The sequence below is a fragment of the Methylobacterium sp. SD274 genome, from assembly GCF_017355285.1.
GTDB lineage: Bacteria > Pseudomonadota > Alphaproteobacteria > Rhizobiales > Beijerinckiaceae > Methylobacterium.
Map to the genome: position 1 here is coordinate 1 of NZ_JADIJP010000027.1, position 56,257 is coordinate 56,257.

Genomic DNA, 56,257 nt, shown 5'->3' on the forward strand with positions numbered 1-56,257 from the left:
GGTGGTGACGACACGCGAGCCCGGCGGCTCCGCCAAGGCCGAGGCGATCCGTGAGGCGTTGCTGGCCGGAACGGTGAAGCGGCACGGCCCCTTCGCCGAGGCGCTGCTCTTCTCAGCCGCCCGGATCGACCATCTCGACACGCTGATCCGCCCGGCCCTCGCCCGCGGCGAGACTGTGCTGTGCGACCGCTTCTCGGATTCGACCCGTGCCTATCAGGGAGCGGCGGGAGGCCTCGAACCGACCCTTCTCTCGGCCCTGGAGCGGGTCGTCGTCGGCGACACGAAGCCCGACCTCACCCTGATCCTCGACCTCGACCCCGTCATCGGCCTCGCCAGGGCGAAGGCCCGCGCCGGGGAGGGGGAGGCGGCCGACCGGTTCGAGGCGGAGGCCCTCGCCTTCCACACCCGCCTGCGGCAGGCGTTCCTCGCCATCGCCGCAACGGAGCCGGAGCGCTGCGTCGTCATCGATGCCGGCCTCCCCCCGGATGCGGTGGAAGAGGCGATCGCAGCCGCCCTCGCGGCCCGCCTGCCCAGCCTTTTCTCCAGCCCGGAGGCCGCCGACGATGCGGCCTGAACGCGCTCCCGAGGATGTCGAACCCGGCGACCTCGCCGACATCCCCCGCCCACGCGAGCAGGCAGGCTTCGTCGGCCATGCGGAGGCGGAAGCCGCCTTCATCGAAGGCATCGGCTCGGGACGCCTGCACCATGCCTGGCTCATCGGCGGCCCGCGCGGTATCGGCAAGGCGACCCTGGCGTATCGGGTGGCGCGCTGGCTCATCGCCAACCCGCGCCCCGGCCACGTCCCGGATACCCTCGCGGTCGATCCCTCGCATCCGGCGGCGCGGCAGGTGGCAGCCCTGTCGCATCCCAACCTCGTGGCCCTGCGCCGGACGCGGCCGCACAATGCCAAGACGCTCGCGACAAAGATCTCGGTCGATGCCGCGCGCCATGCCCTCGACCTGTTCGGCTCGACGGCGGGCAATGACGGCTACCGCATCTGCATCGTCGACAGCGCCGAGGATCTCAACGCCAACAGCGCCAATGCCCTGCTCAAGATGGTGGAGGAGCCGCCGCCGCGCTGCCTCTTCCTGATCGTCAGCCACGCGCCGGGCCGGCTCCTGCCGACGATCCGTTCACGCTGCCGAGCCCTCAACCTGCGGCCCCTGGGGGAGGGGGAGGTGGCCGAGGTCCTGGGAAGCTTCCCTCCCCCTTTCGTCCGGCCCGACCGGGAGGTCCTGGCCCGTGCAGCCGCCCTCTCCGAGGGCTCGGTGGCGCAGGGCTTCGCCATGCTCGATCCGGCGACATCCAACGTCGTCGGCGAGATGGAGACCCTGCTGTCGCGCCTCGACCATCCCGACTGGCGCCGCATCCTGGCGCTGGCCGACAAGCTTTCGGGGCGGGACGCGGACGAGCATTTCGCCGCGAGCCTCGAGGCGGTGTTCCGCTTCGTCTCCGCCGAACTCGACAGACGGCGCCACGAGCCCCCCGCTCGCCTTGCGGCCCTGGTGGAGGTGTGTGACAAGATCGCCCGCGCCGCCCGGGAGGCCGCGACCTACAATCTCGACCGCCGGCCGCTGATCCTCTCGCTGTTCGGCGACCTCGCGGGCGCCGTACGCTGAAGGGACGTGAGCCGGTTCGGCCCGTGCTCCCGGAGCCGTCCCGTGAACCCATGAACCCTGTATCCGGGGATACCGCTACGCGATGGCCAACGATCCAGGCCCCACCCTTTCCGATGCCAAGGCCCTTTCCGGTGCGAAAACCTTCGGCATCAGCACGGCGATCTCCTATCCCAACGGCGCGCCGCATATCGGCCACGCCTATGAGGTGATCGCCACGGACGCGATCGCGCGGTTCAAGCGCCTCGACGGCTACGACGTGCTGTTCTCCACCGGCACCGACGAGCACGGGCTCAAGATCCAGCAGACAGCGTCCAAGGCCGGGATCAGTCCGAAGGCCCTGGTCGACGACATGGCCGCGCGCTTCAAGGCCATGGCCGAGGCGCTGAACTGCAGCCACGACCGCTTCATCCGCACCACGGAGCCGGACCATTATGCCGCCGCCCAGGAACTCTGGCGGCGCATGGAGGCCAATGGCGACATCTACCTGTCGAAATATGCCGGCTGGTACTCGGTGCGCGACGAGGCCTATTACAACGAGGACGAGACCGAGACCGCCCCTGACGGGACACGCCGCGCCCGGGAGACCGGCACCGCCGTGACCTGGATGGAGGAGGAGAACTTCCTCTTCCGTCTCTCCGCCTACCAGGATCGGCTGCTGGCTCTGTACGAGGCCCAGCCCGACTTCATCGGCCCCGAGACACGGCGCAACGAAGTGGCGAGCTTCGTCCGCTCCGGCCTCAAGGACCTCTCCGTCAGCCGCACCACCTTCGACTGGGGCGTGCCGGTGCCGGGGCACCCGGATCATGTGATGTACGTGTGGGTCGATGCCCTCACCAACTATCTCACGGTGACGGGCTTCCCCGACGAGGCTGACGCCCGCAAAAAGTTCTGGCCGATGGACCTGCACGTCATCGGCAAGGACATCGTGCGCTTCCACGCGGTCTACTGGCCGGCCTTCCTGATGTCGGCGGGCCTGCCGCTGCCGAAGCGCGTCTTCGGCCACGGCTTCCTGCTCTCCAAGGGCGAGAAGATGTCGAAGTCGCTCGGCAACGTGGTCGATCCGATGGACCTCATCGCGACCTACGGGGTCGATGCGCTGCGCCAGTTCGTCCTGCGCGAAGTCCCCTTCGGCGGCGATGGCAATTACAGCCACGAGGCCATCATTACCCGCTACACGGCGGACCTCTCGAACGGTCTCGGCAACCTCGCTCAGCGCTCTCTCTCGATGATCGCGAAGAATTGCGGCGGCCTCGTCCCCGAGCACGGCGACTTCACGGAGGACGACCGGGCCCTCCTGGCGCTGGCGGACGCCCTGCCGGGCTCCGTGCGGGTGGCGATGGACAAGCTCGCCCTCCACACGGCGCTCGCCGACATCTGGGCCGTGGTGACGGCCTCGGACCGCTATTTCGACGCGCAGAAGCCCTGGGTCCTGCGCAAGACCGACCCTTCCCGCATGGCCGCCTCGCTCTACGTGGTGGCCGAGACCTTGCGGGCCATCGGCATCCTGGTGCAGCCCTTCATGCCGGATTCGGGCGCCAAGCTGCTCGACCTCCTGGCCGTGCCCGCCGACAGGCGGCAGCTCGCCGATATCGGGGAGGAGGGACGACTGGTGCCGGGCACGGCGCTCCCCGCGCCGAGCGGGCTGTTCCCGCGCTTCGTCGAGCCGGAGGCTCCCGCCGTCTGAGGCGGGGTCCGCAGCGTCACCGAGAATCCCGAGTTTTGTCCATGCTGGTCGACAGCCACTGCCATCTCGACTTCCCGAACTTCGTCGAGGATCTTCCCGGCGTGATCGCCCGCGCCGAGGCGGCGGGCGTAACGGGGATGCTCACCATCTCGACGCGAATCGCCAAGGCGCGGGTCTACGAGGCCCTGTCCGAGGCTCATCCGCAGATCTGGCACACCGTAGGGACCCATCCGAATGGGGCAGGGGACGAGCCCGACGTGCCCACGGAAGAGATCGTCGCCCTCACCCATCATCCGCGCTGCGTCGGGATCGGCGAGGCGGGGCTCGACTACCATTACGAGGACGCCGCACCCGAAGCGGTGCAGGAGCGGGTGTTCCGCCGGCATATCGCGGCCTCCCGCGAGACCGGCCTCCCCCTCGTCATCCATGCCCGCGATGCCGACGAGCACATGGAATCGGTGCTCGTCGACGAGATGAAGCGCGGGGCCTTCAAGGCGGTGCTGCACTGCTTCTCCTCGGGCCGACGCCTGGCGGAAGTCGGGGTCGAACTCGGCTTGTTCGTCTCCTTCTCGGGCATCGTCACCTTTCGGCGCTCGCACGAGCTCCGCGACATCGCCCTCGCCGTGCCCCGCGACCGCATCCTGGTGGAGACGGACGCGCCGTTCCTAGCGCCCGAGCCGCATCGTGGGCGCAGCAACGAGCCGGCCTATACCGCCGACACCGCCCGCTCCCTGGCCAAGACCCTCGACATGGAGTTCGAGGCCTTCGCGAGCCTGACGACGGCCAATTTCCACCGCCTGTTCGACAAGGCGACCCCATCCGGCGGCCGGGCGGCATGACAGCGGCCCGCGCGCTCCGCTACCAACGGACCGGGAGGTGCGGATGGGTTCTCTGACGTTGACGATCCTCGGCTGCGGCTCGTCCGGCGGCGTTCCCCGCGTGGGCTACGGCTGGGGCGCCTGCGATCCGTCCGATTCGAGGAACCGGCGGCGGCGTTGCTCGATCCTGGTGGAGCGGCGAGGGCAGGCGGGGTCCACGACCCTTCTGGTCGATACCTCGCCGGATTTGCGGGAGCAGCTTCTGGCGGCGCGGGTCCAGAGCCTCGACGCGGTGCTGTTCACCCATGCCCATGCGGACCATACCCACGGGATCGACGACGTCCGGCCGTTGGTGATCCACATGCACCGGCGCATCCCGGTCTATGCCGATGCCGAGACGCGCGCCCTGCTGACGATGCGCTTCGGTTATTGCTTCGAGACGCCGCCCGGCAGCGCCTATCCGCCGATCCTCGACATGAACGATCTCGTGGCGGGCGAGCCGGTGACGATTCCGGGTGAGGGCGGTGCGATCGAGGCCGTGGCCTTCGGTATGGAGCATGGCACCGAGAGCGCCCATGGCTTTCGCTTCGGCCCGGCGGCTTACGCGCCAGATGTCAGCCTGATGCCGGAAGCGGCCAAGGCGCAACTCCGCGGCCTCGATCTCCTCATCATCGATGCCCTGCGCGACACCCCTCACCCGACCCATTACTCGGTCTCGGATGCGCTCGCGCTGATCGAGGAGGTGCGCCCACGCCGCGCGATTCTCACCAACCTCCACACCGATCTCGACTACGCCACTCTCGCGGCCAAGCTGCCGCCGGGCGTGGTTCCGGCCTATGACGGATTGTCGGTGAGCGTGGACCTCTAGACGCGCAGGCAGAGTGCCGGGGAGGGCGCGCGTCAGTTACGCATGGGGTCGGCCGGGATCAGGCCGGCATTGACCAGGATCTGCGCCGTGGCCGCCTTGGCGAGGCGGTCGTAGCCCGCATCGGTCATGTGCAGCCCGTCGGGGCCGATCATCTGCGCCGGGCTCAGGAGGCCGCTGGCGGCCCAGGTCCGCATCAGGGCGTGACGGCGGATCACCGGCACGTCGAGCTCGGCCGCGAGGCTGTGCAACGCGTCGCCGTAGCGCTCGGCACCGTTGGTCGTCGTCAGGCGGCGGCACCATTGCTGGTCCATGAGGATGACGTCGGAGCCGGCGGCGCGCATCGCCGTGATGCCCTGACGGGTCAATTCGGTGAAACGCTCCACCGTGACGCCGGTCATCGGGTCGTTGCTGCCGGTCTGCCAGATCACGAGGTCGGGCCGCTCGGCCAGAACGTCCCGGTCGAGGCGGCGGGCCATGGCCTCGGCGTCATCACCACCCTTGCCGCGGTTGAGGACCGTGACGATGGGGTGCTTGGCGCCAGCGACGTCGAGACGTCCCTGCAGGTCTTCCTGCAATTGGGCGGGGTAGGCGGTGGCGGGGGAGGAGGCCCCCGACCCTTCCGTGGACGAGGAGCCGAAGGCGACGATGCGGATGTCGGATCCGGCCTTCACCAGGGCGGCCACGTGGGAGAGCTTGGCCAGCGCCCGGGCGGGAATGGCCGGCTTCGATACCACGGGCTCCGCCCATGCCGGAGCGCCGAGGCCCAAAGCCACGAGGGCTAGGCCGAGGAACGGGGCGGCGCAGGGTTTGAGAAGGGTCAGCATCGGATCCGCTTCGAGAACGATCGGGGCGGGCGGTCGCGAAGACCGGTCCCACTCCACCACGGGTTAGACACGCGGTTTGAGATAGGATTGTGACGATTGCCCCTGAAACTGGCGGATCGCTTAAGGAAGCTGGTGAGCAAGGCGTAAAGCCGCCATCTCTCGGCGACACTTCATGGAATGGTGAATCCCAGCTTCGTGTCAAGTTGGTCCTGTAAGCCCCCTCACCCCGCTCTCCCGGGTTTCATGTTCCATAATATATCTTATGCGAATGGCAGATATGGGTTTTGAAAGGGCCTGATTCGCCATCTGGGTTCGCCGTACCGTACGGTACCGACCGGCGGCTCGCTCCGGATCTCCCTAGGATGCCCGCACCGTGTCCGGCGCCCTGCCCTCGCCGGTGGTGAACAGGCCGTAGCGCAGGGCCAGGGTCGGCAGGATCAGGAGGTTCAGGACCGTCGAGGTCACGAGGCCGCCGAGGATGACGATGGCCATCGGCCCCTCGATCTCGCGGCCGGGCTCGCCGGCTCCCAGCGCCAGAGGCAACAGGCCGAGGCCGGTGACGAGGGAGGTCATCAGGATCGGCACCAGCCGGTCGGCGGCCCCCTCCACCGCCGTGTCGCGGTCCCACGCCCGGCCGTCGATGGCGACGAGATGCTCGTAATGCGAGATCATCATGATGGTGTTGCGGAGCGAGATGCCGAACAGCGTCACGAAGCCGACGATGGAGCCGAGCGACAGCACGGCCCCGGTGGCGAAGACCGCCAGTACCCCGCCGACGAAGGCGAAGGGCAGGTTGACCAGGACCAGCATGAGGTTGCGCGCACTGCCCGTGACCATGGCCAGCAGCAGCACGATGCCGAGGCCCGCGAGCCCGGAGAACAGCAGCAGGTCGCGCTTGGCCCGCGCCTGGGCCTCGGCCGAGCCTGAGAAACTCACATAGACGCCGCTCGGCAGGGCCACTTCCTTGGCGATCTTGCGCCGCGCCGCCTCGACGAAGGAGGCGACGTCGCGCCCCGTGACGTTGGCGGTGATGGCCTGGACGCGCTGGGCGCCCTGATGCTGGACCTGGTAGCGTCCCGAGGTCTCGTAGATGTCCGCCACCTGGGCGAGGCGGATGAAGCGGCCGTTCGAGGAGCGCAAGGGGAGGTCGCCCAAAGCGGTGAGACGCCCCCTCGCCCCGGAATCGAGGATGACGAGGACGTTGAAGACCGCGTTGCCCTCATAGGTCTGGCCGACCACGTCGCCCTGATAGGCGGTGCGCACCACCTCCATCACCTCGACGGCCGAGAGCCCCCAATGGCGCAGGTCGTTGGGCCGGAGCCCGACGTTGATCTGCGGCAGCCCGGCCGGGGAGGCCTGCTGGATATCGGTGGCGCCGCGCACCTCGGCGAGTTCGCGGGCGATGTCGCGGGCGGCGGCCTCGATCCGGGCGAGGTCGTTGCCGAAGACGTTGATGACGACCGGCGCGGTGTAGCCTGAAACCGTCTCTTCGATGCGCTCGGTGAGGAAGGTCTTGAGCGAGAAGGCGGCGCCGGGAAACCCCGCCATCAGGGTGCGGATATCGGCCTCGGCCCTGCCCTGCCTCGCGCCGTCGAGCCCCGGTTCGAGGTCGATATGGATCTCGCTGTAATGGGTGCCGGCGGTGTCCTGCCCCGCCTCGGCGCGGCCGATCTGAGAAGCCACGGCGCGGATGCCTGGGATCTTCCGCAGTTCGGTGGTGATGCGACCGCCGAGGCGCATGGATTCCCCCAGCGACGTACCGGGCGCCGCCGCCATGTGCAGGATCAGGTGGCCCTCCTTCAGGTCGGGCAGGAAAGTACTGCCGAAGAACGGCGTCGCGGCGGCGCCCGCCAGGGTCACCAGGATGCCGAAGGCGATGACGATGCGCGGTGCGCGGTTGATCCCCTGGAGGAGGCGGGTGTAGCCGCCGCGCGACCAGCGCATCACCGGCGGGTCACGCATGTCCGTCTCGCGCCGCCCGGTGAGGAGCATCATCGACAGGGCGGGGGTGACGGTGAGCGCCACGGCGAGCGAAGCCACCACCGCGAGGATGTAGGCGAGGGCGAGGGGGGCGAACAGCTTGCCGGCGATGCCGGACAGGACCAGCACCGGCAGGAACACCAGCAGCACCGCGAAGGTGGCGTAGGCGACCGCGGTGCGGACTTCCAGGATGGCGTCGATGACCACCCTCCCCTCCGGGACGGGCGAAGCGAGGCGCCGGTTCTCGCGCAGGCGTCGCACCACGTTCTCGACGCCGATCACCGCGTCGTCCACCACCTCGCCGATGGCGATGGCGAGGCCGCCCAACGTCATGGTGTTGAGGCTCTCGCCCATGGCCTGGAGCGCCACCACGGCGGCGATGAGGGAGAGCGGGATCGCCACCGACGAGATCACGCAGGTGCGCCAATCGTACAGGAAGGCGAACAGCACGACGACGACGAGGATGCCGCCGAGCCCGAGCGCCTGGAGCACGTTGGCATTGGCGATGGTGATGAAGTTCGCCGGCCGGAACAGATCCGGCCGCAAAGCCACGCCTTCCCGGTCGAGGGCCGGGCGCAGGTCTTCGAGAGCGGCCTCCACGCGGGCGGTGACCTCGCGGGTATTGGCGCCGTATTGCGCGCCGACCATGAGGAGCACGCCGCGCTTGCCGTCCACCAGGGCGGCGCTGATCGGCGGCTCGCCGGCGGCGACCACGGTGGCGACGTCGCCGAGGGTCACGCTGGCGCCGCCCTCGTTGATGAGTACCGTGCGGGACAGCTCCTCTGGGGTGAGCGACTGCCCCTCGGTCTGGAGGGTGACGCGCTGGTTGATCGTGTCGACGAAGCCCGCCCCGCGCACGCCGGTGGCCTTGCGGGCGGCGGCGAGCACGTCGTTCATGCCGATATTGTAGCGGATGAGGTCGGCCGGCCGGATCTGGACCTGGAGCGAGCGCACGGCGCCGCCATAGACCGAGACCTGACTGACGCCCGGCACGGCCAGGAGCCGGAGGCGTACGGTCCAGTCGGCGATGGTGCGCAGGTCGAGGTCGGAGCGTCGCTCCGAGGTCAGGCCGACGAGGAGCACGGTGCTGGTGGCCGAGGTGAGTGCGGTCATCGCCGGCGGCAGCACGCCCTGGGGCAGGCGGCCCGCGAGCGCCGTCAGGCGCTCGGTGACGAGCTGGCGGACGCGGTAGACGTCGCTGCCGGTACCGAAGGTGACGGTGATGACCGACAGGCCCTGGATCGAGCTCGACCGCAGGGATTCGATCCCCGGCAAGCCGTTCACCGCCACCTCGATCGGTTGGGTGACCAGCACCTCCACCTGTTCGGGATTGAGGCCGGGCGCCTCGGTCTGGACGACCACGGAGGGCGGCGCGAATTCCGGGAACACGTCGTATTTCGCGTCCCCCAGCACGTAGATGCCGTAGCCGGCGAGCGCGAGGCTGAGCGCCAGGACGATGCCGCGAAAGCGCACCGCGAAGGCGACGAGAGCCGCCTGGGGGCCGCTCGGGGAAGCGTTCGGAACGTCGCTCACGTCAATCGTCGTCCACGCCGCCGGAGACGGAGAGCAGGCTCTTCATCTCCTCGGACAAGAGCGCCTGCGCGCCCGTCAGCACGATCTCAGTCTCACCAGGCAAGTCCTCCACCACATAGGCATCGGCCGACATGGGCGGGTCGGCCTTGAGAGCGTGGCGGGCGAAGGCGTCGGGCGCCACCGCGCGGTAGATCCAGGTTCCGCCCTGCCAATGCACCACCGCATCCTCGGGCACGCTGATGCCGGTGACGCTCCGGTCGGAGGCGAGGAAGGCGAGCATGCTCATGCCGGGCAGGAAGCCGCTATCGCCCGGCACGGTGTAGAAGTAGCTGAGGCCCTGGATGCGCTGGTCGGTGCGGGTGGCCGGCGAGACGTAGCGCAGCGCGATCCGCGCGCTCTGCGGCGGCACCTCGGCGAAGGCGGCGGCGGGTTGGCCCTTGATACTCTCGCCCGGCGGCAGGGTCACCTGAACCAGGAAGTCGACGCGCTCGATCAGCCGGGTGATGGCCGGCGAGCGCTCGACGATGGCCCGTCCGATCACCGGCCCCCATTCCTGCTGCGCCGTGGCGGCGAGGGTGCGAACCTGCGATTCCGCCGCCGCCAGGGCGGCCTGGTCGGTCTGGAACGTGCCCTCGGTGGTCTCGACCTGGACGGTGGTGGCGTAGGGGCCGAGATTCTTGGCGCGCTGGAAGGCGTTGCGCGAGACCTCGACCCGGGCCTGTGCGGTCTGGAGCTGCGCCCTGGCGCTGGCGTAGGAATTGGTCAGGTCGGTGACCCTGGCGACGTCGAGGACGCTGCCATAGGCCTGGAGTTCCTCGCGGTGGGGAGCGTACGGGCGCACCTGCGTGGCGATGCCGAGGCGTTCCCGCTCCTCCGGCTTGAGCCGGACCACGGTGCGCCCGTCCTCGATGGCGGTGCGCTGGGCTGGAAGATGGCGCGGGGCAGGGGGACCGGGGGCGACCCGCTCGCGCAGTTCGGCGATGAGGGCCGTGCCGGCTTCGCTCACCGCGAAGGCGGCGATTCCGGCCACGATTCCCGCGAAGAGGAGACCACGCACCCACGACACCAGAACCGCCCTCCCCGGCCTCGCGATCGATACGCCGCGTTGTCCCTCGTGAACGGATACAGCGTCGCCCCGCAACCCGATACGGGCGATGCCGGATTTTCCCGTCCTGCCTCACCTCCTGCCTCGCACCGTTGCGCCGGCCTGCGCGCGGTTTCGCGATTCCCGCGGCCGTGAGATGGTGGAGGCGGCCGGAGAGCGTCGTGACCCACATCATCCCGCTGCCCTACAGGCCGCCCTACGACTGGCCCGCGATCCTGGCCTATCTCGGCGGCCGGGCCATTCCGGGTGTCGAGGTGGTGACGGCGGACGCCTATGCCCGGACCATCTTCATCGGCGGGCTCCCCGGCACGATCTCCGTCATGCAGGGCGGGGACGATGCCCTCGTCGCTGCGGTGGATCATCCCGATCCGGCGATTCTGCCGGACGTTCTGGCACGGCTGAGGCCGATGTTCGATCTCGATGCCGACCCGGCCCTCATCGCGGCCGCGCTCTCGCGCCACCCCGACCTCGCACCCCTCGTGGCCGAACGGCCGGGCCTGCGGGTTCCGGGCGCCTGGGACGGGTTCGAGATCGCGGTACGCGCCATTCTCGGACAGCAGGTCTCGGTCAATGCGGCGACCCGGCTCGCCGGCCGACTGGTTGCCGCCTTCGGTGAAGCGCTGGCGCCGGAATACGCCGGAACGGGGCTGACCCACCTGTTCCCGACGCCGGATCGCCTGCTCGATGCAGACGTGGCCGCGACCCTCGGCATGCCGGGGGCACGCGGCAGAGCGATCAGCGCCCTTGCGGCGGAGGCCCATGCAAATCCCGCTCTGTTCGCACGGGGACGTGGGCTCGATCCGGCGGTGGCCGCCCTGAGGGCGTTGAGCGGGATCGGCGAGTGGACGGCGCAGTACATCGCCCTCAGGGCCTTGCGCGAACCGGATGCGCTGCCGGCGAGCGACCTCGCCCTGCTCCGGTCCCTCGATACCGGGGCGGGGCGTCCGACACCGGCGCAATTGCTCATCCGGGCCGAAGCCTGGCGGCCCTGGCGAGCCTACGCCGCATTGCATCTCTGGACGACCGACGCCGCGCGGATCGCCGCCGCCCTGCCTGTTCCCAAACCCGCCGCCAAGCGCCGCCCTCCCCGGCCCGTCTCCGGGTAGGATCCGTGATGTCAGCCCTGCTTCCGGCGGCCTTGCTCAGCCCGTCATGGGCGGGACAGAAGGGGATGGCGGTACCGCCAGCGAAGAAACATCTCCGAGCAAAGCCCCCGAAGGGATCATGACCTCTCCGTCCGCCTCCCCCGGCCCGGCCGTCGAGACCCGTGGCGCCGGGGCCGCTTACCCGCTCCTCCTGTTCACGACCCTGCTGTGGGGCGGCAACGTGGTCGCGGGCAAATGGGCCGTCGGGGAAGTCTCGCCTCAGGTGCTCACCTGCCTGCGCTGGGCCTTCGCCTGCCTCGCGCTGGCCTTGCCGGCCTGGCGCGGGATCGTGGCCGAGCGCCACCTGATCGCGCGCCACTGGCGCTACGTCCTGCTGATGGGGGCCTGCGGCTACACCGCCTATGCGAGCCTGTTCTACGCCGCCGGCATCTACACCACCGGCGTCAACGTCGCCCTGTTCCAGGGGGCGATCCCGGTCCTCGTCATCCTGCTGAACTATGTCGTGCACCGCGTCGCCGTCACCGGGGCGCAGATCCTCGGCGTCGTCATCACCCTCGGCGGCGCGGGCGTCGCGGCGACCCACGGCGACTGGCACATCCTGTCGACGCTCTCCTTCAACATCGGCGACATGCTGATGCTCGGCGCCTGCCTGCTCTATGCCGGCTACACCGTCGCCCTCGCCGACCGGCCCAAGATGTCCGGCCTGACCTTCTTCTCGGCGATGGCGCTGGCGGCCCTCGTGACCTCCCTGCCCGCCCTCGTCCTCGAACAGGCTGCCGGAACCCTGATCTGGCCGACACCGAAGGGGTGGGCCATCGTCGCTTTCGTGGCCCTCGGCCCGTCCCTGATCGCCCAGCTCTCGTTCATGCGGGGCGTCGAATTGATCGGCCCGAACCGCGCGGGGGTGTTCGTGAACCTCGTGCCGATCTTCGGCTCGGGCCTCGCCATCCTCGTCGTCGGCGAAGCGTTCCAATGGTACCAGGCCGCGGCCTTGGCCCTCGTGCTCGGCGGCATCGTCATCGCCGAGCGCTTCGGCCGCCGCGAACGCCCAGGCGGTGGGTGAGGCGAGACGTCCGGTTCAGCCGGCGGCCGCGCGCTCGAGGGAGGCGATGTCGAGCTTGACCATGTCCTGCATGGCGGAGAAGACCCGGCTCGCCACGGCCGGATCGGGGTCGGCCAGCAGCCGAGGGAGAATCGTGGGTACGATCTGCCAGGGCACTCCCCACTTGTCCCTGAGCCAGCCGCACATGGTCTCGGCCCCGCCATCCGCCGTGAGCGCCGCCCATAACCGGTCGACTTCGTCCTGGTCGGCGCAGGCCACCGAGATCGAAGCGGCAGTGCCGTAATCGGCCGTGGCGCCTCCGTTCAGGGCCTGAAAGCTCTGTCCGCCGAGGGTGAAGGCCACCAGCAGCGCATCGCCCGCTTCCCCGCCCGGCCAGGGTCCAGGCGAGCGCTGGACATGGTCGATCCGCGAATCGGGGACGAGGGAGACGTAGAGGCCGACCGCCGCCTCGATGTCCCCCCCGAACCACAGGCAGGTGCTGACCTTGGGCATCGTCGACTCCTCTCGCGAGGTTGAGTTCGCGCGAGACTATCGAATGTCCGGTCTCGAGCCCATCAGATGATGAGCCCCCGCCGCAGGGCGATGGCGACGGCCTGGGTGCGGTTGGCGGTGCCGAGCTTGGCGCGGGCGGAGCGCAGGTGGAAATCGACGCCATGGGCGGAAATCCCCATGACCTCGCCGATCTCCCAATCGGTCTTGCCTTCGGCCGCCCATTGCAGGGCCTCGCGCTCGCGCGGGGCGAGGCGCGCGGAGGCCGCCGGGCTCTGCCCGTTCAGCAGCAGCAGGTGGCCGAACGCGTAGGTGGCGATCAGTTGGAGCATGCCGCGATCCGCCGGATCGATGGCGAGGCGCTCGCCCGAGACGCTGAACCCGGCGGTCTCGCCGTCGAGGGTCATCAGCGGGATCGTCAGGCCGTCGCGCAGATGGAAATCCGCAGCCTCGTCCATCACCCTGCGCGCCAGGGGATCGTCGGCATGCTCATCGGTGGCGTCGCTCCAGGCGAAGGGCGCGGTCGAGTAGCCGAGGCGCTGCACCGTGGGGTCGTGGAAGGCATAGCCGCGCGTCAGGTAGCGCCGGCCCCATTCCATCGGGAAGGTGTTGAGCAGGACGTGGCCGCGCTGCTGGCGGACGGACGTGCCCCGTACCGGCACCGTGGCCGCCATGATATGAGCGACGCCGAGATCCGCCAGTTCCGCCGCCAGAACCCGGGCGACGTCCTCGCCGCTCGCCGTCCGGTCGAGGGAACGGAGGAAGCCGAGGGTCTGATCGAGGGATTTGCGCGTCACCCGCGTTCTCGCCGGAGAATCCGACCACCATTCATGGTCGAGAAACATGTGGGCAACAGAACTCTAGATTGTCAACGACTCCGTTCGGCCGGAACCGGCCTTACGCGGGCAAGTCATGGGACGGTGTTATCCGAACAGGTCGACCGTCCTGAAACCGTTCGCTTCCAGTCGTTCGGCCAGGACGCGGCGGTGGCATCGCTCCGGGTCGCGCTCGAAGCAGAGGAGGCAGGTCGGCGCCCGCGAGGCGACCTCGCACAGGGCGGCGAGGGCGAGCCCGCCATCGGCGGTGTCGAGCACCTCTTCGCAGTAGATCCGGCGCATCAGCGCGGCATCATGGGCCCTCGCAGCCTCTCTCCCGGCATTCGGCGTGCCGAGTTCCCGCGCATGCGCATAGGTGAGGCCCGCCTCTTCCAGGCTCGTCTTCAGCGCGTTCTTCGAGAAGCCCCGCTTGCGCGAATTGGCCACCGCGCGAACGTCGGCCAGCGTCGCGACGCCGGCATCCTTCAAAGTCGCCACGAAACGCTCGGAATCCAGCCCTTCGTAACCGATGGTGAACAAAACCTTGTCCAGACTCCCCTCCCCTCGAAATGCCTGATCGGCTCGGGACTTAGCATCCGCGACCGGCCTGCGGCGAAAGCGCCTGAATCCACCCTATGTGGTTCGCCCGCAACGAGTTCCGGAATTCCGCCGCATTGCCGTCAAAGCTCTGTTAACCGCACGGGGCCATCCCTTACCCATGAGTGTAGCGCGTGAGAACGGTGGACCGGGCATCAATGTCGCTTGAGAACGGGATCGCCCCGACAGACTTGGCCGTGATGCCACGCAACGCCGCGATGCGCTGGGCCAAACGCTCGCTGACCGCCGCCCTGCTCGCGACGCTCGCGGCCTGCGCCGGCAACCAGAGCGACTTCTATCCCACAAAGGGTGACGTGAAGCCCCATCCGGGGGTCGCCCGTGCCAAGCAGCACCCGATCCAGGGCATCGACATCTCGAAATGGCAGGGGCCGATCGACTGGGCCTCGGTGCGCGGAGCCGGCACGCAGTTCGCCTTCATCAAGGCGACGGAGGGCGGCGACCACGTGGACGAACGCTTCCGCGCCAATTGGGAGGGAGCCGCCAAGGCCGGCGTGCCGCGCGGAGCCTACCATTTCGTGTTCTGGTGCCGCTCGGCCCAGGATCAGGTGGAGTGGTTCAAGAAGAACGTCCCCAACGATCCCACCGCCCTGCCCCCCGTCCTCGACGTGGAATGGAACGGCCATTCGCAGCTCTGCCCGAAGAAGCTGCCGAAGGCCCAGGCGCTGGCGATGATGCGCTACATGCTCGACGAGATGGAGCGCTACACCGGCAAGCGGCCGATCATCTATACCGACATCACCTTCCATAAGGACGTGCTCGAGGACGAGTTGCTCGACTATCCGCACTGGGTTCGCTCCACGGCGGCCGAGCCCGAGCAGCGCTTCGCCAAGCGGAAGTGGATGCTGTGGCAGTTCACCTCCACGGGCCGGGTTCCCGGCGTGCGCGGTGACGTGGACCGCAACGCGTTCTACGGCACCACCGCGGAATGGGCCTCCTTCCTGGCTACGGATTGCGATCCGCGCGAACACAACCGACTCTCCGGGCAGGGTCTCTGCAACGGGAAGTAGGCGAAGAACCGGGAAGTCGGGGGACGTGCCACTGAGCGCCGCCTAGGGAGCGGCGCTCATCACGCTAGTGAGGACAGTGCCGTAATGGCAGGCCGTGGCGGCGAGGACGAAGGCGTGCCAGATCGCGTTCTGGAACGGCAGGCTGCGCCAGACGTGGAAGATGACCCCGGCCGAGTAGAGCACGCCGCCGATCGCCAGAAGCCAGAGCGCCTCGGGGTTCAGTGCGCCGATCACCGATTCGTAGGTGGCGACGCCGCTCCATCCGAGGAGGAGATAGAGGCCGATGGCGGCCCGGTCGAAACGACCGGGCATGAGAAGCTTCAGGGCGATGCCGATTCCCGCCAGCACCCAGATGAAGGCGAGCAGCATCCAGGCCGTCGATCCGCGCCCGACCAGGGCGACGAGAGGCGTGTAGGTGCCCGCGATCATCAGGTAGATGAGGGCGTGGTCGGCTCGGCGCAGGATCCACTTGCGGCGCCCTACAGGCCACATGTTGTAGGTGGCCGACACACCGAGCATCGACACCAGGGCGGCGGCATAGACCGCGACAGCCGCTCGCTCGGTCCAATCCAGCGGGGCCATCGCCGCCAGGATGACGATGGCGATCGAGCCCGCCACACCGAACGCGATGCCGGCGATATGCACGGCGGCATCTGCCATCAGCTCCCGGCGGGTGTAGTTCCAGGTCAGTCCGATGGGTCTACCGTCCTCAGCCAGGAACATCGCTGACTCCGAACTTTCCTAACCTAAGCTTAAGCGCCGAAGGGCCGGACTCGTTCCCTGTTCGAACTGCGTAGGCGGCGAGCATCGTGAACCGCCGCCTACCTGATTCCTGCATATTTTCCCAGTGGGAGGATTCCTAGAAGGAGAAGGTCGTGAAGCGGCTCGCGAGGACGACGGCCCAGGCCGCTCCGAGAAGTCCCGTGAGGCCGACGACGACCTTCCGGGTCCGCGCGTGGCGCGTCCCCTCCACGTCGGCACCTTCGCGTACCGTCTGGTCGCGCTCAACGAGTACCTGCTCTTCCGACACGAGGCGTTGGTCGTGCATGCTGGACGGCCTTTCGGTTGTGGCGTGACGCTGCCGGGCTCCGCTCTCACGGCGCCATCGACACATCGGCTAACGGCACAACCCCAAGCTTAGTTTCGCTGCAACGCAACAAAAAATGGCCGAGGGGGACGCTCGCCGATGGTGGCTGGCAGGGTGCAAGCATCCGGCCAATCCGCGTCTTCCTATCCTGCATCGCGGTGAAACGGTCTGTGCGATGCAGCAGCCTTCGCTCTGCAAACGTCCGGAAATAGGGTCGGGTCAGGTCCCCATCGTTCGCGAGTGAGAGGCCGGCGCGCCGAGCCGTCCGGCCTCCGCTACGACGCGTTCCGCCAGGGCCTAAGCGCCTCGGCCCGTCATGCCCTCGAAGCCGAAGGCGGTGGTCGCGCCGGCGGGAGATGCCAGGGTGCGCCGGGTTGCGCCGCGGCTCAGCCGTGCATGCACCGTCGCCATCATCAGGACCGCCATGGCGAAGACCTGATGGGCGAGGCCCGCCCAGAGCGGCACCGCCAGCAGGAGAGTGACGATGCCCAATCCCGCCTGTGCCGCGGTCAAGCCCGCGATGCCGATGGCGCGGCGGGCCGTGCCACTCCCGGGAAGCCGCCTGCTTGCATCGACGGCATGGAACAGCGCTGCCGCCAGAAGGAGATAAGCCATCAGGCGGTGGTTGAACTGAACCAGGGTGACGTTGTCGACGAAGTTCTCGATCCACGGGCTGACGGCGAACAGTTCGGAGGCATTCGGCACCAGAACGCCGTCCATGTCGGGCCAGGTATTGTGCACGAGCCCGGCCTTCGACCCGGCGACGAGACCGCCGAGGCCGATCTGGACCAGGACGAGGACCGGCAGCAGGGCCGCAAAGATCCTCAGGCGACCCGGTGCCGGCTCCGACGGGCCGGACCGCAACCCGGCCGCCAGCCAGACGAGGCCGGCCAGGATCAGGCTCGCCGTGGTCAGGTGCAGGGCGAGCTTCAGGGGCGCCACCGCCGTCATCCCCGGCTGGAGACCGGAGGCGACCATGATCCAGCCGATGGCGCCCTGAAGACCGCCGAGGGCGCCGAGGGCGAGGAGCCCGTATCCGAGGCGCCGGTCGACGAGGCCGCGCCACCAGAACACCAGGAGCGGGAGGAAGAAGGCGAGCCCGAGGATGCGCCCGAGCAGGCGGTGGCCCCATTCCCAGGCATAGATGACCTTGAAGTCCGACAACCCCATGCCCTGGTTGAGGATACGGTATTGCGGCGTGTCCTTGTACTTGTCGAACTCGGCCGCCCAGGCCTGTTCGGAGACCGGGGGGACCACACCCGTCACCGGCCGCCATTCGGTGATCGACAAGCCCGATCCGGTCAGGCGGGTGGCGCCGCCGACGGCGACCATGGCCACGACGAGGATCGCCAGGGAGTAGAGCCAGACGCGGACCGGGTTCGTGGAACGGACCGGTGCGGTCGAGGTGGTTTCGCGTGTAGGCATCGCGGTAGGGGCTCGCGTGGTGTCGGGATCGGCGCGGGTGTCCCGTGCCTGCGCCCCTGCGTTACGCATGCGCGGCCACGGGGGCAACGGCGCCGAGGGCCGCAGAGGGCTTGGGCCGCAGAGGGCTTGGGCCGCAGAAGGCTTGGATGCGGCGCGAGCGGCAATTGCCTTGCCGGGGCGGTCGGCCTAACCCCGGCGGACCGATTGCACAACAGTCGATGGACGTCACCGCCGGACTTCCCTGCCGGGGAGAAGGCCCATGCCAGGAGAGCGCCCATGCGCCGCCGCACCCGCACGCTGCTCGGCACGATCGGCATGCTCGCCTTCGTGGCGCTCTATGCGCCCCTCGCCATGGCGCTGGCCGACAGCCGCATCTCGCAAACGCCTCCGGCCGTGCAAGCCATCCTCTACGCCTTCCTCGGCATCGCCTGGATCTTCCCCCTGATGCCGCTGATCCGCTGGATGGAGCGAAAGGATGTCGATGGCGGGCGCTGAACCCTAAGCAGGTTTAGCAAAAGTGGTCACCGGTTTTGCGTCCTGAAACATGTGACACTTCAATGACTTAAGCGAGGTGAAGCGTTGGCTTGCCAACGCGAGCCCGCTGAGGATTTCCCCCGACGCCGGGATTTCGCCGCACTCGACAGCCACAGGCTTGGGCAAGCTTCGACGTTTCGTCAGATCCAGGCTAAGATCCTCCGCCCCATGAACCGATTCCTCGCGTCTTTCCTGCTCGTAGGCTTCGGCTGCGCCGCTCTTCCGGCTCTCGGCACGCCAGCCTCGGCACAGAATGCGCCCCGCTCGATGGCGGAATGCGAGCGCCTCAAGAACGACCTCGCCTACAATCAGTGCCTCGCGATGTTCGGGCCGGCCGCCAAGAATGTCGGCGGCGGGGGCGGGGGCAGCGACGGTGGATCGGCCTCCTCGTCCGTCGCGACGGCGCTCGCCGCCGTCCCGCCGGTCAGCACCGAATCGCTCCCCATGGCCGACGAGCCGGCACAGGAGACCCGAAAGGGCCAGCGCGGCAGGCGCGGACGCTACACCCGCCAGGGCCGCCAGAGCGCCAGCTTCACCGTCGGAGGAAGCGAGAGCCGCTCGTCCTATCGCCGCCGCCGGCGGCATTGACCGGCACCGCGCGGGACTGACCCGACCGGGCTCAGTCGATCGGTCTTACTCGACATTGAGCCGCCGCCCGCGATTCCAGGCGAGGAACGGGACACCCGACAGCAGCGCGGAGAGCGCCGCCCTCGACTGATGCAACCCGTTCACCGAGACCCTCGGCAGGGCGTGGAGATGGTCGGCATGGCCGGGGAAGAGATGGCCGGGGCGGGTCGTCACGGCCGTGTCGAAACCGGTCTCGCGGGCGATTGCGAATTCCCGCATCCCGGCCGAGGTCGGATCCCCCACCGGATAGGACAGGTGCCTGACCGGCCGGCCGATCTCACGCTCGATCCGTGCCCTGCCCTCCCCGATCTCCCGACGTACCCGTGCCTCGCCGTGCTTCGCCAGCATCGGATGGGTGATGGTATGGGTCCCGATAGTCAGAAGTGGATCGGATGCGAGGCCGCGCAGCTCCTCCCAAGACAGGCAGAGTTCCTCCGCCATACGCCCGACCCCGATGCCGGCCTCGTCGCAGAGAACGGCAATGGTGGACAGGAGGCGCTCCTCCGATCCTGCGCGCAGGCGGCGGTAGAGCGCGGCGAAGGCCGCCATCTTCTCCTCCGCCGTGGCGGCGGGCAGATCAAGGGCCGGCGCCTCGTCGGCAGGAACCCGCACCCGGTCGAGACGGCCGATCGCCCGTTCGAGTTCGATCCACCACAGGCGCCCCCTCCCCTCGGCGAAGTCACTCGTGACGAAGAGCGTCCAGGGGACGCGATGCCGTCTCAGGAGGGGAACGGCGTACCGGGCGTTGTCGCGATAGCCGTCGTCGAAGGTCAGGACGACGAAGGGCCTGTCCCCGGCGGGCCGGACGAGCCTCTCGGCCACGGAATCGAGGCCGAGCACGTCGAACCCCTGCGAGACCAGCGTGCCCAGCACCGCGTCGAGGAAATCCGGCGTGATCGAGAGCAGGCCGTTGGGGGCATAGGCCCCCGCGGGGGCCGGGTCGACATGATGGAAGGTGAGGATCAGACCGCGCCCTTGCGCGACGCGCTTCAGCCAACGGTCGGCCCCGGAAGCCACGATGGCGCGAAACCCCGCATCGAACAGGCGGTGACGAAACTCGGCCGAGGGCATGGACGTCACCGGAGCGGAGGCGTGGCGGGGATGACTTTTCGATCCTGAACCCGCAAGGTTTCGTTACCCACATCGCACAATGATGGCTTGCCGTTTCCCATCGTCACCAGCGCTTAAGAAGCCGGAGCGCTAGGTGCCGATAATGGGGAGGCGGTGATGAGGGTCCTTGTTCACGATCTCACCGGAGTCGGCATGATGCAGGAGCGCGTCCGCGGGCGGCTTGTTCCGGAGGTGTTTCGCGATCTGGCGAGCGTCGAGGCTCTGTGGCGGAGCGTCGAGAGCGATCCCGCCGCGCTGTCGACTCCCTATCAGCGATTCGACTGGGTTTCGGCCTTCGTCTCGGCCAAGCTCGGCTGCACCCCGGAGGAACAGGACGCCTCCCTACGGGTCATCGTGCTACGCGATCCCGGCGGACGGCCCCGCGTGATCCTGCCGCTCCAGGTCGCGCGCGAACGCGGGGTCCGCGTGGCGCGGGTGATCGGCTGCAAGCACGCGAACTACCACATGCCGATGTTCGCCTCCCGCGAGGCCGCGTCCATGCGCGCCGAGGATCTCGTCGAGCTCCTGCGCCGGGTCGGGCGCGAGGCCGGGATCGACGTCTATCTCCTCGGGCATCAGCCGCGCTTCTGGGACGGCGCGGCCAATCCCTTGAGCCTCCACGCCGCGCCGGCCGTCAGCGACGCCTATGGCCTGATCCTCGGCCCCGACGCGGAGACCACCGCCAAGCGCGTCTTCAGCGCCGACGCGCGCAAGAAGATGCGCTCGAAGGAGAAGAAGCTGATCGAGGCCTTCGGCCCGGTGGAGTACCGCGTAGCCTCGAACGCCGATGAGGTGAGGACGTACCTCTCCGCCTTTTTCGCCCAGAAGGCCTCGCGCTTCGCCGCCATGAACATCGCCGACCCCTATGCCGACGAGGGGATACGCCGCTTCATCGCCACCGGCGCCTGCCGGCAGGACGATCCGAACGAGGTGCAGGGCGCGGCGATCGAGGTCGCCGCCCTGGTGGCGTGCAACACCGGGCAGGTCTTCGCGACCTTCGCCGGTGCGGTGAGCGAGACGCGCTACAGCGGTATGATGACCTCCTTCGACCAGACACCCACGGTGGGGCGGTCGAGTCCCGGTGACATCCTGCTGCACCACCTCATCCGCGATCAGACCGAACGGGGCCGCCGCAGCTTCGATCTCGGAGTCGGGGAGGCCCGCTACAAGGCCAATATCTGCGACGAGACGATCCAGCTCGGTGAAGTGACCATCGCCGTCACCCTGCGCGGCCATCTCTTCGCCATTCCGGCCATGGCCGCCACCCGGCTCAAGCGCCGGATCAAGCGCAGCCAGCGCCTGGCGCGTCTGGCGAAGGCGGTTCGGAAGGCGCTCCACCGCCCGGCTCGCCACGGCAGCGCCGCCGGCGAGGCGAATCCTTAAGGGCATCGCCCAGGAACCCGGACGCGGCATCGGCGCTGGTCATCCGGGCCGAACCTGCGGCCGCGCGGCAGCAGCCCATCCGCAAGATGTCGGTCTTACGCCGCCGAAAGCCTGAGGCCGCTTCCCGGCTTCCCCCCGGCGGCACCCTCGCTCTCGGTCTGCTCACCGGCGACGAGGATCGTGCCGGCCCCCGCCCGTTCGGCCAGGCCGTGGAGCGAGACGAGTTCGGGATCTTCGGGGGACTTGTCGGACGCGATGACGATGGCGTTCATCCGGCCCGCCATGGCCTCCAGCAGGTCTTGGGCCTCCTGCGACAGGGCCTCGCCGAGGCGATAGACGACCCAGTCGTAGCTCTGGGCCAGGGCGTCCAGGGCGATGGCCAGCGCTTCCGGCTCGTCCGTGAGAATGTTGCAATCGACGAAGCCGCGCGGGATGGCGTGGAGCCTGCGCACCGAGGCCACCGATCGGATCACGTCGAGGAAGGCAGCCTCACCCGCAACGAGGTCGGTGAGGCCGGCATCGTCCGACGGTGAGGCCGGGCCGTTGACGTCCACGATCAGAACGCGCCCGCCCGCCGCCAGGGCCTCCGCCAGGATCGCGGCGAGTTGCCGGTCGGCGGCCGTGTCGGTCTCCGCGACCAGGATGCTTCCGCCGTTGCGGCCGATCCGCTCGCGCAGGAGATGGATGAGGGCCTGGAGATCGTAGCTGGAGACGGGCGACCGGCCCGCCTCTCCGGCTGTTTCCTCACGCACCGGAATCGGCGCCGGTTCCGCGGCGGATGCGGCGGCGGCGGTGATGGGCACGGCAACGCGGGCGGTCAGCGGCGCTTCATAGAGGGAGGCGGCGGGACCGCTCCGCGACAGGGCCACGGAGGCTTCCGGGAAGGTGAAGGGAGTGGGCTCGGTGGCCCGATCGTCCGGTCCGGTCCGGCGGCGGGTGTCGTCGGGATCGCGGAGAAGATGGCGCGCCACCACCCCGCCCATGGAGAGCAGCATCGTCATCACGATGGCGAGCGCCACGATGGGCAGCTTCTTCGGGAAGGACGGGACCTGTGGCACCACGGCGCGGGAGACCACGCGGGCATCGGCAGGCGCCGCGCTCTCGGCGTCCCGGGCCGAGGCCTCGCGATAGCGCGAGAGATAGGATTCGAGCTGGTCGCGCTGCGCCTTCGCCTCGCGCTCGAGGGCGCGAAGCTGGACCTCGCTGGAATTGCCCTTGGAGACGACTTCGCGCTGCGCGTCGACGGCGGCGTTCAGGCTGTCGACCCGGGCTTCGGCGATGCGGGCGTCGTTCTCCATCGTCCTCACCACCCGGTCGGCGGTGGCCTTGATCTGTGCGTCGAGGTCGCCGATCTGCGCCGTCAGCTCCTTGATGCGGGGATGGGCCGGCATCAGCGTCCGCGATTCGAGGGCGAGCTGCCCGCGCAGGGTGATGCGCTGCTCCACCGTGCGCCGGATGACCTCGTTGTTGGCCACATCCGGGATTTCGAAGGCGCGGCCGTCCTTGATCATTTCGCGGATGAGCTTGGCCCGGCTCGTGAGATCGGCCTTGACCGTGCGGGCCTGGGACAGCTGGGTCGACAATTCGCTGAGCTGCTGGGTGCCCAGGGGTTGGCTGGTGGTGCCACCGCCGCCGCTGATCAGGCCATTGCGGGCTCGGAAGGTCTCGACCTTCGCCTCGGCCTCGGAGACGCGGGTGCGCAGGGTATCGATGTTGCCGCCGAGCCAGGTCGAGGCGTAGCGGGCGGTGTCCACCTTCGCCGATTCCAGGGAGGCGATGTAGAGTTCTGCGATGGTGTTGGCGGCCTTGGCCGCGAGTTCCGGATCGCGCGAGCGGAACTCGACCGTCAGGATGCGGGACTTGCCGGCCGGGTAGACCAGGAGCCGGTCGAAATAGGTCTCCAGCACCCGGTCCTCGGGCGCCCGCTCCATCGGGTTCTTGGTGAGCCCGATCATCATCAGGACGCGCTGGACCGGACCGATGCCGTCGACCTCGGGATCGAATTCGGCATTGCCCACGAGCTTCAGGCGGCGGATCGCTTCCCGGGCGATATCGCGGGACATCACCACCTGGACCTGGCTCGCCACCGCCTGTTCGTCGATGGCCAGGGGCTGTTCGCCGCGTTCCTGGGCGGTGCGGGCGAAGCTCGCGTCGCGGCTCTCCAGCAGGATCTTGGCCTCGCCGGTGTAGCGGGGCGGAACGACCTGCACGAAAACGATGGCCCCGATCCCCGCCGCCACGGTGGGAAGGACGATCCAGCGCCAGGACCGCGCCAGGACTCCGAACAGCTGGGACAGGCCGAGCCCCTCGTCACGCTGGGGGATCGGCTCGATCGTGGAAACGGGCTGCTGCGAGCGAGGCATGAGAGGATCTTTACGCAAAGCAGGACGCCGCATCGGGCGCCTCCCGGAAGACTAGAACTCGTTAAGATTGATCGTCGGTTAAGATCGGCCACAACGCATCGCATTCCCTCCGCGATATCAGTTTTTGTTAACCATATGATCCTACAAATAGAGGCAGAAACTTGCTCTTAGCGGCTTGGATGATGAACCGGCGCTCCCTTCTCCTCGCTCTCACCTCCACTCTGGCACTGGGCGGATGCCTGCGTCCCGACTTCCGGACCGCGCAGCTCGACGCCACCGCCACCGGATCGATCGGCGGGCGCTATACGCTCGCCACCGGCGACCGGCTGCGCGTCATCGTCTTCGGCCAGGACAACCTGTCCAACATCTATGCGATCGACGGATCCGGCGGCATCGCCATGCCGCTCATCGGTCTCGTGAAGGTGGGAGGGCAATCGACGGCCCAGGCCGCCCGGACCATCGAGGCCAAGCTCGCGGCGGGCTTCGTGCGCGAGCCGCATGTCACCGTCGAGGTGGATGCCTATCGGCCGTTCTACATCCTCGGCGAGGTCACGACCTCGGGGCAATATCCCTACGTCAACGGCATGGCCGTCGAGACGGCGGTGGCGATCGCGGCGGGCTTCGGACCGCGGGCGGCCCGCGACTACGCCGTCCTCACCCGCGAGGGACCAAGCGGTCTCGTCTCGGGCATCGTCCCGATGACTTATCTGGTGAGGCCCGGCGACACGATCGTCATCAAGGAGCGCTTCTTCTGAGGACGTCTCGTCTTCGATACGTCGTCGATCGACGAAGGCCCTGATCCATCGGATCCGGGCCTTCGTCGTTTCTTGCCCGGTCAGACTATGTCGAGATAATTCATGCTCGCAGCGCTGGCGGCATTGTTGATCGGTGCTCCTATAGCCCCGGCGGGCTTCTCCACGCCTAGGCGAGTGCAGGGCTTCGGCGACGGCGAGGATACGGGATCGACGACGGTGCGTTAGGGGCTGCCTAACCGAACGGGAGGTTTCAGGGCGTTCGCCGGCCCAAATCGAGGCCCAGGCGGATGGCCCTTAACGATCGCACCATCTCTGGGGACCAGTGTCCGTCGACATCGTACCGCCATTCGGCTGGAATGGTCGTCGCGTGGAGCTTGTCCGTCGTGAGTGCGTCCGCCTCCGTTCTGTCCGTCGGCCCCGCCAGCAGCGCGGGCGAGGCCGTCCATCGCATCCTGCACGTGTTCCGTGCGCCGGTGGGAGGGCTGTTCCGCCACGTCTGCGACCTGATCAGGATCCAGTCCGCCGCCGGGCACGAGATCGGGCTCGTCTGCGATGCGTCCACCGGCGGCGAGCGAGCGGTCCAGGCTCTGAACGAGCTCCTGCCCCATCTCGCGCTCGGCATCGTCCGGGTTCCCATGCGGCGCAACCCGCATCTTTCGGACATCGTGGTGGTCCGGGCGGTTGCGAGGCGGGCCGCGGAGATCCGCGCCACGATCCTGCACGGACATGGCGCCAAGGGTGGCGCCTATGCGCGCATCGCCCGCCTGCCAGCGGGCGTAGCCTCGCCGATCAGGGCCTATACCCCCCATGGCGGCAGCTACAATTACAAGCCCGGCACGCTGCGCCACCGCCTGTATATGGGGGTCGAGCGCCTGCTGGCGACGCGGACCGACGTGTTCCTGTTCGAGAGCGAATATGTCGCCGGTCGGCATGGCCGCTTCGTGGGGAGCAGACCCCATACCGTGCGGATCGTCCATAACGGCATCGACGAGGTGGAGTTCGCACCGGTCCTGCACCGGGCGGACGCCTACGACCTCCTCTATATCGGCGAGTTGCGCGAGGCGAAGGGCATCCCGGTCCTGCTCGACACCCTGGTGGCGCTCCGCGCCGAGGGGCGCCCCACCCGCCTGCTGATGGTCGGTTCCGGCCCGGATGAAGACCAGCTCGTGGAGAGGGCCCGGAAGCTCGGCCTATCGGGCGCGGTGGCGTTCGAGCCGCCCCAGCCGATCCGGATCGCCCTGACGAAGGGACGGATCATGGTAGTCCCGTCGCTCGCCGAATCCCTGCCCTACGTGGTGCTGGAAGCCGCCGCCGCGCAGCAGCCCCTCGTCTCCACCAATGTCGGCGGCATCCCGGAAATCTTCGGAACGGCGGCAACGGATCTCGTCAGACCCGGAGATCCCGTTGCCCTCAAGAACGCCATTGTCCGCCTGCTCGACGAAGACACCGCCGAGGGCGCCGCCCGAGCCCGAGCTCTCAGTGACTCGGTGCGGGCCCGCTTCTCCATGCGGCGGATGGGGGCGGATGTCCTGTCGGGCTACGCCGCCGCCCTGCAGCGTCGAGATAAATCGATGCACGAAGCATCGCTGCCTGTGATGAAGGAACCGCTACAGTGACGCTGACTTGCTCTTCGCCATGCTTTGGCGGCCAGAACCTCGTTAAACGTTCCGTGATGTCGGTCTGGCATCCTCTTCCATCGCATCGGCGGAAAGCTTGAACGAGAGCAAACGATGAGCGCCTTCGACGTTCGCGACCTTCTGAAGGCGGCGGGGCAACCCAGCCAGCCCAAAGCGGGAGATGCGTCCCAGTATGGCCCTGCCCCGTCGACCATTCCCCCCGCCGAAATCGGGGCGCCGCGCGATCATGGCGGCGTGCTGTCTCCCGTCGTGCTCTCGGGCAGCGTTCGGCTGGCGGATCTGCTCCTCATCGCCCTCTTCGGCTTTGCCGTGCATCGCGTTCAGATCGGCGGCACGGTCGGCCTGGGGTGGAGCTATTCCACGGCGATCCTGGCCGTGGCCGTGCTGGCGGTCGCGTCGTTCCAGATCTTCGGCAGTTACCGGATCGCCGCCTTCCGGACCTTCTTCAAACCGGCCCTGCGCCTGACCGCCGCCTGGTCGCTGACCTTCCTCGTCGTCGCCACGGCGATGGTCTTCGCCAAGGTCGCGGACCATTATTCCCGGATCTGGCTCGCCACGTTCTACGGCCTGGGGCTCGTCCTGCTCCTCGCAGGACGCTTCGCCCTCCTCCGCTTCGTCACGGCGCGCATGCTGCGCGGGCAGTTCGACAGGCGCACGGCCATCGTCGGTGGCGGCCCGCTGGCGGAAGAGCTCATCCGCTCCCTCGAGGCGGAAACCGAATCCGGCATCCGCATCGTCGGCGTCTTCGACGATCGGGGGGACAACCGGTCCTCCTCGGTCGTCGCCGGCTACCCGAAGCTCGGCACGGTGAGCGACCTCGTGGATTACGCGCGCTCGACCCGCCTCGACCTCGTGATCTTCACGCTTCCGATCGCGGCCGAGGATCGGCTGCTCCAGATGTTGGCCAAGCTCTGGGTGCTGCCCATCGACATCCGCCTCTCCGCCAAGGCGACGAAGCTCAAGCTGCGCCCGAGGGCCTATTCCTATCTTGGCTCCGTCCCGGTCCTCGACGTGTTCGATAAGCCGATGGCCGATTGGGACATCGTCACCAAGGCCATCTTCGATCGCGTCGTCGGCGCAGCCATGCTGGTCGTGCTGGCGCCGGTCATGCTCGGTCTGGCGATCGCCGTCCGCGTCACCTCGCCGGGTCCGATCCTGTTCCGGCAGAAGCGTCTCGGCTTCAACAACGAGACGATCGAGGTCTACAAGTTCAGGTCGATGTATGCCGACCAGTCCGATTTCACCGCGTCGAAGCAGGTGACGCGCGGCGACCCTCGGGTCACGCCCCTCGGCCGCTTCATCCGCAGGACGTCGCTGGACGAGCTGCCGCAGCTGTTCAACGTCCTGAAGGGGGAATTGTCCCTGGTCGGGCCGCGCCCCCATGCGGTTCAGGCCACGACCAGCACCACCCTCTACGACCAGGTGGTCGATGGGTATTTCGCCCGCCACAAGGTCAAGCCCGGCATCACCGGCTGGGCCCAGATCAACGGCTGGCGCGGCGAGACCGACACGGACGAGAAGATCCAGCGCCGCGTCGACCACGATCTCTACTACATCGAGAATTGGTCCATCCTGTTCGACGTGCAGATCATGCTAGCGACGCCTCTGTCCCTCGTCACCACCAAGAACGCCTATTGAACCCAGCCTCACCGCCCCTGACACATAGGTCAGGGGCAGTGAGGTCCGATGTGGGACCCAACCACGAAAGAGGCCGCCCCTCGCATCGCGAAGGGCGGCCTCTTTCCGTTCTTGCGCCGAAAGCCGGCGTGATCGGGCCTTTTGCTACGGCAGCGAGCCTGCCGCCTTCTTGGCCTCGGTCATCGTGTTCTCGCAGCCCTTGGCATCGCCAGCCGCTTCCTGCTTGCGCGCCTGCTCGATCAGGTGACGGGCGTGGTCGATGCTCTTGGCATTGGGAGTGGTCGAGGCGTCGGTGGGCTTTCCGCCGGGAGGCGCGTCGAGGCCCATCGACGGGTTGGTGGCGACCTTGCCGTCGGCCGAGGCGGTGCCGGTGACCGACACGGCGCCGGAACTGTTGAGGCGACGCTCGATCGTGGCGATCTGGTCGGAACAGGCCGAGGCGAAGGCCGGACCCGCAATGGCGGTGAAGACGAGGGCGGGCGCGAGGATGCGGATCAGCGGCGAGGCCGTAGTCGGCGAATGCGCCTTGGTCGAGGACGTCCTGGTCTCGCTGGGGGCCTTGGTCATGCGATGCTTTCCGATGATGTCGAACATGGCACGCCAACGCTCGAATCACCCCGCATGTTGCTGCGACATCGTCGAGCCGGGGCCGATCATCCCCTGACGGGACACTCCGCCGCACATGGTGACCGAACGTGGCGACCGAATGTGGCGACCGACAAAAAAGGCCACCGCTCCGTCTCCGGAGCGGTGGCCCAACGTAGGGGCTCGAGGGCGCCTACCAGAAGATGCGCATTCCGCCATAGGCCGCGATCGGCGCGCCGGGTGCCAGGCTTCGGTTGGAGCTGGCATTGGGCAGGGCCAGGATCGGAACCTCGCCGACCGGCGAGAAGGTGCCGAAGGTCGCGTAATTCGCGTTCAGCGCGTTCTCGACATAGCCGTAGACCTCCAGATTCTCGCTCACCCGGTAGCTCGTGTTGAACCCGATGACCGCGTAGTTGCCGGTGGTCTTGTTGAGGTTCGATTCGTCGCCGACGAGGAACTTGCCGGTGGCGACGCGGGCGAGCACGCCGACCTTCCATTCCGGCGTGACCATGTACTGGACACCGATCTTGACCTGATGCGGCGCGACGCCGGGAAGCTTGTCGCCGCGTCTCACGAAGATCTGGTTGGCTTCCGAATTGTCCGGCTGGGCCGGGTTCGGGGTGGCGAACGGGTTGCCGCCGGAGGCCAGGGTCAGCGGCGACTGGAAGGTCGCGTCGACGAAGGCGTAATCGACGAAGGCGTTCCAGACCGGGGTGGTGATGGCGAGACTCGCCTCGACGCCCTGGCGGCGGGTGGAACCGACATTCTGGAAATAGGCGCGGCCGATGGTGATGTCGGACGGCACGAAGGTGATGTCATCCTCGTTGCGGGCGCGGAAGACGCCGGCCTTCCAGCTCAGCACCCCGAGCTCGATCGGCGAGGGCAGCTTGCCGCGGAAACCCGCCTCGACCGTGCGCGAGATGACCTGCTTCAGCGGCGGATCGCCGACGAAGAAGTTGGTGAGCGAGCACGGGGCGAGAGGATCGGCGCAGGAGAGCTCGGCCGGGGTGGGCGCGCGGTTCGCCTCGACATACCCGCCATAGACGGTGAGGAAGTCGGGCACGATCTTGTAGCTCGCGCCGATGCCAGGGTTGAACCGCTGGAAGTAGTGGTTGCCGTTCAGCGCCGTGCCGAGCTGATCTTCCAGCACGATCTTGGCCATGTTGAAGCGGCCCTGCAGCGTCAGGGTCAGGCGGTCGGTCAGGTCGGTGTTGTTCGACAGGAAGATGCCGCCGTAATCGTTGCTCGACTTCACGCTCACCGGGGTGATCGAGTTGTCGTCGCTGCGCACGACAACGCCGGGCCCGTAGAAGCCGCGGTCGAAGGTCAGGCCGCCAACGGCATTGTCGGCGGTGAAGGCCGTGCGGCCGCCATCGTACGAACCGCCGAGGACGAAGCGGTTGGGCAGGCCGAACAGCGTCTCACGCACGGTGGTCTGGACCGAAACACCGAAATTCTCGGTGTTGGTCCGGGTCGAGTTGAGGAAGGCGTAGGGGCCGCCCTCGTCGAACCGCTCGGCGAAGGCCGGAAGCCGGGCGAAGTTCGCCGTCCGGATGCTGCTCGCCTGGACGCGGCGGTTCAACCGGTCGCGCAGGAAGAACTGCTCCTCGTTGGCGCCTTCCGAGCAGAGGAAGCGCTCGTTCTCCTCGCAGCGCTCCACCTCGGCGGCGTCGCCATTGGCCGTGTTCTGCTCGAACCGGCCGTAATAGGCGTTGCCGGAAAGGGTGACCGTGGGCGAGATGTCGTAGTTGCCCGAGATCCCGATCCGCCCGAAGGCGTTCAGCGTCTTGTCGGGATAGGTGAAGACCTCGTTGCGCCGGAAATCGAGCAGGTCGACCGGCAGGGTTCCGTTACCGGTCAGGCTGTTGACCGCGCCCATGAAGTTGAGGTGGAACTCACCCTTCTCCGCCTGCACGCCGAGATCGCCGTAGAACTGGCGCAGGCGCGAGGGCGAGTGCTTGCGCCATCCGTTCTCCGAGAGCGCGGTCCCGGCGATGTAGAGGCCGACATTGTCCGAGCGCTGTCCGTGCTGGAACGAGCCGCCGAAGCGCCCGAACGAGCCGCCCGAGAGGTTCAATTCGGTGCCCTGATAGGTGAAGCCGTTCTTGAGCTGCACGCTCAGGGCGCCGCCGAGGGCGTTGAGGCCGTAGGCCGGGTTCGAGCCTTCGAGCTCGATGCGGTCGACGGCGATGTCGGGGATGAGGTCCCACTGCACGGTGTCGCCGAACGAGGTGTTGAAGCGGTTGCCGTTCACGTAGACGGCGACGCCCTGCGGGCTTCCGCCCAGCGGCGAGGCTTCGAAGCCGCGATAGGTGATGGTCGGCTGGAAGGGATTGCCCTGCGCGTTGTTGATGCTGATCGAGCCGATCCGCTCGTCGAGGGCGCGCAGCACACTCGGAGTGCCGACCCGGTTCACGTCAGCAGACGTCAGGACGCTGGTATTCTGGGGAAGCTTGTCACGCTCCTGGCCGAGCAGGACGCCCTGGGCGCTGCGCACGCTCGCCGATGGCGTGGTGGCGACGACATCGAGCTCCTGCAGCGTCACGGCCTGCTGGCCGCCGACGATCGTGCCCTGCGCGTAGGCGACGCCCGGCAGCAGCGCTACCGAAACGAGGAGGCTGCTCCGCAGCGTCCGCTTCTTCATGTCCCAAGACCCTTCGGTTTCCACAGCGTGGCCGGTTTTCCCGGCTCGTTGATCAATGTTGCGGAGCGTATCGGGCTTGGACAATCCGGTGACGAGGGGTTTCACCGATTCTCATAAGGGTCTTACGGAGATGGTGTCTTCGCGTGACCTCTGCGCAACATAATTCACCTGAGAATTCAGAGGCTTCGGGACCAATAGGAACGACAAACGGGATCATTCGGCAATCTACGGTGCCGGAATGTTTTCGGTGAATTCTTGGATTGAGCAGGCCCCTCGAACGTGGCGGTCTCACGTCATGCCGGACGAATCGAACGCGGTGAGTGGGACCCGCCCGGCCGCATGGATCGAAGACCGGGCCTGCGTGAGCGTGGCCCATGGGTCGGGCTCACGGAGAACTTCGTAGGAGACAAGAAAATGGCCCGCCGGGATTCGACGGGCCTGACGAGGATGCGGGTTTGCGGGCGTCGAGACCGTCGGGTCAGAGGCGGGCCTGGATCTTGCGGGCGACCTCGCCGAGCCGCTGCTCCAGCAGGGTCGGCACTTCGCAGACATAGTTCAAGGATTGGCTGCGCTCCTGGAAGATGCGCCGATCCCAGGCGAATTTCGTCTCCAGTTCCGAGGCCTCCTTGGGCATCTCGCGGGCGTCGTTGGCGCTCGGGCCGTCCTTCACCGCGCTGATCTGGTCGGCCTCCTGGCGGATGCGCTCGGCCATGCGCCGCTGTCCCTGGGCATAGCGCGCGATGCCGCCGATGACCCGGCTGCGCTCGTTGTTGACGACCTCGAACACGCCGGCGAAGACCCGCGTCAGGCGCTTGGCCTTCTCGTCACCGGCCTTGGCGACGAACTCGTCGAGCAGCGGATCGACCTCGCTCAGCTCGGTGCGGCGCGAGGCGATCTTCTGGGCGAGCGAGGCCGCCTCGTAATCGTCGCCCCACGGGCCGGCGGCCTCCAGATCCGGCCCCGTCCAGACGGTGCCGGGACTCAGGGTCGAGACCTTGCGCTGGACACAGGGCCAGTCCGGGTCCGCCTTGGGCTGGGCGAGGGCCGGCCCACAGAGGAGAGCGCCGGCCGCCATGGCCAGCACGAATGTCCGCGAAAAAATCATGAATTGTCTCCGGCCGGTCCGCCGCGCCGGGCCATGATGCCGCGACCTGGATCGTAGGCGATGACGGCGAGGGTGAAGAAGGCGATGGTCGTGCCCAGGACGACGGCGCAGGCCACGGGTTCGAACTGCCCGTAGAGGGCGAAGCGCACGAGCTGGACGGCATGGGTGAAGGGATTGGCCATGCAGATCAGGTAGAGCGTCTCGCTCGACTCGCGGATGCGCCAGAGCGGGTAGAGAGCCGATGAAGCAAAGAACATCGGGAAGATCACGAAGTTCATCACGCTGGCGAAATTCTCGAGCTGCTTGACCATCGAGGACAGAAGCAGGCCGATGGCGCCGAGCATCAACCCCGAAGCGATGAAGGCCGGCAGCGCCGCCACGTAACCGATGGCCGGGATGTCGAGCTCCCAGAACCAGGCGATGGCGAGGAAGGCGTAGGCCTGGACCACCGAGACGGTGACGCCGGCGATCAGCTTGGCCAGCAGCAGCAGCCAGCGCGGATACGGGCTCGTCAGCAGCACCTTCATCGAGCCGACCTCGCGGTCGTAGACCATCGAGAGCGAGGATTGCATGCCGTTGAAGAGCTGGATCATCACGGCCAGCCCCGGCACCACGTAGACCTCGTAGAGGACGTAGGTCTGGTAGGGCGGCTCGATCGAGACCCCGAGCGTGTTGCGGAAGCCCGCCGCGAAGATGAACAGCCAGACCAACGGCCGCACGAGGGCGGAGAAGAACCGCTCCTTCTGGTTGAAGAACCGCAGAAGCTCGCGACGGACGATGCCGCCCAAGCAAATCAGGTAGCCGACCGCGTCGAGGCGGCCGAGATGGGGCACCGGTTTTTCGGTGACGTTCGCAGCCGTCGAAACGGTGGTGGCGACGGTCTTCGTCATGCGGCCTGCCTCGGCGGTTCGGCGACGAGGCGCCGGAAGGCGGCTTCCAAAGTCTCGTCGCCTTCAGCGATGGACGCGGCCGTCCCCCGCGCGACGATGCGGCCCTTGTGAAGGACGACCGCGTCGTCGGCCGCGTCGATCTCCTCGAAGATATGGGTCGCCCAGAGGACCGAAAGCCCCTCCTCCCGCACCAGGGCACGGACGATGGCGACGATGTCGGCCCGCGATTCGAGATCGAGCCCCACGGTGGGCTCGTCGAGGAGGAGGAGTTTCGGCTCATGCACTAGGGAGCGGGCGATTTCGATGCGTCGCGACTGGCCGCCGGAGAGGGTGCGCACCTTGTCGTCGCGCCGGTCGCTCAGGCCCACGCGAGCGAGCAGCGCAGCGATGCGGGCCTTCGCGGCCCGGCGCGCGATGCCATGCAGGCTGGCATGGTAGAGGAGGTTCTGTTCGACGGTGAGGTCGGTATCGAGGGTCCGGGCCTGGAACACCACGCCGAGGCGGGCGAGCGCCCGGGACGGCTCGCGGTCGAGGCCGTGGCCAAAGATCGAGACCCGCCCATCCTGGTTGGCGTAGAGCCGGGTGATCACCGAGAACAGGGTGGTCTTGCCGGCGCCGTTGGGGCCGAGCAGGGCCATGAACCGGCCCCGCTCCACCCGGATCGAGACGTCGGACAGGGCTGCGCGCGCGCCGAAGCGATGGCTCACGCCGGCCACATCGAGGGCCGCACTCTCCCCTGCCCCGTCGCTCACGGCTTCATCGCCCGCTTGGCGTCACCGACGGCATCGAGGCATTCGTCGAACTCGCCCTCGCCCTGCTCGCGCTCGGCCACGCGGAGCGCCTTCTTGAGCTTCGGCGCGGCGGTCTCGGACGGCCCCTTGGCGAGGGCGTCCTTGATCATGGCGATGCCCTCGGCACAGGCGGCCTTGTCGTCGGCGAGCGCCGGGCCGGCGGCGAGGAGGAGGGCGAAGGTCGGGATGAGGAGACGCATGCGGAGGCCCTGCCTTACTTGACGATGAATTTGCCGGTCATGCCCTTGGATTCGAGTCCATGGATCGACCAGGGATATTCGCCCGGCTTGATCGTGACGAACTCGATGGCGATCTCGCCCGGATCGTCGAATTCGAGGTGGTCCGGCGGGCCGCTGCCGTGGATCTCGAGATGCTGGATCACGATCTGGTTGAACCAGATGTTGCGGAAGAACTCGGTGGCGTAGAACTTATATTCCTGCCGGCCCTTGGCGACGATGCGCAGGCGATAGGCCTTGCCGGATTCGAGTTCGATCTCCCGGTTCTCGACCACGAAATCGTTGCCCTCTTCATTGCCGAGGACGAGATCCGGCAGGGTGGAGCGCTTCTTCGTGAGATCGAGGGCCGAGGCCGGCCCGGTGGCGAGCAGGGCCGCCAGGGCGAGGGTGATCGTCCGCATCGTCCTCGTCATGTGATCGTCCTCCCGTTGGCCGCCTTGAGGCGGTCCGTCCTTCGGCATATCCGCGCGTCCCTCCTCCCCCTTGTGGGGAGGGGAAGTGCACCTCAATTCGGCGACACCGTCACCCCCCAGGGCAGCAATCCCACCGGGATGCTCTTGATCACCTTGTCCGCCTCCACATCCACCACCGAGACGTCGTTGGAGGAGCCGTTGGTGGAGAACAGAAACTTCTGGTCCGGGGTGAAGGCGAGCTGCCAGACCCGCTGTCCCACGGGCAGGTACTTCTGAACCTCGTAGGTCTTGGCGTCGATCACCGCGATGCGGTTGGCGGGGCCGAGCGCTGCGAAGGCCTTGGTCCCGTCCTTGGTGATGCGGATACCCACGGGCTGGATCGCCTCGTCGTTCACGCCCGGGATCTTGAAGGTGATCTTCTTGATGACCCGCCGCGCGGCGACGTCGATGATGCTGATCGTGCCGCCGACCTCGGCCGAGACCCAGAGGAACTTCCCGTCCGAGGTGAATTCGGCGAAGCGCGGCCGCGCATCCACCAGCACGTTATCGATCACCTGGAACGTGGTGGTGTCGATGAAATGCGCCATGTTGGTGGTCTCGGAGGTGTTCACCAGGATCTTGCCGTCCGGCGACAGACCCATTCCCTCCGGCTCCACACCGACGGGCACCTCGGCCAGGACCTTGTTCTTCTCGATGTCGATGACCGTGACCTGGCTGTCATCCTCGTTGGCGACGTAGAGCGGGTTGCCGCCGGGGCCGAGGATGAACTGCTCCGGATCGGGTCCGGAGCGGAGCGAGCGCACCACCTTGCCGGTGGCGGTGTCGAGCACGTCGATGCGGTCGTCGTCGCTGGCGCAGACGAACAGCTCCTTGCCGTCCTTGCTCGTCGTCACCCCGCGCGGGCGCCGACCGACCTTCCAGGTTCCGGTCACGGCCATCGTCGCCGTGTCGATGACGCTGACGGTGTTGCCCTTCTCGTTGGTCACGTAGACCGTGTAGGCCTGCGCGGTGGCGGTCAGAGCCATCGTCGCACCGACGAGGGCGGCCACACACACGCCTGCCTTGAAGCCGAGGCTCATTCCGTCTTCTCCCTGGGCATCGCTTCTTTGCGCGATTGACAGTGATTATAGTGCAGTTTGTCCTGACGGGGAGCGCATGCCTGCACGCGGAACGCAAGCGCGTTGCCGCAGGACGGGCGCGAAAATTCGCAGATCCCCGAACATTCGCGGACCGTCAGAATTGACACGCCGTCTCGGGAAGGTCGACACCGAGGGTATCGAGTGGCGTGCGCTGATGGGTGAACCCCTGTTCGGGCGCCACGGTCACCATGGCCTTGGGCTGCACCACGATGATCGGCTGGCGCAGCTGATGGTCCCAGGGACGGTAGGTCAGCGAGACGCCCTTGTAGGCGGGCAGGCTGAAGGCCGGGTCGGCGAAGTAGGGTGCGAGCACGGCCGGATCGGCGGTCTTCTTCTGCGTCGCCGCCTCCCCCACCGAGCGCACGGCCGCCCAGACCTGGTAATCGAGGGGCCGCATCAGCCGGCCGGCGAGACGCCGGAAGCGGTTCTGCGCCTGCGCCGCCCCCCAGGTCTCCAGAGTCGGGTGCCAGGTGGCCGCGATGAGCCCCTGCGTTCCCGCGACCGGCCGGGGGTCCACCGTGCGGAAAGGGACGTAGTCGCCCCAATCATTGGCCTCGTCGGCGACGATGGCGAGGTCGTAATCGACGCCTCGGGTGAAGACCATCGCCTCGGAGCGGGTCGGCGTGTCGCCCCGCGCCTTGGCGAGAGGGCCGAAGGTCCAGGGCTTCTCGGCGGTGATCTTCAGGGAGAACTTCTTGGCCGAGGCCCGGAACGCGTCGGCATAGAGCTTGTCGTTGTCGTTGGGGCCGACAATTAGGAACATCTTGCGCCAGCGCATCAGCGTGAAGAATTGCGCCAGCGCGTCGGTCTGCATCGCCCGGCTGGGGATCACGTGGAAGACGTTTTTGCGGCACTCGGCGCCGCGCAGGCGGTCGTCGGGCGCGGCGGTGTTGAACACGGTCACGCCCTCCCCTTTGACCGCGTCGGCGACCGCCAGAACCTCGTCGGCCGGCAGCGCCAGGACGAGATAACGGATCCCCTTGCCCACGAGATCGCGGGCGGCGTCGACGGCGCTTTTCCCTTCCGCGAGGGCGACCTCGTCGAGTGCGTAGGTCTGCTTGGTGAAGCGGCCGGTCGTGTTGTTGTCCTTCACCGCCATGCGGGCGCCGGCGACGCCCTCATCCTCCGGCGCGGCCTCGGCATCGTAAGAGGACGGCGCGATCTCGGGCCGGTAGATCAGGCCGATATGGGTGTCACCCGGAGCGGCCTCCGCCGCCTGCGCGGAGGCCGCCGGTTCCTGCGCCACCGCGAGGGACGCCGTGCCGCCGAGGCTGAGCGTGAGGACGAGGGCGGCGGATCGGGAGAGGAGCGATGCGTTCATACGGTCGGCACGCTAACAACATTGCGCGGATACGCTCAATCGCGGAAGCATAAGGAAACCCTAAGGCGCGGCGGAGCGTCGCTTGCGCGCCGATGAGCGCGAATACACGCGAGATCGCTCGGAGCGGGCGAGCCGATTTGCACGACTTGTCAAATCCGGTCACTGCTCGACTTTCAAGGCACGGGCGCGGTGTCCGCCGCAGGCCGCATCGATCGTGACACAGGTTCGCCATGTCCCCATTCGTCAGGTCTCGTCGCGCCAAGCCCATGGTTTCATTGCCACTCCCCAGCCTCGGACACGCGGTGGCGCGGGCCGCCGTGCTCGCGATTCTGGCGGGTCCGGTATTGGTGGAACCGGCCCTCGCCGCCCCCGACAAGGCGGCGATCTTCGGGATCGAACTCAACGATCCGGGTGTGGTCGGCGGCCGCAAGGCGCGGCCCGACGAGGCTAGACGCCTCGCCCTGGTCACGGAGGAGCTCCGCAAGGCGCTCACCGCCGGCAATGCGGTGGAGGTCGTGGACGTGGCGCCCCAGGCCGCCGAGATCGCCAAGCAGGCTCCCCTCTTCAAATGCGAGGGCTGCGCCGCCACCATCGCCAAGAGCCTCGGGGCCGATCTTGCCGTCAATGGTTTCGTGGAGAAGGGCTCCAACCAGATCTTCAATCTCTACGTCGTCATCTCGGACGTCGCTTCCGGCAAGGTCGTGCGGGCTGGACAGGTGGTGATCCGGGCCGATACCGACGACACATGGGCCCATGCCATGCGATGGGTGGTCAAGAACCGTCTCCTGGCCGAACCCTTGCCCAACCGATCCTGAGTCTCCCGTTGCCCCATCATTCCGTGTCGAAGCCGATGTCATCCGATCTGCGCGCGCGTCCCCGCCTCCTCGTCAGCGTCCGCGACGCGGACGAGGCCGTGATGGCGGCGCGGGCAGGCGCCGACCTCGTCGATGCCAAGGACCCCGTCCGGGGCGCGCTCGGGGCGCTCCCGGTCGAGACGGTCCGGGCGATCGTCGCGTCCATCGCGGACGAGGCCGTCAGCAGCGCGGTGGCCGGCGAGCCGCAGGACGCCGCCTCCCTGCCCGGATCGGTCGCGGCGATGGCCGGGACCGGCATCGGCTACGTCAAGGTCGCCGTGCGGGCCGATTTCGACGACGACGCCCTCGCCGCCGCGGCGCGGGCCGCCCCCGGCCGCCTGATCGCGGTTCTCTTCGCCGGAGCACCGATGCCGGACGACCTCGTCGGCCGCCTCGCCAGGGCGGGCTTTGCCGGGGTGATGATCGACACCGCCGCCAAAGACGGCCGGCGCCTCGGCGACCTCCTGCCCGCCCCTCGCCTCTCGGCCTTCACCGCCGACGCCCGCCTCCATGGCCTGCTCTCCGGTCTCGCGGGATCGCTGACGATCGCCGACATTGCCGTCCTCGCCGCGCACCGGCCGGATTATCTCGGCTTTCGCGGCGGCCTCTGCTTCGGCAGCGACCGGACGCGCGGCCTCGACGCGGAGCGCGTAGCACTGGCCGTGCAGACTCTTCGCGGGCTCGACCGGCGGAACGCGGCGTGACGGGCGCGCCTCCCACCATCGTGAAGCTCGGCGGCAGCCTCGTCTCGGACGCGGCGCGGCTCGGACGCCTTCTCGGCGTCCTGGCGGATGGCGGCGAGGGCCGCTGCATCGTCGTGCCGGGCGGCGGTCCGTTCGCCGATGCGGTGCGTCAGGCCCAGGGGCAACTGGGCTTCTCGGACGCCCTCGCCCATCGCCTCGCCCTCGATGCCATGGGCCGGATGGCCGAGGTGCTTTCGGAGGGCGAGCCGCGCCTCGCCATCGTGGGCAGCGTGATGGAAGCCTGCTCGGCCGAGGCGTCCGTCATCTGGGACCCCGTCGCGCTGAAAGACGGACACCCTTCCATCCCCGAGACCTGGGACGTCACGTCGGACAGCCTCGCCCTCTGGCTCGCCACCGAACTCGAGGCGCCCCGCTGCATCCTGGTGAAATCCATCGATCGCCCGGCAGGCGCCAGCCTGTCCGACCTCGTCCGGATGGGCGTGGTCGATGCGGCCTTTCCCGCCTTCGCCGCGTCCTACGCTGGCGAGATCGTGATCCAGGGTCCGGGCGCCGATATCGTAAGGGCCGCTGCGTGAGCGCGCCCGAACATCTCGTCTTCATCACCGGCCGGATGGCGAAGGCGCGTCTGGAGAAGGTCGCCGCGACCCTGCCGGCCGAGCGCTTCACCTGGAGCATCGCCGATGCCGGTGTGAAGGTCGCCGCGCTGATGACCGAGGAGATCATCCGCCGCCGCGTGACGATCCCCGACGGTGCCACGCGCATCGTCCTGCCGGGCCGCTGCCGCGCCAATCCGGAGGCGCTGTCCGCCCATTTCGGCCTGCCGGTGGAGCGCGGGCCAGACGAGGTGGTCGACCTTCCGGCCTATCTCGGCCTCGCGGGACGCAACGTCGATCTCTCGCGACACGATCTGCGCATCTTCTCCGAGATCGTCGATGCCTCGAAGATGAATCCCGAGCAGATCCTGGCCAAGGGCCTCGACCTGGCGCGACGCGGCGCCGACGTGATCGATCTCGGCGGCCTCCCCGACACCGAGTTCCCGCATCTCGAAGAGTGCGTACGCCTGCTGAAGGGGGCGGGGCTGAAGGTCAGCGTCGATTCGTTCTCCCTCGACGAGTTGACCCGCGGGGCGAAAGCCGGGGCCGACTTTCTCCTGAGCCTCAACGAGGAGACTCTGGACCTCGCCTTCGAGACCGATGCGGTGCCGATCCTGGTGCCGATGCGGCCCGACGACCTGCCCTCCCTCGACCGCGCCATCGAGCGCATGGAGAAGGCCGGCCGGCCCTACATGGCCGACCCGATCCTGGAGCCGATCCATTTCGGCTTCGTCGAATCGATCACGCGTTACCACGAGACGCGCAAGCGCTGGCCCGGCATCGAGATGATGATGGGCACCGGCAACCTCACCGAACTCACCGAGGCCGACAGTCTCGGCGTTACCGCCCTCCTCGTCGGCATGTGCTCGGAACTGTCGATCCGCAACGTCCTGATCGTCCAGGTCTCCAACCACACCCGGCGCACGGTGGAGGAGCACGACGCCGCCCGCCGGGTGATGTTCGCCGCAAAGGCCGATTCCGCCCTGCCCAAGGGCTACGGACGCCAATTGCTGGCCGTGCACGACAAGCGCCCCTTCGTGCAGACCCCGGAGGAGATCGCCGCCCAGGCGGCGGAGGTGCGCGACCCGAACTACCGCATCGCGGTGGCCGAGGACGGCATCCACGCCTTCAACCGCGACGTCCACACGATCGGCACCGATGCGATGGCGTTCTTTCCCGATCTCGATGTCGCCGCCGACGGGGCCCACGCCTTCTATCTCGGCGGCGAGCTGACCAAGGCCGAGACGGCCTGGCGCCTCGGCAAGCGCTACGTCCAGGACGAGCCCCTGCGCTGGGGCGTCGCCGCCGACGAGGAGGTCGAGGACACCACTGCCTTCAAGAAGGCCGGGCATACCAAGCATTCCGGCCCCGGCGGCGTGGAGCGCGCCACCCGCGATGCCGTGCCCCCGGAAGCGGGTGCGGCCAGGCCGGAGACGATCGAGCCAGCCCCGAACGAGCCCCGCCGGTCGCGGGCCGGCGATGCGCTCTCGGACGAGGGCGGCCGCATCGTCTGCGGAAAATTCGTCCCGAACGACCGGACTGACCAGAGCGGCGAGTCCTGATCCGATGCCGTTGATCCTCGAGACCATCGTCACCACCACCTCGCCCTCCGGCGACCTGCATCTCGTGCCCTTCGGCCTCATCCGCGAGGGCGAGGACTGGGTGCTGGCCCCGTTCCGGCCCTCCCCCACCATCCTCAACCTCGAGGCCAACCCGGTCTTCGCCGCGTCGAGCCCGAGCGACGTGCGGGTGATCGCCGGCGCGGTCACCGGGCGGCGCGACTGGGCCACACTGCCCTGCGACCGCATCCCGGGCCGGCGCCTCGCCGAGAGCTTCGGCCATGCCGAGTTCGAGGTGATCTCTGTGGAGGACGATGCGACGCGCCCGCGCTATCGTGCCCGCATGGTACACAGCGCCAGCCATATGCCGTTCTTCGGCTACAACCGGGCTCAAGGTGCGGTGCTGGAGGCGGCGATCCTGTCGACGCGCCTGCACATGCTGGAGCCGGACAAGATCCTGACGGAGATGCGCTACCACGCCATCGCGATATCCAAGACAGCCGGGCCCGCCGAGCGCGAGGCCTGGGACTGGATCGAGGACAAGGTCGCCGCTGCCCTCGGGCGCGACGAACCGGTTCTCGCACGAGCCCCCCAAGCACCCTAGAAGGTGCGTTCCCGAGGAGACAGGGTTGATGAGATTCAAGACGCTGGCCGCCGTGGCGGCGCTCGCCACGGTATCCTACGCGGCGCAGGCCCATGGCCCGACCCGCCAGAAGGTCTCGCAGACCATCGAGATCAACGCCCCGGCCGACAAGGTCTGGGCCGTGCTCGGCAACTTCCAGGATGGCAGTTGGATTCCCGTGGTCGAGAAGACCGAGGGCAAGGGCGGCAACGAGGTCAAGGCCACCCGCGTCCTGACCCTCAAGGGCGGCGCCACGGTCGAGGAAGAGCTCGCCAAATACGACGCCGAGAAGAAGACCTACATGTACCGGATCACCAAGGTGGACGTGAAGACGCTGCCGGTGAACGACTATTCCTCGACCATCGAGGTCGAGGGCGACGGCGCCAAGTCCAAGGTGACGTGGCGCGGCGCGTTCTACCGCGGCTACATGAACAACGATCCGCCGCCGGACCTGAACGACGAGGCTTCCAAGGCGGCCGTCCTCGGCCTCTACAAGGCCGGCCTGGATAACGTGAAGGCCAACGCCGAGAAGGGCTCTTGATCGAAGGACGTCCCAAGGCTCGGCGACGGTGCGCATCGCCTCTCCCCGCGCGCGGGGAGAGGATCGCGGGCACCTCGTCGTGTCCGCGATGAGCGCAGGCGAAGCCGAAGCGACGGTGAGGGGGCCATTCCGGATGAGACGCTATCGGCCCCGCCCCCTCACCCTCGGCTGCCGCCTCGCCGCGCCGACGACGGGGTCGTCGCGGCCCTCTCCCCGCATGCGGGGAGAGGGGATTGCCGGGATGGCTCGTGCAGGTGCTCTCACCCTGGCGTTGATCGCGTCCCCCGCCCTCGCCGACGAGGCCCTGATCACGGCGCAGGGGGCCAACATCCTCGCCGTGGTCGATCTCGACACGCAGGTCGTCACCGCCCAGATCCCGGTGGACGGGGCGCCGGCCGGCATCGCCCTGTCGCCCGATCGCAAGACCGCCTACGTCACCCGCCCCGAGGGCCACGGCCTCGCCATCGTCGATCTCGACGCCCGCGCGGTGACGGGCACGCTCGCCCTGCCCGGCGGCCCGCTCGGCGTCGCCGTCAATCCGAAATCCGGCGTGGTCTACGTGGCCGACTGGTATGGTAGCCGCATCTTCGTGGTCTCGGCCGACGGCTCCAAGATCGAGACGGAGATCCAGGTGGGCGCCTCGCCCTCGGGCATCGCGGTGACGCCGGACGGCGCCACGATCCTGGTGGCCAACCGCGAGGGCAATTCCGTCTCCCTGGTCGATGCGGCCACCGCCACCGAGACGGTGAAGATCCCGGTCGGCGAGCACCCGTTCGGCATCACCCTCGATGAGACCGGCACCCGCGCCTACACCGCCAACGTCATGTCGAACGACGTCTCCGTCATCGATGTGGCCGGACGGCGGGAATTCGGCCGGGTCACCACCGGCGAGCGGCCCTACGTGGTGGCGCTGACCGCCACGCGGGGCTTCGTCACCGACCAGTATTCGAACACCGTGACGGTGTTCAACCTGAAGACCCTCACCAACGTGGCGGCCATCGAGGTGGGCGACCACCCGGAAGGCATCGCCGCCTCCCGCGACGGCAGCCGCCTCTACGTGACCAACTGGGGCTCCAACACGCTGGGCGTCATCGACGCCACGACGCTGAAAGTAATCAAGGACATCCCGGTGCCGGACGGCCCACGCTCGTTCGGGGACTTTTTGCGGTAGCGCGCGCATCCGCGCGGGCGGTGCTATGGCATTCCCACACCTGCTTTTTCAGGCAGACCGCGTCCCTCTCCCCCTTGTGGGGAGAGGCTAGGAGTGGGGGTGGCTCCGCCAGCCTCCAAAGGATCAGGGTCGCCCAACCACCCCCACCTCCAACTCCTCCCCACAAGCTCGATGAATCTCGGGCAGGCCCGAGATCCGCTGGGGAGGAGAGCAGGACAGCGCATCCCGCGCGATGGGCGAACCAGTAGGCAGGCGGCGAGAGAGACGGACACTCGTCCTCCCTATGACACCAGCGACACCGCTCCGCTGCCATGCCGCTCGATCCGGCCGTCGAGTTCGAGTTCCAGCAGCGTCGTCTGGACGATGCGCACGCTGAGGCCCGCCGCGCGGGCGAGATCGTCGGTGCCGATGGGGGTCGGGCTGAGATAGGCGATGAGGCGGGCGCGGTCGTCGGCGGGTTCCGCCTCCTCGGGCTCCAGCCCCTCAAGTTTCTCCTCCGCCTCGGGGGCCGGGCCGCCGATTCCGTCGAGCTCGTCCCAGAAGATCGGGGCGTCGGCGAGGTCGGGCCGGTCGAGGGCGAGTTGCCCACTCTCCTGCTCGAAATCCCCGCGCCCGAGCAGCGGCGCGATGGCGGAAGTGACGTGCTCCACCTCCGAGACCAGGGTCGCGCCCTGGCGGATGAGGTCGTTGGTGCCCTCGGCGCGCGGGTCGAGGGGCGAGCCGGGCACGGCGAAGACCTCCCTGCCCTGTTCGAGGGCGAAGCGCGCGGTGATGAGCGAGCCCGAGCGCCGCGCGGCCTCCACCACCACGGTCCCATAGGCGAGGCCGGAGATGATGCGGTTGCGCCGGGGAAAGTCCCGGCCGCGGGGCTCCCAGCCCATGGGCATCTCGGCCAACACCGCGCCGCCGGAATCGAGAATGCTTTCCACCAAGGCCTGATGATTGGCCGGATAGATCCGGTCATGGCCCCCGGCGAGCACCGCCACCGTCCCCGAGGCCAGGGACGCCTTGTGCGCGCGGGCATCGATGCCGCGCGCCAGCCCCGAGACCACCACGAGGCCAGCCTCGCCGAGGCCCCGCGCCAGACGCTCGGTGAAGCCGAGGCCGGCGGCCGAGGCGTTGCGGGAGCCGACGATGGCGATGGCGGGTCGAGAGAGGATCGCCGCCTGCCCCCGGATCGCGATCAGGGGCGGCGCCGAATCGGCGGCCTGGAGCAGCTTAGGGTAATCGTCCTCGCCCATGGCCACGAGGCGGGCCCCGATCCTGGCCGCCGCCTCCAATTCGGCTTCCGCCTGCGCCCGCGTCACCGGCACGACGCGCTTGGCCCCGCGCTTCGCGAGGTCCGGCAGGGCTTCCAGCGCCGCACCGGCGCCGCCGAACCGGTTGATCAGGGTGCGGAAGGTGCGCGGGCCGACGCCTTCGGTGCGGATCAGCCGGAGCCAGTCGAGGCGCTGGGCGGGGTTGAGTTGCATGCCCATGCCCCGGACCTCCCTCGACGGAAGGTCAGCCCTTCTGCCCGATCCGCCCCTCGGAGCCGTCGAGCAGTCGGCGGATGTTGGGAGCGTGCTTCCACCATAGCAGGATCGCGAGCATGAGGAAGAGCAGCGCAACCGCAGGCTGTCCCGCCACCCACAGGACGATGGGTGTCGCGGCTGAGGCGGCAAGCGCGGCGAGCGACGAGTATTTCAACGTGAAGGCGAGGCCGAGCCAGACCGCCGCGAAGGCGGCGAGCCCGATGGGGCTGAAGGCGAGGAGCACGCCGAGGAAGGTGGCGACGCCCTTGCCGCCCTTGAACCCGAGCCAGACCGGGAAGAGGTGGCCGAGGAAGGCGCCGAGCCCGGCCGCCAAGGCCGCACCTTCGCCGAATTGTTTCGCCGCCAGCACGGCGAGGGTACCCTTCAGCGCATCGCCGAGCAGGGTCGCGGCGGCGAGCCCCTTGCGGCCGGTTCGCAGCACGTTGGTGGCGCCGATATTCCCCGAGCCGATAGCGCGGACGTCGCCGAGGCCAGCGAAACGCGTGACGATCAGCCCGAACGGGATGGAGCCGGCGAGGTAACCGCCGGCGAGGCTCGCGAGCAGGAGAGGCCAGCCGGCATCGAGCAGGGGGTTCACGCCGCCGCCTCCGTACCCTGCGCGGCCCGGTAGACGACGTGCCCGCCGACCATGGTCAGGATTGCAGCACCTTGCAGCCGCGCCTCGTCGAAGGGCGAGTTCTTGGAGCGCGACTTCAGGGTCCGCTTGTCGAGCACGTAGGGCAGGTCGGGATCGATCAGCACGAGATCGGCCGGCGCGCCGACGGCGAGACGCCCGGCCTCGCGCCGCAGGATCGCCGCCGGGGTGACGGTGAGGGACTCCAGCAGGCGAGGCAGCGCCACGTCGCCGGTATGGACGAGGCGGAGCGCCGCGCCGAGCAGGGTCTCGATGCCGAGCGCCCCATCGGCGGCCTCGGCGAAGGGCAGGCGCTTGGTCTCGACATCCTGGGGATTGTGATCGGAGACGATGACGTCGATCACGCCCTCGTTCAGGGCCTCCACCAGGGCGAGGCGGTCGGTCTCGTGCCGCAGCGGCGGCGAGAGCCGGCAGAAGGTGCGGTAATGGCCGATATCGCCCTCGTTGAGGACGAGGTTGTTCACCGAGGCGCCGCAGGTGACGGACAGGCCGTCGTGCTTGGCCCGCCGCACGATCTCCACCGAATCGGCACAGGAGATCATGGCGGCGTGGTAGCGGCCCCCGGTAAGGCGCACGAGGCGGATGTCGCGCTCCAGCATCACCGTCTCGGCCTCCCGCGGGATGCCGACGAGGCCGAGGCGCGAGGCCATCTCGCCCTCGTTCATCACGCCCTCGCCGACGAGGTCGGGCTCCTCCACGTGCTGCATCAGCAGGGCGTCGAAATCGCGGGCATAGGTGAGCGCGCGGCGCATCACCTGGGCGTTGCGAACGGCCTTGAGGCCGTCGGTGAAGGCGACGGCACCGGCCTCCTGCAGCAGGCCGAACTCGGTCATCTCCTGGCCGGCCAGCCCCTTGGTGATGGCGGCGGCTGGCAGGACGGTGACGCAGGCCGTGTCGCGGGCGCGGCGCAGGACGAAGTCGACGATGGCCGGCCCGTCGATGACCGGGTTGGTGTCCGGCATGCAGACCAGGGTGGTGACCCCGCCGGCCGCCGCCGCCGCGCTGGCGCTGGCCAGGGTCTCGCGGTGCTCGGCGCCCGGCTCGCCGACGAAGGCGCGGAGATCCATGAGGCCAGGGCTCAGGACATGGCCGCCGCAATCGACGATCTCGGCGCCCTCGGGGGCAGCGGGTGCCGCGCCCCAGGCGATATCGGCGATGCGGCCGTCCTGGACGAGGACATGGCCCGGCCCCTCGCGGCTCGTAGCCGGATCGAGGAGGCTGGCATGGGTGAGGAGGACGTGTCCGGTCATGACCATCAGGCGTTCGGCAGATGCGTCGCGAGGGCTTCGAGGACCGCCATGCGGACGGCGACCCCCATCTCCACCTGCTCGCGGATCAGGGATTGCGCCCCGTCGGCGATCTCGGACGAGATCTCGACGCCGCGGTTCATGGGTCCCGGATGCATCACCAGGGCGTCGGGCGCGGCCAGCGCCAGCTTCTCGGCATCGAGGCCGAAATAGCGGAAATACTCCTTCACCGAGGGCACGAAGGAGCCGTTCATGCGCTCGCGCTGGAGCCGCAGCATCATCACGATGTCGCAGCCCTCGAGGCCCTTGCGCATGTCGGTGAAGACCTCGACGCCGAAGCGCTCGATCCCGGTGGGGAGCAGCGTCGAGGGGCCGATGACCCGCACCCGGGCGCCCATGGCCTGGAGCAGGATGATGTTGGAGCGGGCGACGCGGCTGTGCAGGACGTCGCCGCAGATCGCCACCCTCAAGCCCTCGATCCGCCCTTTGTTGCGGCGGATGGTGAGCGCGTCGAGGAGGGCCTGGGTCGGGTGCTCGTGGGCGCCGTCACCGGCATTGACCACCGAACAATCCACCTTGCGGGCCAGGAGATGCACGGCCCCGGCGGAGTGGTGGCGCACGACGATGATGTCGGGCCGCATGGCGTTGAGGGTGGCAGCCGTATCGATGAGGGTCTCGCCCTTCTTCACCGAGGAAGAGGCCACCGGCATGTTCATCACATCGGCGCCGAGACGCTTGCCCGCGAGCTCGAACGAACTCTGGGTGCGGGTCGAGGGCTCGAAGAACAGGTTGATCTGGGTGCGGCCACGCAGGGTGGTGCGCTTCTTCTCCACCTGGCGGGAGAGGGCCACGGCATCCTCCGCCCGGTCGAGGAGGGCCTCGATATCGGGGCGCGACAGCCCCTCGATGCCGAGAAGGTGCCGATGGGGGAAGGAGGCGGGTGCGACGGTCATTCTGAGACCATGGCTATAGGGAGGCGGAAGGGGAGCGGCAAGGAGCCCGGCAAGAAGTCCGGGACGTGTAACCTTTCCCCCCCTGGCTCGTAGTCTCGCCGAGCATGCGCGCACCCGGTCATTCGGGATGGGCGCGAGACATGTTCGAGGCCGGAGTCCGCCCCTTGGCAGCCAGCACGACGAGACGGCCCGACGAGCGGATCGAGACGATCCAACGCCGCTGGGTCTTCCGCCACCCCGCGGTGATCCGGGCCGCGCACTGGATCAACCTCGTCTGCCTCGCCGTGCTGCTGATGAGCGGGCTGCAGATCTTCAACGCCCATCCGGCTTTGTACTGGGGCTCGGCCTCGACCTTCGACGCGCCGCTCCTCGCCATCACGAACGACGAGACGGCGGAGGGCGCGGCGCGGGGGATCGTCAGGATCGGCGATCACGCAATCGACACGACCGGCTGGCTCGGCCTCTCCACCGTGCAGGGACAGGCCACGGGCCGGGCCTTCCCCGCCTGGATCACCCTGCCGGCGCAGCAGGACCTCGCCACCGGGCGCCGCTGGCACTTCCTGTTCGCCTGGGCTTTCGTGATCAACGGGCTGATCTATCTCATCTACGGCCTCGAGAGCGGCCAGTTGCGCCGCCGGATCGTGCCTCAGAGAGACCAGTTGAAGAATTTCGGCGGCTCGGTCCGCGAGCACCTCACCCTGACCTTCCCGAAAGGCGACGAGGCCCGGCGCTACAACACGCTGCAGAAACTGAGCTACCTCGTGGTGATTGCCATCCTCCTGCCGCTGATGCTGCTCACGGGCCTCGCCATGTCGCCGGGCTTCAACGCCGTGCTGCCCCTGCCCGCCCTGTTCGGCGGCCGGCAATCGGCGCGGACCGTCCATTTCATCGTCACGAACCTGCTGGTGCTCTTCACCCTCGTCCATGTGGCACTGGTGCTGGTCTCGGGGGCCTGGAACAATCTGCGCGGCATGGTCACCGGCTGGTTCGTGATCGAGACGACCAAGACCTCCGATCCGGGCAAGACTTCCTACCCGGGCGAGACCTCCGATCCGAGGAAGGGCCGATGACGCGCGCTTCCAACCGTCGCGGCATCCTCACCGGCGCGGCCGGCTTGCTGGGTTCCGCCTTCCTCGGCGGCTGCGACCGCATCGCCGGCACCGGTTGGGGACGGCGCACGCTGAAGCTCGGGGAGGATGCCAACCTGTTCGTGCAGCGTCTCCTGTTGACGCCCACCTCCCTCGCCCACGAGTTCTACGAAGGTGACATCTCGCCCTGGTTCAAGCCGAACGGGACGATCGACCCTCCGGACGACGACTACAAGACCCTGGCCAAGGCCGGGTTCGCGACCTTCAGGCTGAAAATCGACGGCCTCGTCGAACAACCGCAGGACCTGTCCCTCGCGGATCTGCGCGCCCTGCCCTCCCGGACCCAGATCACCCGGCACGATTGCGTCGAGGGGTGGAGCGCCATCGGCAAGTGGACGGGCGTTCCGCTCGGCGAAGTCCTGACCCGGGCGAGGCTGAAACCGAATGCGCGCTACGCCGTGTTCCATTGCGCCGACACGATGGAGATGGCCGGTGGCGGTCTCGAGGGTGGGGACGTGGCGGAGATAGAGGCCGGCGATGGCGGTCCGAACGGTCGTCCGATCCGGTACTACGAGAGCATCGACCTCACCGACGCCTTCCATCCGCAGACGATCCTGGCCTACGACATGAACGGCAAGGCCCTGCCCGTCTCGAACGGCGCGCCCTTGCGCCTGCGGGTCGAGCGCCAGCTCGGCTACAAACACGCCAAATACGTCATGCGGATCGAGGTCGTGGAGAGCCTGTCCGGGATCGGAGACGGTCAGGGCGGTTATTGGGAGGATCGCGGCTACGAATGGTATGCGGGGATCTGACAGGTACCGGATCTTGCAAAGGCCCGGGCTCCTTCCGATTTGACAACCCCGCGCCCTTGACCCACTTGTCCCCCGCCAAGCGCCGGGCCGGCCATGGTGCCAGGCCATGTTTTACGTCTTGCACACAATTTGTGAGTCCCGACGGGTGTGAACCCCGCCGGCTGCGAGCCCCGGCGGCAGCTCGGGCGCTGACGAGAGGCTGATCCGCACATGAAAGTCGTCGTCGTCGAGTCGCCGGCCAAGGCCAAGACGATCAACAAATATCTCGGCCGCGACTACGAGGTGCTCGCCTCGTTCGGCCATATCCGCGACCTTCCGGCGAAAGACGGCTCCGTCGACCCGGAGGCGGATTTCCGCATGCTGTGGGAGCTCGACGACCGCGGCTCGAAGCGCGTTTCGGAGATCGTCAGGGCGCTGAAAGGTGCCGACGGCCTGATCCTCGCCACCGATCCGGATCGCGAGGGCGAGGCCATCTCGTGGCACGTCGTCGAGGCTCTGAACGCCCGCAAGGCGATCAAGGGCATGCCGATCGAGCGCGTGACCTTCAACGCGATTACCAAGGCGGCGGTGGACACCGCCATGCGCAACCCGCGCCAGATCGACCAGGCCCTGGTCGACGCCTATCTGGCGCGGCGCGCCCTGGATTATCTCGTCGGCTTCAACCTCTCGCCGGTCCTGTGGCGTAAGCTGCCCGGAGCCCGTTCGGCCGGCCGCGTCCAGTCCGTGGCCCTGCGCCTCGTCTGCGAGCGCGAGCGTGAAATCGAGACGTTCAAGCCCCGCGAATACTGGTCTCTGGTCGCGACCCTGGTGACCCAGGAGGGCGCGGTGTTCGAGGCGCGTCTCGTCGGTGCCGACGGCAAGCGCATCCAGCGTCTCGACGTCGGCAACGGCGAGGACGCCGCCGCGTTCAAGCGCGACCTCGAACTCGCCACGTTCGAGGTCGGCAGCGTGGAAGCGAAGCCCGCCAAGCGCCACCCCGCCCCGCCCTTCACCACCTCGACACTCCAGCAGGAGGCCTCGCGCAAGCTCGGCCTCGCTCCCGCCCAGACCATGCGCGCCGCGCAGAAGCTCTACGAGGGTGTCGAGATCGGCGGCGAGACGGTGGGTCTCATCACCTACATGCGGACCGACGGCGTCGACATGGCGCCGGAGGCCATCGCCGACGCCCGTCGCGTCATCGGCAAGGAATACGGCGAGCGCTACCTCCCCACCGCGCCGCGCCGCTACAGCGCCAAGGCGAAGAACGCCCAGGAGGCCCACGAGGCCGTGCGTCCTACGGACATGAGCCGGCTACCGAAGTCGGTAGCCCGCTACGTGGACGCCGAACAGGCCAAGCTCTACGAGTTGATCTGGACCCGCACGGTGGCCAGCCAGATGGAATCGGCCGAGCTCGAACGCACCACGGTGGACATCGTCGCCTCCGTCGGCCCGCGCAGGATCGAGCTGCGGGCCACCGGTCAGGTGGTGAAGTTCGACGGCTTCCTGACCCTCTACCAGGAGGGCAAGGACGACGAGGAGGACGAGGACGGCAAGCGCCTGCCGCCGATGAAGGCGGGCGACGCGCTGAAGCGCGAGCGCATCGTCTCGACTCAGCACTTCACCGAGCCGCCGCCGCGCTATTCCGAGGCCAGCCTCGTCAAGCGCATGGAGGAACTCGGCATCGGCCGGCCCTCGACCTACGCCGCCGTGCTGCAGACCCTGCGCGACCGCGAATACGTGAAGATCGAGAAGAAGCGCCTGGTCGCCGAGGACAAGGGCCGCCTCGTCACCGGCTTCCTCGAGAGCTTCTTCAAGCGCTACGTCGAGTACGATTTCACCGCCGACCTCGAGACCCAGCTCGACCGGGTCTCGAATGCCGAGATCGACTGGCGTGAAGTGCTACGAGACTTCTGGCGGGATTTCTCGGCCGCGATCTCCGGAACCAAGGAGCTCCGCGTCACCGAGGTGCTGGACGCGCTGAACGATCTCCTCGGGGCGCATATCTTCCCCGAAAAGGCGGACGGCTCGAACCCGCGCACCTGCCCGACCTGCGGCTCAGGCCAGCTGTCGCTCAAGCTCGGCAAGTTCGGCGCCTTCGTCGGCTGTTCGAACTACCCGGAGTGCAAGTACACCCGCCAGCTCGCCGCCTCCGGCGTCGAGGGCGAGGGCGATGGCTCGTCCGAGAACGGCGGTCAGCCGGGCACCCGCGTGCTTGGCAACGATCCCGTCAGCGGCCTGCCGGTAACTTTGCGCGATGGCCGCTTCGGCCCCTTCGTACAGCTCGGCGAGGCGTCGACGGAGAAGGGCGCGGAGAAGCCGAAGCGCTCCTCTCTGCCCAAGGGGCTCAGCCCCTCCGCGGTGGATCTGGAGAAGGCCCTGCGCCTGCTCTCCCTCCCCCGCGAAGTCGCCAAGCACCCCGAGACCGGTGAGCCGATCCTGGCCAATCTCGGGCGGTTCGGACCTTACGTCCAGCACGGAAAAATGTACGCCAATCTCGGCCGCGACGACGACGTGCTGGAGATCGGCGCCAACCGCGCCATCGATCTCATCGTTGCCAAAGAGCAGGGTGGCGGTCGTCGGGGTCCCGCCTCCGATCCCGGCCGCTCCCTCGGGGCGCATCCCGAGACGGGCAAGGCCATCGTGGTGAAATCGGGCAAGTACGGCCCCTACGTTACCGACGGCACCACCAACGCGACCCTGCCCAAGACCATGGCCGCCGAGGACATCGCCCTGCCCCAGGCGCTCGAACTGATCGCCGCCCGCGAAGCGGCGGGCGGCAGCAAGAAGAAGGCTCCGGCCCGCAAGACCGCGACCAAGACGGCAGCCAAGACCACGACCAAGGCGGGGACGGCGAAGGCTCCCGCCAAGAAGGCGGCGACCAAGGCGACGGCGGCCAAGGAACCGGCCGGGACGGCCGCGAAAAGCACGGCGACGGTAGCAAAGACGAGTGCTGCCAAAACCACCACGGCGAAGAAGCCGGCCACGCGCAAGAAGGCCTGATCCATCGGCTCGCCTCTCCTCTCCGGGGGCGAGACCGACGCAACGACGGTGCGCATCCCCCCTCTCTCTCTCCGCACTCGGCGAGAGGGGGGATGCTCCCGACGGCCCTGTCGTCCGCGACAACCCTACGCGTGCGAACGCCCTCATCCGCTCTTGCGTCCGCCCGCCGGTCTGGCGGACCATTGCCGGATTGTCATTCGCGGCTCGAGGCTTTCGCCCCATGCTGATCCTGCTCTCCATCTGCCTCGCGGCACAGCCCTCCCAGTGCAAGGAGGACAGGATCTCCCTGTCCTACGAGGCGACGAACCCGTTCATCTGCCTGCGCACCGCTCAGAGCGCGCTCGCCACCTGGCAGGAGAGCCACCCCGAATGGCACGTGACGCGGTGGCGCTGCGCAGCGCGGGAGAGCCTGCCAAAAGACCTGTGACCCGGTCCCATCCGTGATGGGTCTGGACGCCCTGGCGGATTGCGCTATCGCTCACCCTCCGGGGAACGGCGAGACACGGGCGGCCATAAGCGATGCGCTCTTTGAAGGTGAGGTTCGCGCTGCTGCTCGGGGGCGCAGCACTTCTGGTCGTCCTGGCGGCATTGGGGGTGCTGGGCTCCATCGGCGCGGCCGAACGCACCATTGATCGGACGCTCGCGGCACAGGGCCGGCTCGAATTACTGGTGGAACTGTCCGGGCGAATGACCCAGTACGGGCTCGCGGCCCTGGAGGCGGTGAGCAATCCCGATGCACAGCCGGAAGGGCTCGCCATCGCCCGGGCCAATGTCGACCGGGCATTGGTGGCCGTCGACGAGGCTCTCGGCAAGAGCATCGCCGTCAGCGACGATCCCCTCGACCGGATGCAATACGCGGCGCGCACGCGTCCGCTCGCTCAGCTCCGTTCTGCCCGGGCCATCCTCGACCGGCAGGTCTCCCAGGTCCTGCGCCAGTCGGAGGAAGAGCAGCGGCGCAACACCATTCGCGGCGCGCTGAACGGATTCGGCGCCATGACCGGCCAGCCGCTCTCGTTTCTCATCGAAGTCGAGCGCCGCTCGATGATCGCGGGTTCGGACGAGGCGCGCCACCTGTCCTCGACCCTGCGGATCGCGTCGCTTGCCGCCGTCGTCCTGGCGCTGGCCCTCGTCTTCGTCCTGTACCGGGCGGTGACCCGGCCGACCCTGGCACGGATCGAAGCGGTGCGGCGGGCGGCGGGCGCCGTCGGGCGCGGCGAGCTCGATACGCGGCTGTCGGTGGCGACGCGGGACGAGCTCGGCCTGCTGGTGGCGAACTTCAACCGCATGGCCGCACGCCTCGCCCGGCGCGAGGGGCGGCTCGCCGCCGACCGCGCTGCCCTCGAGGATACGGTGGAGGCGAGGACCACCGACCTGCGGGCGGCCAACGAGCGCCTGGAGGCGGTGGACCGGTCGCGCCGGCGCTTCTTCGCCGATGTGAGCCATGAGCTGCGCACGCCGCTCACGGTCATCCTCGGCGAATGCGACATCGCCGCCCGCTCGGCCGGCAGGCCGGGGGTCGATTACGCGCCGGTCTTCGCCACCATCCGTAAGCGGGCACTCCGCTTGCAGCGCCGCGTCGAGGATCTCCTGCGGGTCGCGCGCTCCGAATCCGGCCAGATCGAGCTCGACCGGCGCGCCACCAGCGCCGTGGCCATCCTCACCGATGCGGTGGACAGCGCGGCCTCTGAGGCGGCGCGCCGGCGGGTGGCCCTGACCCTCGAACCGGGCCGCCGCGACGTCACGCTCCTGGCGGACAGGGAATGGCTGCGGCAGGTGGTGGAGAGCCTCATCGACAACGCCTTGCGGCACGCGACGGGCCTGACGCGCGTGGTCGTGGGACTCACCGTCGACGAGGCGCGTTCCGCCACGATTACGGTGACGGATGACGGCGCGGGCTTCCCGGCGGCGGGTGCGGATCTGTTCGAGCGCTTCCGGCGGGAGGGCCATTCCGGGGAATCGGGCTTTGGCATCGGCTTGGCACTGGCGCGCTGGGTGACGGAGCGCCATGATGGGGCGATCAGCCTCGGTGCGGGCGAGGATGGGCAGGGCGCGCGCGTGACGCTCGTCCTGCCCATCCTCGATCTCGATCCCGGGGACGGACAGGAAACGAAGCGGAAGGACAGCGCCGCATGACGCGAGTGCTCATCGTCGAGGACGACAGCGACATCAGGGCCATGCTGGCGCGGGGCCTGGAGGCCGAAGGGTTCTCCGTGGGCGTAGCCGGTTGCGTGGACGACGCCCTCACCTCCGCCCGTGACGAGGCGCCCGGCGCCGTCGTCCTGGACATCACCCTGCCCGACGGGTCCGGCCACGATGTCTGCCGCTCCCTGCGCGAAGGCGGCTATCCCGGCCCGATCCTGTTCCTCTCGGCGCGCGACGAGGTCCGTGACCGGGCGGAAGGATTGGCGCTCGGGGCCGACGACTACATCGTCAAGCCCTTCGTCTTCGACGAACTCCTCGCCCGGCTGCAGACGCATCTCCTGCGCCGTAAGGAATCGGACCAGCCGCGCACCATCGTCACCGCAGGCAAGCTCGTCCTCGATCTCAACATCCGTCAGGTCTCCCTCGGGGATGCGACGGCGCGCCTCACGCCGCGCGAGGCGGAGCTCCTCGCTCTCCTCATGGACAAGGCCAACCAGCCGGTGTCGCGCGGCGACATCTTCGACAAATTATGGGCGGGCCAGGGCGGCCTGTCGCTGAATGTCGTCGATGTCTACGTGGGTTACCTACGTACCAAGCTGTCCGATTTCGTTCGGTTCGGCGGGCCGGTCATCGTTACCGTGCGGGGCCGGGGCTTCATGCTCGACCTGCGGGGCCAGGATTTCCGCCACTGAGCACGATGCGCTTTCTCGGCTTGTTCCGGGACGATCCGGCAATTTATCGCTTGAAGAGTCCGGCGGAATTGTCGATATAGCTCCCGCGACAGAAATGACTGCGCCGTCAGTGTCTTAGGATCTTCTTAAGCGAGATCTGGACGCTGCTGACGTTCAAGAAACCATCTAGGAGAAACACCATGACCTGGGCTGCCCCCGTCGTTTCCGAGATCTGTGTCGGCATGGAAGTCACCAGCTACGAGTCGGCTGAGATCGACACCTTCAACTAAGACATCATGTCGTGCTCGAGGATCGAGGCAGCGCCGGTTCAGCCATGCATGTCGTGATCCTCGGCTCGGCCGCGGGCGGCGGCCTTCCCCAGTGGAATTGCCGCTGCCCCATCTGCTCGCTCGCCCGCGAGGATTCCTCGAAGGTGCGCCCTCGAACCCAGTCAAGCATCGCCGTGTCGCCCGATGGCGAGCGCTGGCTCCTGGTGAACGCCTCGCCGGACATCCGGCAGCAACTCTTCGACAATCCGGCCATGCATCCGCGCGAAGGCCTGCGCCATTCGCCGATCCATGCCGTGCTTCTGACGAATGGCGATGTCGACCACGTGGCAGGGTTGCTCACCCTGCGCGAAGGCCAGCCCTACACGCTCTACGCCACCTCCGGCATCCTCGATTCGGTCAACGCCAACCGGGTCTTCGACGTGATGGCCGCCGACGTGGTGTCGCGCGAGAAGATCGCCCTCGACCATGCCTTCGAGCCGGTTCCCGGCCTGACCGTCACACTGTTCTCGGTGCCGGGAAAGGTGCCGCTCTGGCTCGAGGACGAGACCATGGAGATCGGCGCAGAGACCGAGACCACCGTGGGTGCGATGATCGAGTCCGGTGGGCGTCGCCTCGCCTATATTCCCGGCTGCGCCCGCGTCACGGATGGG

At 68.3% G+C, this 56,257-nt stretch carries 53 protein-coding genes (1 of these 53 cut by a window edge); 29 read left to right on the top strand and 24 right to left on the bottom strand.

Translation table 11 applies throughout. The annotated features are described in order from the left end of the window. The 5 genes from tmk to IPV08_RS19475 form a co-directional block, all read left to right on the top strand. The coding region (gene tmk / locus IPV08_RS19455; RefSeq protein WP_207413088.1) for a dTMP kinase at positions 1-574 on the top strand (574 nt) is incomplete at its 5' end. Beyond that, a complete protein-coding gene (locus IPV08_RS19460) occupies positions 564-1,619 on the top strand; it encodes a DNA polymerase III subunit delta' (protein ID WP_207413089.1) in 1,056 nt (351 codons plus the stop codon). The genes tmk and IPV08_RS19460, both read left to right, overlap by 11 nt. An 82-nt stretch (positions 1,620-1,701) precedes the next feature. Further along, the gene (metG, locus tag IPV08_RS19465) at positions 1,702-3,303 is read left to right on the top strand and encodes a methionine--tRNA ligase (protein ID WP_207413090.1); all 1,602 of its coding nucleotides are present in this window, start codon (positions 1,702-1,704) and stop codon (positions 3,301-3,303) included. Positions 3,304-3,344: 41 nt separating this feature from the next. Then, positions 3,345-4,142, top strand: a complete 798-nt coding sequence (locus tag IPV08_RS19470) for a TatD family hydrolase (protein WP_207413091.1) — start codon at positions 3,345-3,347, stop codon at positions 4,140-4,142. A gap of 43 nt (positions 4,143-4,185) precedes the next feature. Beyond that, positions 4,186-4,989, top strand: coding sequence for an MBL fold metallo-hydrolase (locus tag IPV08_RS19475; protein ID WP_056424277.1), 804 nt, complete (start codon positions 4,186-4,188; stop codon positions 4,987-4,989). A gap of 32 nt (positions 4,990-5,021) precedes the next feature. Here IPV08_RS19475 and IPV08_RS19480 read toward each other — a convergent pair whose 3' ends face one another. The 3 genes from IPV08_RS19480 to IPV08_RS19490 form a co-directional block, all read right to left on the bottom strand. Further along, entirely contained in the window at positions 5,022-5,813 is a 792-nt protein-coding gene (locus IPV08_RS19480; protein WP_056424280.1) for an SGNH/GDSL hydrolase family protein, read from the bottom strand. A gap of 357 nt (positions 5,814-6,170) precedes the next feature. Continuing rightward, complete coding sequence (locus tag IPV08_RS19485; protein WP_207413092.1) at positions 6,171-9,326, bottom strand: efflux RND transporter permease subunit; 3,156 nt, start codon at positions 9,324-9,326, stop codon at positions 6,171-6,173. A gap of 1 nt (position 9,327) precedes the next feature. Beyond that, positions 9,328-10,392 (bottom strand): efflux RND transporter periplasmic adaptor subunit, encoded by a 1,065-nt coding sequence (locus IPV08_RS19490; protein WP_200919053.1) that lies wholly within the window; start codon positions 10,390-10,392, stop codon positions 9,328-9,330. Between the two features lie 200 nt (positions 10,393-10,592). On the opposite strand from IPV08_RS19490, the gene IPV08_RS19495 reads away from it, so the two are divergent. Both IPV08_RS19495 and IPV08_RS19500 read left to right on the top strand, forming a co-directional pair. Then, positions 10,593-11,537 (top strand): DNA-3-methyladenine glycosylase 2 family protein, encoded by a 945-nt coding sequence (locus tag IPV08_RS19495; protein WP_207413093.1) that lies wholly within the window; start codon positions 10,593-10,595, stop codon positions 11,535-11,537. A gap of 118 nt (positions 11,538-11,655) precedes the next feature. After that, complete coding sequence (locus IPV08_RS19500; RefSeq protein WP_207413094.1) at positions 11,656-12,600, top strand: DMT family transporter; 945 nt, start codon at positions 11,656-11,658, stop codon at positions 12,598-12,600. Positions 12,601-12,615: 15 nt separating this feature from the next. On the opposite strand, the gene IPV08_RS19505 is transcribed toward IPV08_RS19500, so the two are convergent. The 3 genes from IPV08_RS19505 to IPV08_RS19515 form a co-directional block, all read right to left on the bottom strand. Beyond that, positions 12,616-13,092: a VOC family protein gene (locus tag IPV08_RS19505; RefSeq protein ID WP_207413095.1), complete on the bottom strand. Its 477-nt coding sequence runs from the start codon at positions 13,090-13,092 to the stop codon at positions 12,616-12,618. Positions 13,093-13,154: 62 nt separating this feature from the next. After that, positions 13,155-13,886: an autoinducer binding domain-containing protein gene (locus IPV08_RS19510; protein WP_207413096.1), complete on the bottom strand. Its 732-nt coding sequence runs from the start codon at positions 13,884-13,886 to the stop codon at positions 13,155-13,157. A 126-nt stretch (positions 13,887-14,012) separates the two neighbouring features. Continuing rightward, complete coding sequence (locus IPV08_RS19515; protein WP_207413131.1) at positions 14,013-14,456, bottom strand: DUF488 domain-containing protein; 444 nt, start codon at positions 14,454-14,456, stop codon at positions 14,013-14,015. 203 nt (positions 14,457-14,659) lie between these two features. Between IPV08_RS19515 and IPV08_RS19520 the strand changes: the two genes are divergently transcribed. Next, on the top strand, positions 14,660-15,529 hold the full coding sequence (locus IPV08_RS19520; protein ID WP_056424302.1) for a GH25 family lysozyme: 870 nt from the start codon (positions 14,660-14,662) through the stop codon (positions 15,527-15,529). Positions 15,530-15,571: 42 nt separating this feature from the next. Here the strand turns inward: IPV08_RS19520 and IPV08_RS19525 are convergent, their stop codons facing one another. From IPV08_RS19525 to IPV08_RS19535, 3 genes are all read right to left on the bottom strand, one after another. Further along, positions 15,572-16,252, bottom strand: coding sequence for a hemolysin III family protein (locus tag IPV08_RS19525; RefSeq protein WP_207413097.1), 681 nt, complete (start codon positions 16,250-16,252; stop codon positions 15,572-15,574). A gap of 136 nt (positions 16,253-16,388) precedes the next feature. Beyond that, complete coding sequence (locus IPV08_RS19530) at positions 16,389-16,577, bottom strand: hypothetical protein (RefSeq protein WP_056424310.1); 189 nt, start codon at positions 16,575-16,577, stop codon at positions 16,389-16,391. A gap of 336 nt (positions 16,578-16,913) precedes the next feature. Beyond that, positions 16,914-18,041: a COX15/CtaA family protein gene (locus IPV08_RS19535; protein ID WP_207413098.1), complete on the bottom strand. Its 1,128-nt coding sequence runs from the start codon at positions 18,039-18,041 to the stop codon at positions 16,914-16,916. A 276-nt stretch (positions 18,042-18,317) separates the two neighbouring features. Between IPV08_RS19535 and IPV08_RS19540 the strand changes: the two genes are divergently transcribed. Then, positions 18,318-18,536: a DUF2842 domain-containing protein gene (locus IPV08_RS19540; RefSeq protein ID WP_207413099.1), complete on the top strand. Its 219-nt coding sequence runs from the start codon at positions 18,318-18,320 to the stop codon at positions 18,534-18,536. Positions 18,537-18,743: 207 nt separating this feature from the next. Next, positions 18,744-19,163 (top strand): hypothetical protein, encoded by a 420-nt coding sequence (locus IPV08_RS19545; protein ID WP_207413100.1) that lies wholly within the window; start codon positions 18,744-18,746, stop codon positions 19,161-19,163. Between the two features lie 45 nt (positions 19,164-19,208). Here IPV08_RS19545 and IPV08_RS19550 read toward each other — a convergent pair whose 3' ends face one another. Continuing rightward, the gene (locus IPV08_RS19550) at positions 19,209-20,273 is read right to left on the bottom strand and encodes a polysaccharide deacetylase family protein (protein ID WP_207413101.1); all 1,065 of its coding nucleotides are present in this window, start codon (positions 20,271-20,273) and stop codon (positions 19,209-19,211) included. Between the two features lie 156 nt (positions 20,274-20,429). On the opposite strand from IPV08_RS19550, the gene IPV08_RS19555 reads away from it, so the two are divergent. Beyond that, positions 20,430-21,695, top strand: a complete 1,266-nt coding sequence (locus IPV08_RS19555) for a GNAT family N-acetyltransferase (protein WP_246748065.1) — start codon at positions 20,430-20,432, stop codon at positions 21,693-21,695. 95 nt (positions 21,696-21,790) lie between these two features. Here IPV08_RS19555 and IPV08_RS19560 read toward each other — a convergent pair whose 3' ends face one another. Then, complete coding sequence (locus IPV08_RS19560; RefSeq protein WP_207413102.1) at positions 21,791-24,058, bottom strand: GumC family protein; 2,268 nt, start codon at positions 24,056-24,058, stop codon at positions 21,791-21,793. A gap of 182 nt (positions 24,059-24,240) precedes the next feature. Between IPV08_RS19560 and IPV08_RS19565 the strand changes: the two genes are divergently transcribed. The 3 genes from IPV08_RS19565 (at position 24,241) to IPV08_RS19575 (ending at position 28,088) form a co-directional block, all read left to right on the top strand. Further along, positions 24,241-24,813 (top strand): polysaccharide biosynthesis/export family protein, encoded by a 573-nt coding sequence (locus tag IPV08_RS19565; RefSeq protein ID WP_207413133.1) that lies wholly within the window; start codon positions 24,241-24,243, stop codon positions 24,811-24,813. 383 nt (positions 24,814-25,196) lie between these two features. Beyond that, positions 25,197-26,429 carry a glycosyltransferase family 4 protein gene (locus IPV08_RS19570; protein WP_348646161.1) on the top strand — a complete coding sequence of 411 codons (1,233 nt, stop codon included), beginning with the start codon at positions 25,197-25,199 and terminating at the stop codon, positions 26,427-26,429. Between the two features lie 114 nt (positions 26,430-26,543). Then, positions 26,544-28,088 carry an undecaprenyl-phosphate glucose phosphotransferase gene (locus IPV08_RS19575; RefSeq protein WP_207413104.1) on the top strand — a complete coding sequence of 515 codons (1,545 nt, stop codon included), beginning with the start codon at positions 26,544-26,546 and terminating at the stop codon, positions 28,086-28,088. 144 nt (positions 28,089-28,232) lie between these two features. Here IPV08_RS19575 and IPV08_RS19580 read toward each other — a convergent pair whose 3' ends face one another. The 9 genes from IPV08_RS19580 to IPV08_RS19620 all read right to left on the bottom strand — a co-directional run bounded on the left by IPV08_RS19580 (position 28,233) and on the right by IPV08_RS19620 (position 37,212). Next, a complete protein-coding gene (locus IPV08_RS19580) occupies positions 28,233-28,655 on the bottom strand; it encodes a hypothetical protein (RefSeq protein WP_244478121.1) in 423 nt (140 codons plus the stop codon). A 211-nt stretch (positions 28,656-28,866) separates the two neighbouring features. Continuing rightward, complete coding sequence (locus tag IPV08_RS19585) at positions 28,867-31,317, bottom strand: TonB-dependent receptor (protein ID WP_207413105.1); 2,451 nt, start codon at positions 31,315-31,317, stop codon at positions 28,867-28,869. Positions 31,318-31,795: 478 nt separating this feature from the next. Further along, on the bottom strand, positions 31,796-32,422 hold the full coding sequence (locus IPV08_RS19590) for a hypothetical protein (RefSeq protein WP_207413106.1): 627 nt from the start codon (positions 32,420-32,422) through the stop codon (positions 31,796-31,798). Continuing rightward, on the bottom strand, positions 32,419-33,312 hold the full coding sequence (locus IPV08_RS19595) for an ABC transporter permease (RefSeq protein WP_207413107.1): 894 nt from the start codon (positions 33,310-33,312) through the stop codon (positions 32,419-32,421). Before IPV08_RS19595 ends, IPV08_RS19590 begins: the two co-directional genes overlap by 4 nt. Further along, positions 33,309-34,064 carry an ABC transporter ATP-binding protein gene (locus IPV08_RS19600; RefSeq protein WP_056424352.1) on the bottom strand — a complete coding sequence of 252 codons (756 nt, stop codon included), beginning with the start codon at positions 34,062-34,064 and terminating at the stop codon, positions 33,309-33,311. Before IPV08_RS19600 ends, IPV08_RS19595 begins: the two co-directional genes overlap by 4 nt. Next, the gene (locus tag IPV08_RS19605) at positions 34,061-34,303 is read right to left on the bottom strand and encodes a hypothetical protein (protein ID WP_056424355.1); all 243 of its coding nucleotides are present in this window, start codon (positions 34,301-34,303) and stop codon (positions 34,061-34,063) included. The genes IPV08_RS19600 and IPV08_RS19605 overlap by 4 nt, the downstream gene beginning before the upstream one ends. Before the next feature lie 14 nt (positions 34,304-34,317). Then, the gene (locus tag IPV08_RS19610; protein WP_207413108.1) at positions 34,318-34,752 is read right to left on the bottom strand and encodes a hypothetical protein; all 435 of its coding nucleotides are present in this window, start codon (positions 34,750-34,752) and stop codon (positions 34,318-34,320) included. Positions 34,753-34,844: 92 nt separating this feature from the next. After that, entirely contained in the window at positions 34,845-35,831 is a 987-nt protein-coding gene (locus IPV08_RS19615; RefSeq protein ID WP_207413109.1) for a YVTN family beta-propeller repeat protein, read from the bottom strand. Positions 35,832-35,985: 154 nt separating this feature from the next. Further along, positions 35,986-37,212, bottom strand: a complete 1,227-nt coding sequence (locus IPV08_RS19620; protein WP_207413110.1) for an ABC transporter substrate-binding protein — start codon at positions 37,210-37,212, stop codon at positions 35,986-35,988. Between the two features lie 266 nt (positions 37,213-37,478). On the opposite strand from IPV08_RS19620, the gene IPV08_RS19625 reads away from it, so the two are divergent. From IPV08_RS19625 to IPV08_RS19655, 7 genes are all read left to right on the top strand, one after another. Then, the gene (locus IPV08_RS19625) at positions 37,479-38,027 is read left to right on the top strand and encodes a DUF3280 domain-containing protein (RefSeq protein ID WP_207413111.1); all 549 of its coding nucleotides are present in this window, start codon (positions 37,479-37,481) and stop codon (positions 38,025-38,027) included. A 35-nt stretch (positions 38,028-38,062) separates the two neighbouring features. Next, positions 38,063-38,770: a (5-formylfuran-3-yl)methyl phosphate synthase gene (locus tag IPV08_RS19630; protein WP_207413112.1), complete on the top strand. Its 708-nt coding sequence runs from the start codon at positions 38,063-38,065 to the stop codon at positions 38,768-38,770. Then, complete coding sequence (locus IPV08_RS19635) at positions 38,767-39,345, top strand: uridylate kinase (RefSeq protein ID WP_207413113.1); 579 nt, start codon at positions 38,767-38,769, stop codon at positions 39,343-39,345. Before IPV08_RS19630 ends, IPV08_RS19635 begins: the two co-directional genes overlap by 4 nt. After that, complete coding sequence (locus IPV08_RS19640; RefSeq protein ID WP_207413114.1) at positions 39,342-40,925, top strand: DUF6513 domain-containing protein; 1,584 nt, start codon at positions 39,342-39,344, stop codon at positions 40,923-40,925. Before IPV08_RS19635 ends, IPV08_RS19640 begins: the two co-directional genes overlap by 4 nt. Before the next feature lie 4 nt (positions 40,926-40,929). Further along, a complete protein-coding gene (locus IPV08_RS19645) occupies positions 40,930-41,526 on the top strand; it encodes a DUF447 domain-containing protein (RefSeq protein ID WP_056454114.1) in 597 nt (198 codons plus the stop codon). A gap of 28 nt (positions 41,527-41,554) precedes the next feature. Next, positions 41,555-42,085: an SRPBCC family protein gene (locus IPV08_RS19650; protein WP_207413115.1), complete on the top strand. Its 531-nt coding sequence runs from the start codon at positions 41,555-41,557 to the stop codon at positions 42,083-42,085. 241 nt (positions 42,086-42,326) lie between these two features. Continuing rightward, a complete protein-coding gene (locus IPV08_RS19655; protein ID WP_207413116.1) occupies positions 42,327-43,256 on the top strand; it encodes a beta-propeller fold lactonase family protein in 930 nt (309 codons plus the stop codon). Positions 43,257-43,537: 281 nt separating this feature from the next. Here IPV08_RS19655 and dprA read toward each other — a convergent pair whose 3' ends face one another. The 4 genes from dprA to IPV08_RS19675 are packed head-to-tail and all read right to left on the bottom strand — an operon-like array spanning position 43,538 to position 47,625. Beyond that, positions 43,538-44,728 (bottom strand): DNA-processing protein DprA, encoded by a 1,191-nt coding sequence (gene dprA / locus IPV08_RS19660; protein WP_207413134.1) that lies wholly within the window; start codon positions 44,726-44,728, stop codon positions 43,538-43,540. A 31-nt stretch (positions 44,729-44,759) separates the two neighbouring features. Continuing rightward, on the bottom strand, positions 44,760-45,368 hold the full coding sequence (plsY, locus tag IPV08_RS19665) for a glycerol-3-phosphate 1-O-acyltransferase PlsY (protein ID WP_207413117.1): 609 nt from the start codon (positions 45,366-45,368) through the stop codon (positions 44,760-44,762). After that, positions 45,365-46,675 carry a dihydroorotase gene (locus IPV08_RS19670; protein ID WP_207413118.1) on the bottom strand — a complete coding sequence of 437 codons (1,311 nt, stop codon included), beginning with the start codon at positions 46,673-46,675 and terminating at the stop codon, positions 45,365-45,367. Before IPV08_RS19670 ends, plsY begins: the two co-directional genes overlap by 4 nt. A gap of 5 nt (positions 46,676-46,680) precedes the next feature. Then, positions 46,681-47,625: an aspartate carbamoyltransferase catalytic subunit gene (locus IPV08_RS19675; RefSeq protein WP_207413119.1), complete on the bottom strand. Its 945-nt coding sequence runs from the start codon at positions 47,623-47,625 to the stop codon at positions 46,681-46,683. 164 nt (positions 47,626-47,789) lie between these two features. Here IPV08_RS19675 and IPV08_RS19680 point away from each other — a divergent pair, with 164 nt between their 5' ends. From IPV08_RS19680 to pqqB, 8 genes are all read left to right on the top strand, one after another. After that, entirely contained in the window at positions 47,790-48,695 is a 906-nt protein-coding gene (locus tag IPV08_RS19680; protein WP_207413120.1) for a cytochrome b/b6 domain-containing protein, read from the top strand. Then, positions 48,692-49,525, top strand: coding sequence for a molybdopterin-binding protein (locus IPV08_RS19685; RefSeq protein WP_207413121.1), 834 nt, complete (start codon positions 48,692-48,694; stop codon positions 49,523-49,525). Before IPV08_RS19680 ends, IPV08_RS19685 begins: the two co-directional genes overlap by 4 nt. Before the next feature lie 210 nt (positions 49,526-49,735). Continuing rightward, positions 49,736-52,504 (top strand): type I DNA topoisomerase, encoded by a 2,769-nt coding sequence (topA, locus tag IPV08_RS19690; protein ID WP_207413122.1) that lies wholly within the window; start codon positions 49,736-49,738, stop codon positions 52,502-52,504. 220 nt (positions 52,505-52,724) lie between these two features. Beyond that, positions 52,725-52,931, top strand: coding sequence for a hypothetical protein (locus tag IPV08_RS19695; protein WP_056424393.1), 207 nt, complete (start codon positions 52,725-52,727; stop codon positions 52,929-52,931). 92 nt (positions 52,932-53,023) lie between these two features. Then, positions 53,024-54,637 carry a HAMP domain-containing sensor histidine kinase gene (locus IPV08_RS19700; protein ID WP_207413123.1) on the top strand — a complete coding sequence of 538 codons (1,614 nt, stop codon included), beginning with the start codon at positions 53,024-53,026 and terminating at the stop codon, positions 54,635-54,637. After that, complete coding sequence (locus IPV08_RS19705) at positions 54,634-55,338, top strand: response regulator transcription factor (protein ID WP_056424399.1); 705 nt, start codon at positions 54,634-54,636, stop codon at positions 55,336-55,338. Before IPV08_RS19700 ends, IPV08_RS19705 begins: the two co-directional genes overlap by 4 nt. A gap of 179 nt (positions 55,339-55,517) precedes the next feature. After that, positions 55,518-55,607: a pyrroloquinoline quinone precursor peptide PqqA gene (pqqA, locus tag IPV08_RS19710; protein WP_018043604.1), complete on the top strand. Its 90-nt coding sequence runs from the start codon at positions 55,518-55,520 to the stop codon at positions 55,605-55,607. Positions 55,608-55,651: 44 nt separating this feature from the next. Next, positions 55,652-56,257: the 5' portion of a pyrroloquinoline quinone biosynthesis protein PqqB gene (pqqB, locus tag IPV08_RS19715; RefSeq protein ID WP_056424402.1), read on the top strand. It continues 294 nt past the right edge of the window; the window shows 606 of its 900 coding nt (coding positions 1-606); it begins with the start codon at positions 55,652-55,654; the stop codon falls past the right edge of the window.

Excerpts from the sequence above, each read along its gene's own strand:
- IPV08_RS19460 (WP_207413089.1), top strand. The coding sequence starts at position 564 with ATGCGGCCTGAACGCGCTCCCGAGGATGTCGAACCCGGCGACCTCGCC.
- metG (WP_207413090.1), top strand. The coding sequence starts at position 1,702 with ATGGCCAACGATCCAGGCCCCACCCTTTCCGATGCCAAGGCCCTTTCC.
- IPV08_RS19470 (WP_207413091.1), top strand. The coding sequence starts at position 3,345 with ATGCTGGTCGACAGCCACTGCCATCTCGACTTCCCGAACTTCGTCGAG.
- IPV08_RS19475 (WP_056424277.1), top strand. The coding sequence starts at position 4,186 with ATGGGTTCTCTGACGTTGACGATCCTCGGCTGCGGCTCGTCCGGCGGC.
- IPV08_RS19480 (WP_056424280.1), bottom strand. The coding sequence starts at position 5,813 with ATGCTGACCCTTCTCAAACCCTGCGCCGCCCCGTTCCTCGGCCTAGCC.
- IPV08_RS19500 (WP_207413094.1), top strand. The coding sequence starts at position 11,656 with ATGACCTCTCCGTCCGCCTCCCCCGGCCCGGCCGTCGAGACCCGTGGC.
- IPV08_RS19505 (WP_207413095.1), bottom strand. The coding sequence starts at position 13,092 with ATGCCCAAGGTCAGCACCTGCCTGTGGTTCGGGGGGGACATCGAGGCG.
- IPV08_RS19520 (WP_056424302.1), top strand. The coding sequence starts at position 14,660 with ATGTCGCTTGAGAACGGGATCGCCCCGACAGACTTGGCCGTGATGCCA.
- IPV08_RS19525 (WP_207413097.1), bottom strand. The coding sequence starts at position 16,252 with ATGTTCCTGGCTGAGGACGGTAGACCCATCGGACTGACCTGGAACTAC.
- IPV08_RS19530 (WP_056424310.1), bottom strand. The coding sequence starts at position 16,577 with ATGCACGACCAACGCCTCGTGTCGGAAGAGCAGGTACTCGTTGAGCGC.
- IPV08_RS19535 (WP_207413098.1), bottom strand. The coding sequence starts at position 18,041 with ATGCCTACACGCGAAACCACCTCGACCGCACCGGTCCGTTCCACGAAC.
- IPV08_RS19540 (WP_207413099.1), top strand. The coding sequence starts at position 18,318 with ATGCGCCGCCGCACCCGCACGCTGCTCGGCACGATCGGCATGCTCGCC.
- IPV08_RS19545 (WP_207413100.1), top strand. The coding sequence starts at position 18,744 with ATGAACCGATTCCTCGCGTCTTTCCTGCTCGTAGGCTTCGGCTGCGCC.
- IPV08_RS19550 (WP_207413101.1), bottom strand. The coding sequence starts at position 20,273 with ATGCCCTCGGCCGAGTTTCGTCACCGCCTGTTCGATGCGGGGTTTCGC.
- IPV08_RS19555 (WP_246748065.1), top strand. The coding sequence starts at position 20,430 with ATGAGGGTCCTTGTTCACGATCTCACCGGAGTCGGCATGATGCAGGAG.
- IPV08_RS19560 (WP_207413102.1), bottom strand. The coding sequence starts at position 24,058 with ATGCCTCGCTCGCAGCAGCCCGTTTCCACGATCGAGCCGATCCCCCAG.
- IPV08_RS19565 (WP_207413133.1), top strand. The coding sequence starts at position 24,241 with ATGAACCGGCGCTCCCTTCTCCTCGCTCTCACCTCCACTCTGGCACTG.
- IPV08_RS19575 (WP_207413104.1), top strand. The coding sequence starts at position 26,544 with ATGAGCGCCTTCGACGTTCGCGACCTTCTGAAGGCGGCGGGGCAACCC.
- IPV08_RS19580 (WP_244478121.1), bottom strand. The coding sequence starts at position 28,655 with ATGACCAAGGCCCCCAGCGAGACCAGGACGTCCTCGACCAAGGCGCAT.
- IPV08_RS19585 (WP_207413105.1), bottom strand. The coding sequence starts at position 31,317 with ATGAAGAAGCGGACGCTGCGGAGCAGCCTCCTCGTTTCGGTAGCGCTG.
- IPV08_RS19590 (WP_207413106.1), bottom strand. The coding sequence starts at position 32,422 with ATGATTTTTTCGCGGACATTCGTGCTGGCCATGGCGGCCGGCGCTCTC.
- IPV08_RS19595 (WP_207413107.1), bottom strand. The coding sequence starts at position 33,312 with ATGACGAAGACCGTCGCCACCACCGTTTCGACGGCTGCGAACGTCACC.
- IPV08_RS19605 (WP_056424355.1), bottom strand. The coding sequence starts at position 34,303 with ATGCGTCTCCTCATCCCGACCTTCGCCCTCCTCCTCGCCGCCGGCCCG.
- IPV08_RS19610 (WP_207413108.1), bottom strand. The coding sequence starts at position 34,752 with ATGACGAGGACGATGCGGACGATCACCCTCGCCCTGGCGGCCCTGCTC.
- IPV08_RS19615 (WP_207413109.1), bottom strand. The coding sequence starts at position 35,831 with ATGAGCCTCGGCTTCAAGGCAGGCGTGTGTGTGGCCGCCCTCGTCGGT.
- IPV08_RS19620 (WP_207413110.1), bottom strand. The coding sequence starts at position 37,212 with ATGAACGCATCGCTCCTCTCCCGATCCGCCGCCCTCGTCCTCACGCTC.
- IPV08_RS19625 (WP_207413111.1), top strand. The coding sequence starts at position 37,479 with ATGGTTTCATTGCCACTCCCCAGCCTCGGACACGCGGTGGCGCGGGCC.
- IPV08_RS19630 (WP_207413112.1), top strand. The coding sequence starts at position 38,063 with ATGTCATCCGATCTGCGCGCGCGTCCCCGCCTCCTCGTCAGCGTCCGC.
- IPV08_RS19645 (WP_056454114.1), top strand. The coding sequence starts at position 40,930 with ATGCCGTTGATCCTCGAGACCATCGTCACCACCACCTCGCCCTCCGGC.
- IPV08_RS19650 (WP_207413115.1), top strand. The coding sequence starts at position 41,555 with ATGAGATTCAAGACGCTGGCCGCCGTGGCGGCGCTCGCCACGGTATCC.
- IPV08_RS19655 (WP_207413116.1), top strand. The coding sequence starts at position 42,327 with ATGGCTCGTGCAGGTGCTCTCACCCTGGCGTTGATCGCGTCCCCCGCC.
- dprA (WP_207413134.1), bottom strand. The coding sequence starts at position 44,728 with ATGCAACTCAACCCCGCCCAGCGCCTCGACTGGCTCCGGCTGATCCGC.
- IPV08_RS19670 (WP_207413118.1), bottom strand. The coding sequence starts at position 46,675 with ATGACCGGACACGTCCTCCTCACCCATGCCAGCCTCCTCGATCCGGCT.
- IPV08_RS19675 (WP_207413119.1), bottom strand. The coding sequence starts at position 47,625 with ATGACCGTCGCACCCGCCTCCTTCCCCCATCGGCACCTTCTCGGCATC.
- IPV08_RS19685 (WP_207413121.1), top strand. The coding sequence starts at position 48,692 with ATGACGCGCGCTTCCAACCGTCGCGGCATCCTCACCGGCGCGGCCGGC.
- topA (WP_207413122.1), top strand. The coding sequence starts at position 49,736 with ATGAAAGTCGTCGTCGTCGAGTCGCCGGCCAAGGCCAAGACGATCAAC.
- IPV08_RS19695 (WP_056424393.1), top strand. The coding sequence starts at position 52,725 with ATGCTGATCCTGCTCTCCATCTGCCTCGCGGCACAGCCCTCCCAGTGC.
- IPV08_RS19700 (WP_207413123.1), top strand. The coding sequence starts at position 53,024 with ATGCGCTCTTTGAAGGTGAGGTTCGCGCTGCTGCTCGGGGGCGCAGCA.
- IPV08_RS19705 (WP_056424399.1), top strand. The coding sequence starts at position 54,634 with ATGACGCGAGTGCTCATCGTCGAGGACGACAGCGACATCAGGGCCATG.
- pqqA (WP_018043604.1), top strand. The coding sequence starts at position 55,518 with ATGACCTGGGCTGCCCCCGTCGTTTCCGAGATCTGTGTCGGCATGGAA.